Origin of the sequence: Plantactinospora sp. GCM10030261, from assembly GCF_042666615.1 — a bacterium.
Classification (GTDB): Bacteria; Actinomycetota; Actinomycetes; order Mycobacteriales; family Micromonosporaceae; genus KBS50.
This window is the reverse complement of record NZ_JBHTDD010000019.1, coordinates 1-55,854: the sequence shown is the minus strand read 5'-3', so window position 1 is coordinate 55,854 and position 55,854 is coordinate 1. Positions and strand designations below refer to the sequence as shown.

Here is a 55,854-nt window from a genome sequence, read left to right as displayed (position 1 = left end):
GCGTACGACCACCCTTTCAGCTCCACCACCAGGTAGGAGTCGTCGCCGGTGCGCGGGTCCACCCCGGCGAGCACCGCGTCGATGCGGCGGCTGGTCAACGGAAGCTGGTATTCCACAAGCACCTCGACGTCGCCCAAGCCGGCATCGAGGAGATCCTGGGCCAGCACCGGCAGGCTGCCCTTCCAGGAGCGACGCTCTGCCGGGTTCACGCCGTGCCGCATCGCCCACAGGTGCTCGGCGACCCGATCGGCCAGGACGCCGTCGGTGGCGAGGCGCAGCAGACCAGTGGCGGACGTACGGAACGCCGACATCGACAATTGCCCCCGGGCAGCACGAAATGATCGTGCGGATGGGGGGCATATCCGTACACCGGAAGCCCGTCGGACCGCTTGGTTCCCAGCACTGTAGCGATTGGATCAACCGGCCGTCACGGGGCCTCGTCGTTCGACCGCGCCTTGTCGGGCGTGGGCGCGGTCACCTCGGTGGCCTCGGGCGCGGCCGCATCGTCGCTCCGTGGCGCTTGGACTGTCGACGGCGCCTCGGCGATCGGGGGTGCGTTGACCGTCGGCGGCGCGTTGACCGTCGGCGGCGCGTTGACTGTCGGCGGCGCGTTGACGGTCGGCGGCGCGTTGACTGTCGGCGGCATTTTGGCGGCGGAGCCGCGGGCACGCTCGACCGGATAGCGACGGGCGGAGTCGGTCAACTTGTCGGTGGCGGCGGCGACCAGGTCGACGCCGAGGACGTCCGCCAGCCGGGTCAGGTAGATCATCACGTCGCCGATCTCGGCGTACACGCGAGCCCCGCGCTCCCGGTCGGCCATCACGACGGCTGACTCCTCCGGGGTGAGCCACTGCAACTCGGCGAGCAGTTCACCGACCTCACCGGCCAGCGCCATGGCGAGGTTCTTCGGGGTGTGGAACCGCTGCCAGTCCCGCTCGTCGGCGAACCGTCGCACCCGGTCGGTCAGCTCACGCAGTGCCGGATCGCTGCCTTCGAGTCCCACGACATCGGACCCTACCCGCGGAGGCGGGCAGCAAGGTGCGTCACCCGCCCTCGGTGCAACCCTGCTGGGTCGTAAACACTCGGCGGCATGCACGACGAGGCGTTCAAGGTCGCTGACAGTCAATACGCCAGCCCGGATCGGCACGACGACCAGGACGACGCGTTCCGCCATGCATACTGGAACGCCGCCTTACCAAGGAGTAAGTTGGCGCGGCGTGTCCGTGAGGCGGTGGACGGCGGTCGTACCGTGGTGATCGACGGCGAGGGCGATCTCGCGTACAGCGATCAGGTGCCCGCCGAGGAGACGGGGAAACCGGAGGACACAACGCTGCCCGGGCACCCGCAACCGGAGAAGGCCGCATCATGATCCGAAAAGTACTGACTTCCGTAACTGTTCTCGCCGCCGTCGTGCTGCTGGCGGCGGCCAGCTGCGCCGACACGGGATCCACCGAGAGGGACACGGTGGCCACGACCTCCGACCTGTACGACAAGATCTCCGAGCTGCGCAGGACCAAGCAGACCGCCCAGCTGCGGTCGCTTACCGACTTCAACTGGGACGGGGTGTTCTGCTACTACGAAGGCGCCCCCACGGATGAGATCAACTCCGCGGTTGGGGATGTGGTGGAGGAGCCGGGACATCGGCTTGCCGTGTCTGGGGCGCTGGCGGTGTTCGTCCAGGGCGGTAAGCCCGTCCGCAAGGCACGGATCCCTGAGATCAACTTCGAGGTTCGGCGGTATTCGAACGAGGTCCTCGTCAAGGAGGGTTTCGAACTGACGGAGCCAACCTGAGCCGAATTCCCTCCACGGCAGCGAGGCCGCGGCATCCCGTCGGATCTGCGTCTGCCGCCGCCGGGCGGCGAACGAGGTGTTCCACGGACGACGTAGTCGGAGGTGGGCGACCACAAGCGGGATGTGAAGCCTCGGACCGGCCTGCCCGGGTGATCAGAGCACGATTCCCCGTTCGTCGGCGGTCCACGGCGGCGTGACGAAGTTGTCCGACCATGCCCAGGTGCCGCCGAGTTCGATGGCGCTGTGACGGATCTCAGCGAGGAACGCGTTGAGTCGCGGCGCGTTGCAGGCGGCGAGGCGACGGTTGTCGAGCGGGGTGCTGCCGAGGCGGTGGCCGGGCGGGTTCCAGGGCAGCCAGATGTCGGTCGACAATCCCACGGTGACGACCACTGAGGGGTCGTCCTCGGGCCCGGCGCCAGCGTCGGTGACCAGGGTCACCGGCGGACGTCCCGGATAGTCGCGCAAGCCGACCCTGGCCGCCAACTCGGCCATGTCGGCGAACCAGCCCTCCTCGATTCCGGTGTCGGTGCCGTAGCAGAGGCGGCTCGCCGTCCGCACATGAGGCCACTTGTCGGGCACGAAGCCTTGCGGGAGCCAGTCGCCGGCGGCGGGGATCCGGTCTGGGTGGCGCCGTACGAAGCCGCCGATGAACCCATCCCGGGTCCGGTCATAGCCGGCCGTGTCGACCTGTTCGACGCGAAGGACGCCGTGCCGCTCCCCCGCCTCCAGCAGCACCTCCTGCCAGGCGAGCAGCGGCTCGGTGCCCAGGCGCCACGGGAAGTCGGCGTCCCAGAACAGCATTTCGAACGTGTCGTAGACGTTCCAGTTGTTCGGAACGGCACCGGTCGGACTGTCAGGGGCAGGCATCACTGAGCTCACGCAATCGATCACTGGTCCATCGGTGTATTCCAGACGCGTTCACAATAACCAGCTCGGTGAGCTGCGCGACGCCGCCCGCGCACAGCACCTCGGCGACCCGAGGCAGCCGACCTCGCCGGTGCAGAAAGCGCACCAACCCCGCCTCGTCCAACTCAGGTTCCGGGCTGTCGGGCTCCAGGTACAACACAGCCACCTTGTCGAATCCCGGCGGCGCCTCTTCGCGCGCACCGGTGCGGGAACTGGTTCCCCCGCGGCCATTGAGCTGGTCGATCGCTTCCGCAGCTCCCTGGCACACCTGGAACAGAACGTCGCCGCCGGCCAGCTTCGGCTGACCGACGACGACCTCACACTCCTCCAAGCGTGACCGGCGCCGGTGCCGTGTCCACCAGCGGCCGCCCCGAACGCCGCCCGCCGCCGAACACCTGTCAGCATTCGGTCCTCAGCAGCGGATCGGCCCGGGTGGTCGACGTGGCGGTCATCGCGGTGAGGGCCACCGCCACTCCGGAGCCGACCGCCGCCGAGCAGGGCCGGCCGGCGGCACACCGACGGTACGGCGGATACTTCGACTTGCAGCTCAGCCGGCTGCTCGGGGCACGCGTCGAGGCGGACCTCAGCCAGCCGTGGCACCGACCCGGCCCGGTGTACGGAGATCCGCGGCTGGCGCCCTACCGGCTGGGTCAGCGGGCCTTCCAAGCGGTGGTGCTCGACGCGTACAAGCGGCGGTGTGCCATCACCGGCGGCCGGATCCGCCCGGTGTTGCAGGCCGCGCACATCCGGCCGCTACCGGCCGGCGACGAACACCGGCTCGATCAGAGCACGATCCCCGTTCGTCGGCGGTCCATGGCGGGACGACGAACTGGTCCGACCAGCCCCAGCTGCCGCCGAGTTCGGTGGCACTGTGACGGATCTCGGCGAGAAAGGTGAGGCGTTGGGTGGGGGGTTCATCCGCACCGCTCACCGCCAAATGTCCCACACCCTGTCCGCCGAACCCCCAGGACGCGTTCTCCACCACCGACGACGCCCGGCGGCGTTCTGGCCGCTACGCCGTCGCGGGCGGCTCCGACACCACCGCCGAAATGGGGTTGGCGGCCGTCGTAGGGTGATCGGATGGTCTTCTTCGTTGTCTCGCCGCCGCCACCGACCCGGTAGCGACGTCGTTCCCTGACCCGGCTCCGACGCCTGTCCGAGCCCGGGTTCTTCAGTCGTACCCGGGCTCGGACGGCGACGACAACGGAGAAATCGCGTGAACAAGAACAGATCCCTGCCCGTGGGGCGGGGAATCCTCTACATCTTTGTGGCTGCGGTGGCCTGGGGCACCGGTGGTGCCGCAGCTGCCGTTCTCTACGACACCAGCGGCATGGGACCAGTCGCGGTGTCCTTCTGGCGATTCGCGGGCGGGGTTCTGCTGCTCGTCGCCGGTCACCTGCTGTTCCGCCGGCGGCCAGTCGCGGCATGCGCGCCCTGGCGAAACCGGTGGCGACAGGTAGTGATCACCGGGCTGGGGCTCGCCGTCTACCAGACGGCGTACTTCGCCGCGGTGGGATACGCGGGGCTCGCCGTGGCGACCGTGGTAACGCTCGGGGCCGGGCCGGTCCTCATCGCCCTCGGCTCTCGGGTCACGATGGGCGAGCGCCTCGACAGGGGCGGCGCGGTAACGGTCGGGACGGCGCTGCTCGGGCTGATCCTGCTGGTTGGTGGCGGGAGTGCCAGCACCGCATCGGCGCCCATGCTGGGGCTGGCCTGTGCGCTGCTGTCCGCCGCGGGTTACGCGGCCGTGACCGTGCTCAACCGCAGGACGGGGCGCGACGGCACCGACGGCGGCCCGCGGCTCATGGCACTCGGCGGATTCGCCGTCGGGATGGTGTGCCTGTTCCCGCTGGCCCTGCTCGAAGGACTACTACCCACCTCGGGTCACGCCGGTCAGGTCCTGGGCCTGCTCGCCTACCTCGGGATCGCACCCACCGCACTGGCGTACAGCCTGTTCTTTGCCGGGCTCGCCGTCGTGCGCGCGACCACCGCGTCGGTCATCGCGCTGATCGAGCCGGTCACCGCAGCCGTCATCGCGGTGCTGTGGCTCCACGAACGGCTGACGGTGACCGCCGCTGCCGGCTCGGCCGTGCTACTCGCCGCGGTGGTGGCGCTGACGTTGACCGAACGAAAGGCGCCCGCCGAGCCGCGGGTCGCGGCAGCCGAGACATCGAGGGGCCGCACCCCGGCACGCACTGGTGAGCGGGCAGGCGCAACCCTGCGGGGGTCCGCGAGCCAGTGACCGCACGGGGCGGCGTCGGTAGCGTCGCGGAGCGGCCGGCTGATGTATCACCGTCCCAGCCGGCCGCCCCGAACACCTGTCAGCATTCGGTCTTCAGCAGCGGATCGGCCCGGGTGGTCGACGTGGCGGTCATCGCGGGGAGGGCCACCGCCACCCCGGAGCCGACCGCCGCCGAGCAGGGCCGGCCGGCGGCACGTACGGCCTGCCAGGCCTGGTGCGGTGTCTGTCCGGTGCGGGCGATCTGTTCGACGATCTCGGCGGCCACGATGGGGGCGGCGAACGACGTGCCGCTGACCGTCGCGTACCCCGGGATCTTCGGCCCGGTGGGTTCGAATCGCAGGCCGTTGGCGTGGTACGTGGGCAGCGCCACGCCGGGCGCCCAGGCGGTGACCGTCTCCCCGAAGTTGGAGAACGACGCGGGGGTGGCGGTGCGTGACGCCGACGTCCACGGGTCGCCGTCCGGGTCGGTGGTGGCGTCCAGGGCCCCGACGCTGATCACGGCCGGGAACTCGGTCTGGAACGCGGCCGGATAGAACGGCACGTCGCTGCCCATGTTGCCGGCGGCGGCCACCACGACGGCCTGCTCGTGCCGGTCGACGGCCTCGGCCACCATCTCCAGGCCGAGCGGCACCATGTCGTCGCCGCCTCCGGTCGGGGACGCGCCGCAGGTCGGCGAGCCGAACGAGTTGACGATGGTCTGCGGCCACCGGTCGAGGTCGTTGGCGTTGCGCAGGGTGGTGGACATGCGTTTGGCGGCGGTGAAGTCGGTGGCGATGCCGGTGGGGCCGGTGACCCGGACGCCGAGGACGGTCGCGTCGGGGGCGATGGTGGCGAACATGCCGCTGATGGCGACCAGGTGGATCGCGAAGTAGAGGTCGGCGAGCCCGTCGCCGTCGCGGTCGGGCTGTTCGGTGTCGGCGGCGGTGAGCCGGGTGAGGTTCGACGGCAGCGTCGCCAGGCCGGCGTCGGGCACTCCGGTGTCGAACACGGCGACGGTGGTGCCGCCGCCCAGCCCGGCTCGGGGGATCCCGGGTCCGACGGTGGGTGCCGGCGCGCCGTTGGGCCACACCCCGAGCGGTCCGTTGCCGGAGCCGAGCAGGTAGTCCGGTGAGGCGGTCAGGCCGGCGGCACGCAGCCGGCGGGCCACTTTCACGACCGGCACCGCCTCGCCGTTGGTGGCGTGCACCGGTACGGAGACGACGCGCCAGATCGGCCCGTCGGGACCGGGATCGTCGGAACCACCAGTCGGCAGGCGTGCGGCGCCGGCTACCGAGCCCGGGTCGGCGGCCGGGTCCCAGGTGATGGTTTCGGGCGTACCGATGGTGAACGTGCCGGGGCCCATCTCGGTGGTCAGCGCGGCGGCGACCTGGGCCAGCGCGGTGGCGGTGGTGGTCGTCGGCGCGGGTCGCAGGATGATCCGGTCGGTGCGGTAGGCCAGCGGCATCGCGGGCGCGTCCATGCAGCGGGTGACGCTGCTGTTGTCGACGGTGGCGCCCGCGCCGAATCCGGCGACGAGTGCCTCGGCCACCGCCAGGGGTGTCGGTTTCGGCCCCGCCGGGCCGGCCACCGATGGTGGCGGCGGGACCGGCAGTGCCGCGACGGCCGGTGCGGCGGTGGCCGGCGAGGCGGTGGGGGCGAGGACCACCGACAGGACCAGGATGCCCGTGCCGAGCAGGGTGCGGCGGCGGTTGTCGCGCCGCCGGGAGGGGCGTGCCATCACGTGTCTCCGATCAGATCAGGAACCAGTCGGTGACAGGTGTGGTCGCCCCGCCGAGCAGTCGCAACCGGACCGGGCCGGCAGCACCGGCACCGCTGCCGGTGACGAACGCGAACCGGCCCAGCTCGTCGACGCCGGTCGAGGCGAGGGTCCCCGCACGGCTTTCGAGGATCACCTCGACCGGGTCACCGGCGAGGATCTGCCCGGCCAGCCGTCCCGGCTCCGGCACCAGTTCCAGGGCCACCGCGCCGTCGCCGGTGGCGAACTCCCGCCGCGCGTCGTCGCCGTCGCCCCGCATGCCGGCCGGTTCCGCGGTGACCTGCTCCAGCAGGGTCACCAGCGCGGAATCCAGATCCCGCAGGACGCGCAGCTGCACGGCCCGGTCGACGAGACCGTCCGGCAGCGGATCGGGACTCAACGCCCGCCCGAGCGCGTCCAGCAGGCGGGCCTGCGCCGCCGACGGCTGGTCACCCTCCGCGTTCATCGGTCCACCTCCTCGGTCGTACGTCGCCAGCGACCGCACCTGTCGACAGCAGGACCCGGCCGGCGGCGCGGAGATACCTGGCGCGGGGATACGTCGGTCATGGTTCGAATCCTGCCGGCAGCCGGGCGCGGAGTTGATCGAGGCAGCGTCGCCGGGTGGGGCCGAGGGATCCGCGGGGTCGGCCCAGGGTGGCGGCGATCTCGTCGTAGCTCAGCGGCGGGTCGGCCAGCACCAGCCGGAGCAGTTGCCGGCATTCGGGGCCGAGGGTGGCGAAGGCCAGCCGCAGGATCACGTCCCGCTCGTCGCGCAGCAGCCGCGCGTCGGCGGCGCCGTCGGGTGCGTCTCCCGGTGCGGGGCGGTCCTCGATCGGGGTGAGCGTCGGGATCTCCCGTCGACGGGTGATCAGCCGCCGGGCCTCGTTGCGGACGATGACGCACAGCCAGGCGCCGAGCGCGCCCGGGTCGCGGAGCTGGTCGGCCCGGTCGAGCAGGCGCAGCCACGCTGTCTGGACGAGGTCTTCGGCGGTCTGCTGGTCCAGGCCGAACGAGCGGGCCACGGCGTACATGCGGGGAGTGTGCCGGTGGACGAGGATCGTCCAGGCATGGTCGGAGCCGCTGTGGCCGAGCGCGGCGAGCAGTTCGCTGTCGGACAGGTCCGCCGCGGGTTCCGTCGTCATCGGAGTCCGCCGTCCCCGGGTCAACCGCGACCCGGATGGGCGCCGCCGGAGCCAGTATCGCCGAGGCCAGCGCTACCGAATCCAGCGCGGCCCGGTTCGGCGCCGCCGACGCCGGCGATGCGGGCGTTGCCGGGCCCGGCGCTGCCGAAGCAGCCCAGGGCGGCGGCGACAAGCGCACCGGGGTCGTCGCGGTCCCAGCCGGCCGACACCTCGGCCAGTGCCGCGGCGGGGGTGGCGCCGGCGACGAGGTGTTCGTGCAGGGCGGTCATCGTGGCGCTGGTGGCGGTGGAGTCGGGCAGCGGGCAGCGGGCCGCGACGAGGGACCGGGTGCCGTGCCGCAGCAGCACCGTGGACAGTCCGATCAGTTGGTCACCGACCCGCATCCCGACTCCCGTGTCGCAGCCGGAGAGGACGACGAGCGGTGGTGTCCGCCCGATCCGCTCCAGGTCGTAGAGGTACAGGGGCCCATCAAACAGCAGCAGCGACGACCACAGGGCGTTGTCGTCGCGAATGTGACCGTGGCAGGCGATGTGGGCCAGCGTGGCGTCCGCCATGGCGGTCATCGTCGCGGCGCCGGTGGCGGCGGGCCCGGTGAGCACTGTCGCACCGGGATGGCAGCGGGCCACCGCCGCCGCCTCGGCGTCGGCCGTGGCCAGTCCGGGTCCGGCGACCACCAGCGCGACGTCGGCTCCGCCGGGACCCGGCCGGCCCCGGCCGGCCCCGGTTGTCCGGGGGCGGTTGCCGGCCGTGACAGCGTCGTGCCACCAGGTCGCCGAGGGCGCGACCGCGACGGGTCGGCCGGCCAGCGACGGAAGGAGCTGCCAGGCGGCGGCGTGCAGCGCCGGGGGCACCACCAGCACCACCGGTCCGTCGCCGGTGAGCAGCGGCGCCAGCATCCGGTCGAGTACGCCGACCGCGCGCCGGAGCCGGTAGAGCCGGGCAGCCCGGCCGGCACCGGCGGGCGCGGCAGCGGCGGGGCCGGTGGGCAGGGCAGCGGACCGGCCGGTAGGCACCGCAGCGGACCGGCCGGTGGACACGGCAGCGGCGGAGCCGGCGGACCGGGCAACGGACCGGCCGGTGGGCTGGCCGGCGGGTCCGCCGGTGGCGCCGAGCAGTGAACGCAACGCCGACATTCCGGTCGCGGCGGCGTCCCGGGCGGCCTGGCCGGGTCCCAGGTCGGCCAGCCGGGCACCGGCCCGACCGCCGGTGACGGCGACGCCGACCAGCCGGCCGTCGATCTCGGCGAGCGCGACGAGGGTGCCGCCGGCCAGCGCCGCCGACAGCGCGTCGACACCGACGGGGGTACGGCGGTGACCGTGTTGATCGGGGCGCCGCCGACCGCCGGTGGACGGTCGAGGGCCGGCCATCCGCAGCCGGGCCCGCTGGATGGCGCGTTCCAGGTCACGCTGCCGGTGCAGCAGGTCGACCGTGTCCCGGCCGTCGGCCTCGGCCGCACGGATCTGCGCCACGGTCGCCCGCAGCTCGGCGACCCTGCCGGCCACCCCGTCACCGTCCGGCGGCCGGGCGGCGGGCCGGGTCGCACCGGCCGCCCGGATCCGCTCCATCCAGTCCAGCACCACCGGTGCCGACCCGTCCCGCATCGCCAGCCGCAGACCGAGGGCGGCGAGTTGGTCGGCGTGCACCGCCACGGCGGCCTGGGCGTCCGGGGCGGCGATGGTGGCCCGGTGCCGGCGCAGGTCGGCCAGCCCGGCCCGCACCTGCCGGGCGGCCGACGTGTCGTCGCCACCGGCCGCGGTGCAGACCGCCATCGCGTACCGGGCCTGCATGCGTACCTCGAACACCCCCAGCCGCGCGGCGTGCCGCACGCACGCCTCGGACAGCTCCCCGGCCAGCCCGATGTCGCCGGCTTCGACGGCCGCGACGGCGGCCAGGGCCAGCGCCGTCGCGGCGGCGCGGGCGTTGCCGGCCGCGGCGAACTCGGCGGCCAGGGCCCGCAACTCGGCGACGTCGCCGCTGTCGCCGGCGCGGACGAGTTCCAGCCGGGCCGTGCGTTCCCAGGCTGTCGCGCCGTGGTCGGCGAACATCGACCGGGCCCGGTACGCGTAGCCGGCGGCGGTGGCCCGGTCCCCGTCGAGCAGGTACGCGCGGGCGCACACCAGCCACGCCAGCGCCACATGCCACCGGTTGCCGGCCGCGGCGAGCCGCTCCGCGACGTCCCGCGCCGCCTCGGCCGCCAGGCCGGACAGCCCGGCGGCGAGCAGCACCTCGGCCCGGTCCACCTCGACCTCCGGCGCGGAGTGGCCCAGCTCGCGGAACCGGTCGACGGCCTCGTCCAGGTGCCGCAGCGCCGCCGGCAGGTCACCGGAGTTGGCGTACGCCCAGCCGAGGCCGTGCACGGTCTGCGCGTGCCCGTAGCCGTTGCCCTCGGCGGTGAACAGCCGGCCCGCCTCGGTCAGGTCGGCGATCGCGGCGGCGCCGTCACCGAGTTGGGTGCGGATCACGCCCCGGTTCATCAGCACCAGCGCGATGTCGACCCGAGCGTCGAGGTCACGCAGCGTCGGCAGCGCCTGTTCGTAGCCGGCCAGGGCCGCGTACGGGTGCCCGATGCGCTGTTCCAGGGCGGCCCGCTGCAACTGGCCGTACGCCTGGACGCGGGCCGACCCGAGCCGGTGCACCTGGTCCAGGGCGGCCAGTGCCGCGGCGGTGCGGCCGGTGAACGCGTACACCCCGGCCAGGCCCAGGTGCGCGTCGGCGGCCAGTTCCCGATCGTCGGCGGCGGTCGCCGCCTCGATCGCCGAGGTCAGGTCCGTCTCGGCCAGTTCCATCATGCCCAGCGCCCGGCGGGCCCGGCCGAGGACGGCCAGCGCCGCGCTGAGCGTGGCCGGATCACCGGCGTCCCGCGCCCGGCGCACCACCCGGTCGGCGGCCTGGGCGACCTGACCCGGGTCGCGGTGCAGCGCCGCGCGCAGTTCGGCCACCTCGTCGCGTGGCTCCATTGTCGGATCGTAGAGACATCGATGTATCCACGGCAGTCCTTGCGGGTCATGAGGGTGCGCCAACCCGGGCGCACCGTGGTGAAGGAGTACCACTCATGTCCATGACCATGTCCCGCGTGGTCCGCACGCTCGCCGTCGCCGCCGCTGCCGGCCTGGCCGCCGTCGCGTCGCTGACCGTCGCCAGCCCGGCCCAGGCGGCCTCAGGCGACCACTGCGCGATCAACCTGTCGGAGCCGGGCACGATGCGCTGCTTCGAGACGTTCGAGGACGCCAAGCGGTTCGCCGAGAGCCTCGGCGAGCGGTTCGGCCCCGGCAAGGGTGAGGCGGCCCTCTCCCCGGGTGCGGCCCGGACCGACGCCCGAGCGGCGGTCGCGCTGGTGCTGTATGGCATCGAGTACGACTGGACGCTGTGGAACCCGGGCGGCGGCAGTCGCTGGGTGTATGGCTTCGGCGCCTGCACGACGCCCACCACAAACGTCGACGGAGAGATCAGCGACTGGGGCGTCTACGGGTTCGACCAGCGGATCTCGTCGTTCCAGACGTTCAACAACTGCTGGGCCAAGCACTACGACCTGGTCGGCTTCGGTGGTCTGGCCGTTGGCTACCAGGGCTCTCAACTGATCATCAACGCCGCGTTGAACAACGACACGAGTTCCGAGCGCTGGTCCTGACACCCGCACCACCGCCGGGTGGTGGCGATACCGCCACCACCCGGCGCCACGCGGTTGCCCGGTCAGTTGCCGGACGCCGCCGGCTCCGACGGGGTCTGGCCGTTCTTGACGTACGTCGGGTGCAGGTGCACCGCCTTCGCCTCCCGGCGCTTCCTGCCGGCCCGCAGGTTGAGCACCTCCACGAAGACGGAGAAGGCGATCGGGCCGTACACGTAGCCCTTCGGGATGTGCTGGTCGAAGCCCTCGGCGATCAGGCTGCCACCGATGAGCAGCAGGAACGACAGGGCCAGCATCTTGACCGTCGGGTGCCTGTTGACGAACGCGCTGATGGCGCCGGCCGACACCAGCATGACCACCATCGCGACGACGACCGCCGCCACCATGATGAACAGCTGGTCGACCATGCCGACGGCGGTGATCACCGAGTCCAGCGAGAAGACGATGTCGAGAATGAGGATCTGGACGATGACCGCACCGAACGAGGCGGCCTTGCCCGACCTGGCGTGCTCCTCCCCCTCCAGGTGCTCGTGAATCTCGTAGGTCGCCTTACCCAGCAGGAACAGACCGCCCAGCAGCAGGATCAGGTCCCGCCCGGAGATCTCCTGACCGAGCACCGTGAACAGCGGCGCGGTCAACCCGATCACCCAGGACAGCGACGCCAGCAGGATCAGCCGGGTGACCAGGGCCAGCGACAGCCCGATGGTGCGGGCTCTGGCCTGCTGGTGTTCCGGCAGCCGGCCGGCCAGAATCGAGATGAACACGACGTTGTCGATGCCTAGGACGATCTCCAGCAGGAGCAGGGTCGCGAACGCGATCCACAGCTCGGGACTGGCCAGAAACTCCATCTCACTCCTCGGCTCTCGGCGACCACCCGCCGGATCAGCATCCGGACCGTCGGCGATCACTCATGCCGGAGCATTGTGCCCGCTCAGGTGCCCCTCCGCCGCCTCGGCGGCTGAGCCGAGGCACAGCGGGTCCGGCGGCCGCCCCTCAGGTGTTCTCCCCGTCGACCGGACGGCCGCCGAACCTCCAGTTGTGCACCTCGATGTCGGCGTACCGGTCGGCGGTCAGGACGGCCCGGGCCGCGTCCGGGTCGGCCGCCCGGACCAGCGCGGCGGTGCCGAGCCAGCCGGCGCCGTCGTCGGACAGCAGGGGCCCGTACGCGATCAGGTCGTGCCGGTCCGTCGGCGGGTCGAGGTCGGTGGGTTCTGTCTCGCCGAAGCCGAGCACCAGGTAGCGGTTGCCGCCGGTGCGGCCGCCGGGGAAGTCCCACATGGTGCGGCCCAGCAGGTTGCGCCAGCGGCGCAGCAGCACGTCCCGGTAGCCGCCGGCCTGGTAGGTCGGCTCGTCGAAGGCGAACGCCCGGGCCGCGGCGGGGTCGGGCAGGTCGAGGATGTGCACGCTGCCGGTGGGCGTCTCGTCGGCGGTGAACGTCGGGCCGCGGGCGATCATCTGCGCGGCGTACCGGTCCATGTAGGTCCAGTGGTCGGCGAGCAGCTTCTCGCGCAGCGGCAGCGAGGCGGGCCGGTCACGGTGGTAACAGAAGAACTCCATCCCGGGATCCTGACCGCCGGCCCGGCGACGCCGGCACCCGGGGTGCCCGGACGGCGAGAGGGCCCGCACCCCGCGTACCGCGGGATACGGGCCCGTCGCGGCCGGTCTACGTGTTGTTGGCCAGCGCGATCAGCCGGCTGCGGTCGCCGTTGAAGTAGTTGCGGTCGACGTCGCCGCTGATGCCGGAGACCCGGCCGGTCGCGGTGTACTGCCAGAAGCTCCAGAACGGGGCGCCGGCGGGAAGGGTGCCGGGGGAACTGGCCCACCGGGCGATCCACAGCGGGTGGTTGGCCCACGGGCCGCTCCAGTTGCCGGTGCAACTGGTCCACCAGCTGGTGGTGGTGTAGATGACGGCGTACCGGCCGGTGCGGGAGCGGTAGGTGTTGAGGAAGTCGGAGATCCAGCTGCGCATCGACGCCTGGCTCAGCCCGTAGCAGGTGGCGCCGTACGGGTTGAACTCGATGTCGAGGGCGGCGGGCAGGGTCCGGCTGTCGGCGGACCAGGCCCCGCCGTTGCTGGCGAGGAAGTTCGCCTGGGTGGCGCCGCTGGACCGGTCCGGCAACGCGAAGTGGTACGCCCCGCGGATGACGCCGGCGTTGTAGGCGCCGACGTAGTTGGTGCCGAACCGGGGGTCCTTGTAGGTGGTGCCTTCGGTGGCCTTGATGTAGGCGAACTGGATGCCGGCGTTACGGACGCTGGTCCAGTTGATCGACCCCTGGTAGTGGGAGACGTCGACGCCGGGGGTGGTGGCGGCCTGCGCCGGGGTCGCCGTGAGGCCGACCAGCGTGGCCGCGGTGGCGGCGGCGGCGAGGGTCGCGGCGAGCAGCCGGCGGGCGAGACGGGGGCGGTGAACGTGGGTCATGGTCCTCTCCGGGGGTGAGAGAGACGAAACAATTGACCGCCATCATTGTAACTTTCCATCCATGATCACAAGACATCAGGAGTTTTTCTTCTCCGCAGCCTGCGCCGCTCCGCCGGTGCCACCGCGGGCACCGGCCCGAGATGACGCAACTTGTCGGGGTTCACCACCGACCGGATCGCCCGCACCACGCCGTCGACGACATCCAACGCGACCACGCCGACCACCTGCCCTCCCGCGGCGTACAACACGACACCCGGGCCACCGTTGACCCAGGCCGGCCGGGACGCGGCGGCGAACCTGCCGCCCTGGCGCAGCCCTCCGATGAGCAGCCGAGCCACCCGCCGGCGGCCGACCAGCGGCTGCCCGATCGCCTTGGCCTTTCCGCCGCCGTCGCCGTAGAGCACCACGTCGGGGGCGAGCAGGTCGAGCAGCGCATCCAGGTCGCCACCGGACGCGGCGGCCAGGAACCTGCGGACCAGCCGCTCACCCTCCGCCCGCCGCTGCGGGGCCGGCGCACTGTCCGACACCGGCGCGCCGGCGGTGACGCGCTGCCGGGCCCGGGCGAAGATCTGCCGGCAGTTCACCTCGGTCTTGCCGACGAGCCGGGCCACGTCCGGGTAGCCGTAGCCGAACACCTCGCGCAGCATGAACACCGCCCGCTCGACCGGCGACAGCGCCTCCAGCAGCACCAGGAACGCCATCGACAGCGAGTCGGCCAGCTCGGCCTGCTCGGCCGGACCCGGCCGCTCGACGGGTAGCACGACCGGCTCGGGCAACCAGTCCCCCACGTACGTCTCCCGCCGTACCCGCGCCGACCGCAGGTGGTTGATGCCGAGCCTCGTTACCGCCGTCGTCAGGTACGCCTTCCGGTTCCCGATCGTGGTGCCCGCCCGGCGCGCCCGGGTCAGGCCGAGGAACGCCTCCTGCACGATGTCCTCGGCGTCGCCCACCGACCCGGTCATCCCGTACGCGATGGAGAACAGCAACGGCCGGTACTCGACCGCGCTGGCCGTGTCCGTCGACCATGCCACGGAAATGATCTCCCTTCAGCGGTCCCCGGGGCCGCCGCCGGTGCGGCTCCGCACCGGCGGCGGCCCGCTGTCGACTACTCGAACATGCCCGGCTGGTAGGACCCGGCGGGCTGCTGGACGGTGACGTTCAGCCGGTTCGCCAGGTTGATCAGGGCGATGGTCAGTACCAGGGCGGCGAGCTGGTCCTCGTCGTAGTGCTTGGCGGCGCTCGCCCACACCTCGTCCGGGACGCCGCCGGCCGCGTCGGCGATCCGGGTGGCCTGCTCCGCCAGCTCCAGGGCGGCCCGCTCGGCCTCGGTGAACACCGTGGCCTCCCGCCAGGTCGCGACCAGGTTGAGTCGCTGCTGGGTCTCCCCGGCATGGGCGGCGTCCTTGGTGTGCATGTCGACGCAGAACCCGCAGCCGTTGATCTGGCTGGCGCGAAGCTGCACAAGTTCCCGGGTCGCGTTCGGCAACGTCGAGTCGCGCACAGCCCGACCGGCCGCGATGAGGTGCTTCATTGACTTGGCGGCGACCGGGTTCTCCATGAGGTTCAGTCGGGCGTCCATGGTGACTCCTTAGCTGTGGGTGATGCCTACACCCCTTGAAGACACAGCGGCCCGACACCGTGTGACGGCCACCCGTGTGACGCCCGTCCCACCACCTCAGGCGGGATCGACAAGCAACACCTGCCGCATGCGGTCACCGAGCCAGCGCCGGAACGACCCGGGCGACCATCCACACCGCAGCACCAGCGAGCCGTAGTGCGCCGGATCGTTGTAGAACCACAGCTCGTCGATCGAGCGCTCCACGTCGGCGCCCTGGCGCAGCGGCTCCGGGAAGGTGCGCAGCCGCTCCACCACCATGCCGGCGCCGATCCGGCGGTTGCGCAGCAGGGTCTCCCACGTCTGCGCCACCTCGGGAGAACCGTCGGCCGCCCGCCGCACCGCCTCGAAGACGCCTGCCGCGCGTTCACCGATCAGGGTGCACACCTGCGCGTACGCGTCCAGGACGGCAGCCTGGTCCGGCGCCTCCCAGACCGGCCGGTACCAGGGCCGCTGGGCCACCGGAACCGGCTCGTCGTCCCCGGCCAGGGCCTCGTCGAGGACCTGACGCAGCAGCGCCGCCTTCGAACCGAACGCCGCCGCCGCCGTGGGCCGGGCCACGCCGGCCTCCGCCGCCACGTCGGCGAGCGAGGTCGCCGCGTAACCGCGCGCGACGAACAGCTCGGTCGCCGCGGCGACCACCAGCCGCCGCGTCCGCTGGGCGCTCTCGGCACGCACCCGGGAGTGGTACGGGCGGGTCGTCTTTCCGTCCTTGACTTCGCTCATGTCGGTGTCATACTACCCACATATTCATCAGACAAGGGCTATCGAATAGTTGCGTGGCCAGTGAAGGCACCCGGATCCCGAGGAGTGACCGTGACCGCCCACCCCTACCTGCTCCGCCCCGACGAGGGCGACGCCCACTGGTTTCTCGGCAGCCTGGTCACCGTCAAGGCCACCGGCGCGCAGACCGCGGGACGGCTGACCGTCGTCGAGTTCGTCAACCCGCCCGGCTTCGCGCCACCCCTGCACCGCCACCAACGCGAGGACGAGATGTTCTACGTCCTCGCCGGCACCGCCCGGTTCCACTGCGCGGGCGAGACCCTCGACGCCGGGCCGGGCGACTTCGTGCTGCTGCCCGTCGGCGTGCCGCACACCTTCCGGGTCGGCGCCGACGAGCCGCTGCGCGTCCTGCAGATCACCACGCCGGCCGGATTCGAGCAGTTCGCCGCCGAGGCCGGCGTCCCGGCACTCGAACGGCGGCTACCCGACCCGCAGCCGCTGGACCCGGCGGCACTCGGACACGCCGCCGCCCGCAACGGCATCGAACTGCTGGGACCACCACCCGCCCCGTGACGGGACGCCACCCGCCCGAATTTGGGGCGCCGGTCAGCGTCGAACCCACCCACCAGCCGATCCGTCCCCCACACGCTCCGGGCACGGTCGGCGTTGAGCGCACCGCCCACCGATCCGTCCCTCGCCACCACGGCGAAGCGCACGAACGTGCCCGCCGCCAATCCGCACCCCGAAAGGTGTCCCATGTCGACTCCGCCGCCCCGACGACCCAACCCACCCGCCCCCCACGACCCCGAGCAGCGCCGCGCCCGCCGGCACCGCCCACCCTCGCCCCGTCCAGCCACCGCGGCCGCTCTCACGGTGGCGGTCTCGGTCCTGCTCACCGCCTCGGCGTGCGGGTCACCCACGACCACCTCGGACGACGCCAAGCCGGCCGCGGCCGACCCCACCACTGGCGACGCCAGCCCGGCGGCCCCGATCGACGCCTGCGCGCTGCTGACCGAGCCCGAGGTCACGCAGGTGATCGGCGCGCACCGCACCGACGGCCGGCCCGGCGACGCGCGGACGGTCGCGTCCTGCGAGTGGGAGAACCCGGACACCGCCCACTCGATCAGCCTGTCGGTGAACCTCGCGGGCACGGCCGCGAACGGGACGCTACCGACGGAGGAACCGGGCTTCGAGTCGCGGCCGGGACCCGACGGCATCCGCTTCTCCAGCGGCGGCGCGGCACAGTTCGTCCTGGGCGACCGCGTCGCCGACATCCAGGTCGTGTCCGGCGCGGCCGGCCGGGCCGACGAGACCACCGCCGTACGCCTGATCGGGCAGGTCCGCAGCCGGTTCTGAGCCGGTCCGATCGGCCTCCCGGGGGGCCTGTCGCGACGAAGATCGCGCCAATGGGCTCAGCGGGCGGTCACACAACCCTCGACCGCCCGCCAGCCATGGGGCGCCGAGCACCGGGATTCGCCAATTATCCTCTGTGGATGCCGTCAGCGAAGCCGCTCGGGCTGCTCCTTGGGGCGGCACCGCTCGCCGTCGTGGGCACGCTGTTCGGATCGCCCTGGGCGACCGGCGCCGGCGGCATCGTTGTCCTGGGCGGTCTCGCTCTCCATCCCGCAGTGACCGATCCGGCCGTTTCCCGATCGACACGCCTGCTGCTGCGAGGATGTCTGCTCCTGCTCGCCCTCGCGGGCATTGTGACCTTGTGGGGGTGGGTGGCCTCGCCCTTCGACGGCACACCGGCCGACGATGGGTTGACCGCGCTGGTGATCGACCCGGGTTGGCGGCGGACGCAGTTCCTGCGACAGCTGGCCGTGGCTGGATGCCTCTTCCTGGCCTGCGTCTGCCTGGGCGTCGCCATTGGCAGGTTGCCGAGGGAGGGGTTACGTCGGTTCGGCCGGGCCGCGCCGACCGTTGGCGTGTGCACGCTTGTCGCGGTGATGTTCATCGCCCTTCTCCCGACGGAGTTGACCGCCATGCTCGGCTCGGTCACCAGTACGGTCGTGGCGGCGGGGATATTGCTCGGCGGGTGTGCCTGGGTCGTGCGCCGCGCGGCCCGGCGCCATGGCACCGCCGCCCCGATCGCCGTGGTGGGCGCCACGGTGCTGGCCGTACCCGCCTGGCTCGTGATTGACCACGTCCTGCGGAGCTGGCCGGAGCGGCGCGACAACGACGACCGCTACGTGACGACTTTCGTGGTGTCCGGGGTCGTCGATGCCGGGGCCGACATCGACACCGCCATGGCCGTCGCAGCACTGCTGCTCGGATCCGCCCTGACCGTGCTGGCCTGCGTAAGGCTCGGCACTGCCGACCGCGAAACAAGCTGAAGCCCGGATCGGGGTCAGGCTCGCGGGTCGGGGTCGCCCTCGAAGCAGCGCAGCCAGGTGGTCAGCAGCGCTTCGAGCTGCGCGGCCTCGGCCGGGGCGAGGCCGTCGAGCAACCGCCGTTCGTTGCGCATGTGTTCGGTGAACGCCGCGTCGATGAGATCCCGGCCGGCCTCGGTGAGGGCGACGACGCGACCCCGGCCGTCGGTCGTGCTGGGGCGACGGGTGACCAGCCCGTCGCGTTCCAGCCGGTCCAACCGCTTCGTCATGGCGCCGGTGGTGACCATGGTGTGCGCGGCCAGTTCGCCGGGCGCCCGCTCGTACGGCTCGCCGGCCCGGCGCAGGGTGGCGAGGACGTCGAACTCCCCCTCGCCGAGCCCGTACCGGCGGTAGACGACCTGGAGCTGCTCGGTCAGGTGACCGGCGAGCCGGTGCAGCCGGCCGATGACGCCCTGGGGGCCGACATCGAGGTCCGGTCGTTCGCGGGCCCACGCCCGCTGGATGCGGGCGACGTGATCGAGGTAATCCACCATGACCACAAATATAGCTTCCCCGGAAGCTATATTGGCTTCCATGGAAGCTACTTTCCGGTGGGTGCTCGTCACCGCCCTCGCGCCGGTCACCTGGGGGGCCACCTACTACGTCACCCACCAGTTCCTGCCGGCCGACCACCCGCTGTACGGCGCCGTCATCCGAGCACTCCCCGCCGGGCTGCTACTGCTCCTCGTCCGCCGCAGGCGCCCGCACGGGTCATGGTGGTGGCGATCGCTGATCCTCGGCACCCTCAACATGGGCGCCTTCTTCGCCCTGGTCTACCTGGCTGCCCAGCGGCTCCCCACCAGCATCGCGGCGACCATCATGGCCACCTCCCCGGTGGTGATGATGCTGTTCGCCTGGGCCGCCCTGACCACCCGCCCCCGGGTCGCGCAGCTCGTCGGCGCCGCGACCGGCATCGCCGGCGTCTCGCTCATGCTGCTCGACGGCACCGGCGGCGTCGACGCCGTCGGGGTGACCGCCTCCCTCACCGCGATGCTGCTGTCCTCCCTCGGCTACGTGCTGGCCAAGAAGTGGAGCGGGGACGTCGACGTGTTCTCGCTGACCGCGTGGCAGCTCGTCGCCGGCGGGACCGTCCTCGTCCCGGTCGCGATCGTCGTCGAGGGCCGGCCCCCGCACCTCGACGGAGCCGCGATCGTCGCGTTCGGCTTCGTCAGCGTCATCGCCACCGCCCTCGCCTTCGCCGCCTGGTTCACCGGCCTGCGCCACCTCGACGCCGGAGCCGTCGGACTGGTGGGCCTGCTCAACCCCGTCACCGGGGTGCTGCTCGGCACCGTGGTCGCGGGTGAGACGCTCGCCGCCCACCAGGTCGGCGGCCTGAGCCTGGTCCTCCTCGGCATCCTGCTCGGCCAGCCGGCCCTGGCCCGCCTGGTCGCCCGGGTCCGCCGGCCACGCGCCGCCCCGCACCATCCCGCCGCCGACCCTCAGCCCCCGGCCGCATCACCACCACGGATGGCCAGATAGCCGCCGTAGCCCGCCTCCAACGCACCCAACACCATGAGCACCACACCGACCTTCGTCAGGGTGAACACCGGCGTCTGCACGTCACCGGTGAACAGCCACAGAACCAGGCCCAACACGAACATCCCCGTCCCGGTGAGCAGATACCCGCGTGCCCGGTCCATCCTGATTATTCCTTCCGCCGCCGGAGTCGACCGATGAGGTCCACCGTCCGTCGACCGTATCGACCGGTGCCGCGCGCCACGTCCGGCCGCGGACCGACCTTCGCGTCCCCCGAAGGATGGAGGCGGATCAGGGGAAGTCGTCCGGGCCGACACCGGGCAGCGCCGCCAACAGCTGCCCGGCCAGCCGGCGGACCGTCCCGTCGTCCTCCTGGCGCGCCAGCGGAAGCAGCACCTCACGGGTGCCAGCGTGCGTCCCGTAGTGCCGGGCCAACGCCAGCAACGCGGTACGCCGGATCTCCCAGTCCGCGTCGTCGGCCAACCGCACCAGCAGCTCCCGGGTCCCCTCCCGGCCGGACAGCGTGACCGCCAACTGGTCGGTGATCCGGCGCCGCACCTCCAGATCCGGATCGTCACGGACCCGCCCCACCAGCAGCGACCACACCTCCGGAACGGCGCCGAAATGCTCACCCAACGCGGCGGCGATGCGGGCCCGGATCGCCGGATCCTCGTCAGCCAGCCGGCGCATCAGCCGCTGCATCACCGGCATGGACGCCGCGTCCTGCTCCGTCAGGCACCGCACCGCCGCGTCGAGCACCGCCGGATCGGTATCCGACTCGACACGCTCCAGCAGCACGTCGGTCACCACCTCCGGGCTCCCGTACGCGCACAGGGTCTGCACCGCCGCCAACCGGATGCCGGCGTAACTGTCCCGACGGGCCCGTCGGGACAGCGTCTCCACCAGCACCGCCTTGCCGTCGCGGGCCACCGCGTCGGCGGCCGCGCGCAACACGTTCGGATCGGGATCGTGCCGGACCTGCTCGGCCAGGCACTCCCGCACCTCGTCGTCCAACGGCCCATCCGAACCGGCCAGGCTGCGGGTGATCCGCAACCGCACGATCGCGTCCCGTTCCCGCGCGGCCCGGCTGATGAGCAGATCGCGGGTGGCCTGCCCGAGCAACGGCCGGCCGGTGACCAGGTCGACCGCGGCGAGCCGGACGCTCGCCGTCGGATCCTGCCGGGCCCGCTCCAGCAACAGGTCCCCCGTGCGGTGGTCCGAGTAGGTCTCGGCCAACGCCCGCACCGCGGCCAACCGCACCGTGGCGTCCTCGTCGGTGCGCGCCGCCTGCGCCGCCACCGACCAGGCGGCGTCGTCGGCGCGGTGCCGACCGATCAACGTGGTCACCGCCGCGGCCCGCACCGAGGCGTCCTCGTCCCGCTCGATCCGGTCCACCAACCGGTCCCGGCAGCGCCCGTCCGGGTCCGGGAGCAGGCGCTGCACCGCGGCCGTCCGCACCAGCGCCGAGGAGTCCGAGGCGGCAAGCGTCAGCAGCAGGTCCGTCTCCTGCCCGCCGGCGCGGTCGGACAGCAGCCGGGTCACCAGGCAGCGCCGCACCTCGTCCGGGGCATCGCCGGCCACCCTGGCCAACGCCCGGTTGCGGGCCGGCTCCGCCTGCTCGGGCAACGCCAGCAGGCTGTCCAGCGCGCACTGCACCACGCCGGGGTCGCTGTCCGTGGCCACCAGCCGCTGCAGCGCCCCGGGTACGTCCGGCGCCTCGACGCCGTGCGCGACAAGCGCCGCCGTCGCGGCCCGCCGTACCGCGGTGTCCCGGTCCTGCGCGGCCCGCTCCAGCAGCAGCCGCCGCACCTGCGGCGACAGGTCGGTACGGGCGCCGAGCGACTGCACGGCCAACGCGCGTACCCCCGGATCGGGTGAGCCGGCGACCTCGATCAGCACGTCGACGAGATCCGGGTCGCCGCCGTAGTGGGTGACGAGGGCCCGGACCGCGGCCTGCCGAACGGCGGTCGACCCGTCCGCCCGCGCCTGGTCGGCCAGCAGGACCCGGTAGTGGCTGCGGCTCGGATCGCTGGTGTCCCGGCCAGCCGCCTCGGCCAACCCGGCGACCAGGGTGAGCCGGGCCTGCCGTTCCCGACGCTGCCCGAGTTCGTGGATGAGCAACTCCTCCAGGCGGTCCGGGACGGTCGACAGCACCACGGCCGCCCGGGTGGCGAACGCCGAACCGGAGCGCCAACTGGTCCGCACCCCGCGGCGGCGGAACCAGCGCAGGAAGCTCGCCCGGCCGGGCCACTGCGGACCCAGCGTCCGCAGGCAGGACAGCAACTCCTGCTCGGTGAGTTCCACCAGGTTCGGATCCTCCGCGGAGATGCCGTGCTCGACCAGCAGCACCACCTCGCGCAACACCGCCTCGCCGGCGCTGACCAACTCGGCCGGCTGCGGCGCCTCCGCCACGCACTGCGCGGCCAACACCAGGTTCCACGGCGGACTGGCCAGCTCCAGCGGCGGCCAGGGCCGGTTGATCTCGGTGGCGAGCAGGGCGACCAGGTCGTTGGCGGCCCGGGCCGGCAGCGCGCCGGCGATCAGCCGGAGCACCTCCCGCCAGGACGGATCGGCCCAGTGCTCGCGGAACAGCGTACGCAGCCGCTCGATGCCCCAGGCCCGCGGATCATGCTCGAATCTGTCCACGATCTCCTCGGCACAGAAGTACTCCAGAAACGAACGGTGGACGAACCCGAACAACCTCAGCCCGTACCGCTCCAGGATGAAATTCCGCTGCCGCAGATTGTCGATCATGGAGTCCGCCATGCGGTACGCCCGACCGGCATCGAAGCGGTAGAACTCCACCAGGTGGTCCCGGAAGATCAGCGCCAATTCGTTGAGGTCAATATAGTTCCTGGCCGGGCCGTGTTCCCGCCCGTGCATCCAGAACGCCAGGTGCCGCAGCAGCCGCAGCCTCGCCTGCGGGTCCAACGGCGGCACGTCGCCATGGCTGTCCCGCAGTTGCTTCGTCACGTCCCACTCGGAGATCAGCACATCGGTGACGTGGGCGAACAGCCGACGCCGGTTGCGCGGCAACGGATGGTCCCGGCCGACGATCGCCATCAGCATCAGCAACAGCGGATTGCCGGCGATCTCCCGCATCGCCCGGGACCCGTGCATCACGTCGAGGATCTGCCGCCGCTGCCGGTCGGCCTCCGTCGCCGAGGTCGGCATCACGTAGCGGTACCAGTTACCGAGAAACCGCGAGATCTGATCGTCGTTGAGATCCTCGAGGGTGAAATGGTCGAACCCGGCGTTGGCGAACGCGTGCCGCAGATACCCGGCGGCCCGCGACGTCACCACCGTACGCACCCCGGGATACTCGTTGGCGAACGTGGCCACCTGCGCGGCCACCTCCGCCCGGTGCGTCGGGTCCAGCACCTCGTCCAGGCCGTCGAACAGGAACAACGCCTGCCCGCCCTCCCGCAGGTACGCCTCCAGCACCCCCCGGTCCATCCCCGCCAGCCCCTGCTGGTGCCGGTGCCCGACATAGTCCAGCAGGCCGTCACACCGGCCGTCCCCGCAGTGCGCCGCGTACGACCGCAGCTCGATCAGGACGGGCAGGTGACCGTTCAGGGCCGCCAGTCGCGGCTGGTCACACACCTCGGCCAACGCCAACGCCAGATACTGCACGGTCGCCGACTTGCCCGAACCCGGATCCCCCAGCACCACGATCGCCCGCCGACCCGGATCACACACCACATCGAACAGGTCCAGCGGCTCGGTGGCCGCGTACTCCTCCCGCAGCCGCTCCACCTCCTCCGGATCGACCACCTCCGGCAACCCGTCGGCCTCCGCCTCCGGCGCCGAACCGGCCCAACGCCACCACGCCAGCGGCATCTCCGGCCGGGCGTCCTCATGCACCCGCGGCTCCACGAACACGTCCGTGAGACCGACGGTGAGGTAACGGATCGTGGGACGCGGCGCGACACCGTCCAACGTCACCGACTGGTACCCGCTGCGCAACTTGTTGTGGTACTGCGCCCGCACCGCCGCCGGCAGATGGGCGTCCGGATCCCCCGGCTTCCGGTCCGGGGACCGGCCGCTGCGCACATCGGCCAACGCCGCGGTCACCTTCGCCGACAGATCGTCCTCACTGGTGAAGAACGCGCAGAGGTGCCGCTCCTTCAACTCGTTGCGCAACGCGACGATCCGGTCCCAGTCCTCGTCCCGGTCGATCCTGTCCACCGGCCACGGCGTGTCCTCGGCCAACAGGAAGATCAGGCACGGCTTCCCGGCCGCGAGCGCCTCCCGGTACTCCAACTCGGTGATGGACGACGCCTGACCAGGCGGCCGGAAACCGTACCGCCAGGCGAACAGCCCGACATACAGATCGCACCGACGCACGTCCGCCAGGCACCGTTCCAGCGGCGGCCGGACATCGGCGCCGTACGCCTCCATGGCGACGTCCTCGATCTCCAGGCGACGTGCCGCCAGGTGCACGGCAGCGCGATAGTCCAGCAGGTCCTTTTGGGTGGCCGAGATGTAAACTCTCATAGACGCCGAACTCCAGGGGTGGCTGCCGACCTCGCCAATCACGGTAGCAGTCGCTGTCACCCCAACCCGACAACCGCGTACGCCATCGCCCCATCCGACCCCCGCCCCGATGGGCCTATGATGGCGCGCGGGAAACCCGGGTACCGGCCGGGCGTTGTCCCGCCAATCCGCTCGTGGAACCGTGTCGGTGCGGGTCGCGGCAGCGTACGTCCAGCACCATGGGACCGCATTCCGCGACCCCCGCGGACGGTTGCGGCGATGCGGAGGAAGTCATGCTCACGGTGGGCGAGGTGCACACCAGCCTGCTTCAGCACAGCACGGCCCTGACACAGGAGCAGAGCTGCGAGGTGCTCAGCCTGGTCGAGGGCGAGGCCGTCCTCACGTCCCGACGCCCGTCGCTCTACGCGGTCTCACCCGACGTCCGTACCGGTGTGGACTGCTGGCTACCCAGCGCCCGGCAGCGACAACTGCGTGGCGTGGGCGCCGTCGTCACCCGGGCCGTCATCACCGGCGGGCGGATCGTGCAGACCTCCTCCACCGTCCAGGTCGTCGCCGGCAAGCGCCGCAAACCGTGGTCACACTATCTGGCCAGCCCCGGCGTCCTGGAAACCGTCGGCAAGCTCGACGCCGCCGACCTCACCACCGGCTTCCTGCACGGCAACGCCGCCGACGTCCTCAACCTGGAGGCGATCACCGGCCGGTTGCTCGACGGCGTCCAGATGTCCGACCCGCTCGACCGCCGACCGCCGCTGCGGGCCGCCCGGACCCGGCTACGGTGGACCGCGCGAACCGACCCGGACGCGGCCGTCGCCGCCCTGGTCACCATCGGCTCCCCCACCCTACGCACCGTCGAACTGGTGGTCGGACCGCAGGACGTGCCGGCCGCGGTGACCGGCCTGTGCGAGGACCTCGCCCTGCACGACTGGCTGCTCACCACCCTCTCCGCCCTGGTGGAGACCGCGGTGAGCCGACCCGCGTCAGCCCAGGAACACGTCGACCGGCTGCGTCCCGCGCTGGAACACCTGCTGCACCTGTGGCTGCCCGGCGCACGGGTCGACCCTCGGCTGCTGCCCGTCTGGGAACGCCTCGACCAGACCCCCGGATTCAGCCGGCAGTGGCTGTCCCTGGTCAACTGGATCCGCGACCAGATCTCCGTCGCCGTCCTGCGCAACCTGGCCGACCGCAAACCGGACCAGCAGCCGTGCCGGCACTGACGCGCGCACGCCGGCGACCCGACCTCCGTCGTCGGCCGGACCCGCGTCCCCGTCCGCTCACCCGCCGATGAACACGTAGCTCAACCGGTCCACCAACTCGTCGGGCAGCGGAACCCCCTCACTGGCGGCCCGCTCGGCGACCTGCCCGTTGACCGCCGGCGGCACCACCACCTGACCGAGAATGGTCCGCACGGCAAGCTCCACCGGCAGGTACTGGGTGTCCATCAAGGTCAGCGTGCGGTACGCCCAGAACGACCGAGCCGACGGGTTCAGCTGCACGATCGACGGCAACTCGTCCCAGTCGTCCGGCAGCTGCTCGCCGGGCACCAGCAGATGCGGCTGGGTGATCGTCTCGCCGCGGTGCCGCAGCACCCCGAGCCGGGTCATCTGCCACACCGCGGCCAGCAGCGCACACGCCCACACCCGGCCCTGCGGCTCCTCCGACCACAGCTCGATGTCGATGAAAATGGAGTGTCGCGGGTCGCCGGACTGCATCGGCGGCGACCACGGCCGCGGCAGGGGCGTCATCGCCGGCGCGTCCAGATGCGTGGGCGTGCGTTGACCGTTGGACAGCCACCCCGACTCACTCAGCGGCGGGCGGCTCCCGGTGGTGTGCCGGGGCGGCTCCACCACCAACGTGTCGACAAGCCTCCGGGCCAGCTCCACGTCCCGGTGCTGGGCGAAGCTGGACTCCCGGGCCACGTAGTCCAACACCAGGCCGTGCTCCGCCGCGGCCTCCTGCACCTGCGGGATCACCTCGTGCGGGGTGCCGAACCGGTGGAAGTAGTCGTCCACCATGAAGCAGGTGCTGATCCGGGGCTGCCGCTGCGCCCGCAACCCGCGCCGGGCCAGCCCCGGGAACACGTCCACCCAGTCGGCGATACGCGCGAACTTGTTCCGCAACTCCCGGTGCCCGTCGCCGAAATCCTCCGCGTAGAAGTGCCCCAACTCAACCGACAGATGCGAGTACGGCACGTTCTCCGTCCGACGCACCGCGGCGGACTCCTGGAACCTGACATCCGCGATCATCACACGGTCTCCCATGCGGTCTCGTCGAAGAGCCGGTCGGTCAGCTCCACGATGGCGTCCACGGTCTTGCCATTGGCGATCTTGATCTGGACGTCGTTGTCCGAGATGAGCTGCTCACGCCACTGCAACAGCGGGTCCAGCGGCACCGTCCCGAACAGGGTCGTCCGCCCGGTGCCACGCCGTCGGGCCAACTCCGACAGCTCCGCGTCACACTTGCGCAGGAACGCCTGCTGGGCCAGGTCGAGGTGGCCGACCTCGGGACCCCGCGAATCGATCACCGCGGTCCGGACGAACCGCAGCGACTCCCGCAGCCGTTCCGGCTCGTGGCCGTACTCCTTGCCCATGGCCAGGATCCCACCGGCCTCGAACGCCAGGTCGGCCGCCGCGGTGACGTGCTGCGGCGTCCACCGGTGGAAGACCAACCACCGCGCCGTCACCTTACGCAGGCTCGGGGTGGCCGTGGCCGCCAGCGCGATCTGACTCGCGTACGACCGGCCGGCGCTCAGATCCACAAGGGTCAGGTCGAACTCCTCCTCCAACCGCAGGAACAGCTCGGCGGACCGCTTGGCGATGTCGTTTGTGAAACCGAACTCGCTGCCGTTGCGCTGCCCGGGCAACAGCACCAGAGAACCGGACCCGGTCGGACGCTGCCGCAGGCTGGAGCGCTCCGAGGTGGACCAGACGTCCAACTGCTCCGGAGCCGGGATCTCCCCCCGCAGGTAACGGTGCAGGCCACCACCGTTCGGCCCGGCACCCTCCACCCCGTTGATCGCCTGCGGGATCTGGAACGTGATCCCGGCGGTCGGCGATCCGAAATCGTAGTCCAGATAGCAGGTGGGCCGCCCGGACAGGGCGCTGCGGTAGGCGACGTTCGCCGCGGTCACCGAACGCCCGGTGCCACCCTTGTGCGACGTGACGAAGACCAGCATTCAGATCCCCTCGCTGGCCTTCTCCTGGCCGGTGGTGATGTCGTTGAGCTGAAGCAACAGGCTGCCCGCCAGGGCTCCCGCCGTGCCGGGACGGTCGTCGACCATCATCTGCGCCCGGCGCAGACTCGCGCGGATGCTCCGCATACTGCGCTGCATCACCTCACCCGCGAACGTCCCCCGCATCAGCTCCCGGTCGAACAGGTACTCCGCCTCGTCGATGAGCTCCTGCGCGTACATGGCGAGCCGGGTGGCCCGCGGATAGGGCCGGTCCCACAGCAACAGACCCGCGGTCACCAGGGCCGACACCACCCGTTCGGTCAGATACCAGGACGGCGCGTCAGGCATCGGCGCCAGCCCCGGGAAGGCGCCCCCGGCGTGATCCCACAGCGCCCGGTGCGGGCCGTCGGGGATCCGCCGCAACGTCAGGTGATCCCACACCTCGTCGGCCAGTTCCAGCAGCTCGCTGCGCCGCCGCGCGTCGGTCAACAACCCGGCGATGGTGGCCGCGCGCTGCAGCAGCACCGTGGAGAACTCGTTGACGTTCCACGTCATGATCGGCTTGGACGTGTCGTCGTTCAACGCGACCCGCTTACCCGGCGCGTGCACCACCAACGCCGCCTCGTCCGGCGACGCGCGCCGGGTGATCCGCGCCCGCTGCGACAACTCCACAAGCACGGCGGCGATCCGACCGAACTCGGCGTCGCCCCCACGCCCACCGGCGATCAGGCCCTTCACCGCCAACGAGGTGGCCTGCAGCGTGTAGTAGTCGGTGCGGTCGCCGTCGGTGGTCCGCCAGGGAATGTCCTCGATCGGCCAGCGCCTGCGGTTGTCGAACGTCGCCACTGTCGCCCAGTAGGTACGGGTCAGTTCCCACCGCACCTGCAGGGCCCGGGACAGCCGCTGCTGTTCCTCGTTGAGCAGGCCCAGCAGGCGGGTGCGTTCGGAGTTCAGGTCCTCGATCGCGTCCATCGCGATGACCGTGAAGTAGAGGTAGGGGGCGTTCTCCGCCGAGCCGTCACGTTGCAGGCCGATCGGCTCGGTGGTCGGCACCTCCTCGGCCCCGGAGATGAGTCCCCACGACCAACCGCACTCGAACAGCATGTCGCTGTTGTCCAGGTCCTCGCTCACCCGACCGGATCCGATCACCACGCTGCGGAGGCTGGCCATCGTGTCCCGTAGCTGCTCGCGCAGGGCGGCGACCAGCTCCCGGCGCGGCGTGTCGTCCTGGTTGACCATGTCACACAGCCGCCGACCCGCCTCGTCCGTGGAGGAGAAGACGTAGGTGCTGAAGCTGCGCAGCAGACCCACCATGGCCGCGGTGAGCCTGGCGTTGGCCATCGCCTCCAGCGTGTCCAGCTGGGCCAGCAGGTCACGCCGCTGGGTGGCGTTGCGGTAGACCTTGACGAAACCGATCGTCGCCAGGGTGAGCGTGATGGACACCGCGAACGAGTCGACGATGTCCATGGCCCGTTGCTCCTCGGTGAGCTCCGGACCGTCGTCCATCGGGGTGAGATAGGTGCCACCGGCGAAGATCGGAGTGCCGGTGTCGTCGGTGTACCGCGCGAAGTAGTCAATCATCACGCTGACCAGCCGACGGGGAATCTCGATCGCGCCGCCGATCGGTCTGAGAGCCTCCAGGACCTCCTCGTCGGTGCGGTCCGGGTCGTCCAGGGACAACACCGGCACCTTGGCCGCCGGAAGCAGGATGGTCAACAGCTGTTCCGCGTCGCTGATGGAGTTGGTGCCGCTGCGGCCGCCCCAGTGCCATTCACCGTTTCGCCAGCAACTGCGTACCGAGGCCCGCCAGATCTCCAGGATCTCCTGACGCGGCTGCATCCGCATGGTCCACCGCCGTCTGCTGTAGTCGTCGAGATGGAACTATGTTGCTTTCGCACGAAGAATCGCGGCGAGGTGTGCTTCATCGTATCCACCCGACGCCACTGTTGTGACCCGGCTCCACCGGCGCGTGTGTGTCGGATCGGTGGAGCCGCGCCGGCGGCAGGGTGGAGCCAAGCCCGCGGCAGGGTGGAGCCGCGCCGACGGCAGGTCGGTCACCCGCGGGCGCGACCGGTGACCAGCAGCATGCCCAGGTGCCCGTCACGCAGCGGCGGCTCGGCTGGCACCTCGTGGATGTCCACGTCGTACGCGCCGGCGGCGATGCTCGCCACCACCTCGGACCGTCGCAGTTCGACGGCCGGGAACCACCGCTGGCCCACACCGTAGCCCTGGGAGCCGAGCATGAACGCCATCGCGAACGGCGACCGGGGGCGCAACGCGTCGAGGAACCGACCGATCGCGCACTCGTACTCCGCGCGGTCGGCGGAGATGGAGCACGCCACGAAGAACATGGTGCCCGCGTCCCAGGTGTGCCTCGGCAGGTCGAAGACGCTGAGCCGCAACACCCGGCCCACCTGCGCGAGCCGACGTCGGGGGTCGGTCACGGCCGCGTACGCCGGCAGTTCGGCGCACACCCGCCAGTACGGATCCCAGAGTTCGTCGAAGCCGTCGACCTGGGTGCGCAACCAGCTCACGTTGGGAGCCGACCATTCACACAGATCAAGACTGTGCGCGAACGGCAACAGGGGCAGCACCGGGTAGAGATTCGCCCCGGATCCCACGTCGACGCAGTGCGCGCCGGTGAGCGTGGCGTCGGCGAAGAAATCTCTGGTCCGGCGGAGGAGTTCGCGATCGTCGGCACGCAGGACGGAGTAGTTGTGCCGTACGTACCATTGTGGATCGAAGGTGTCCCACTCGATCTCAGAATTGACGGTCGCACCGGAATGAAGGCCCGGAGGCGTGGTCGAGGATGTGTTGCACCCGGCGCCAGCGGCCGGCGTCAATGCCATGGTCGTGCCTCCCACGGAGGTCGGCGGATCAATTGGCTGTTGGTCCGACGCGCTCAGCACGCTGCCCACTTTGTATCGGATGCGAAAGCGGCTCGCAAGTACGCCCATTGACGCCGGAAGTCAGCCGATCATGCCGTCCGTGCCGACATTTGTCGACATGCACCTCGATGAATGCAACTAATCCGCCGCGCGACAACCTCGCCGCCGGGTCGGAAACCAGTCACCCGTGCGGGACCGCCTACCGCTCGACGCCGGGATCGAGCACCGGCTTCACGTCCAGAATGGGCGTCCCGTCCACCGCTTCGAGCTGCCGGACCCGCATCCGGAGACCATCGATCTCCATGATCCGCACCCGGTGCAGGCCGATCGGATTCGGCCGGTCCGCCGACCGGGTGGCGAACACACCGGTCTCCGGCCTGCTCCGGTCATCGCGCGGATGCACCGTCAGGACGTCCCGGGCGGCCCGGTCCAACCAGGTCAGCAGGAGCACCTCGACACCGACATGAAGATCACGAAGGCCGGCGCGGACCGCCGGATCGAACGCCAACCATGCCTGCGGCGCTCCCTCGTCACCCTGCTTGGGCGCCACGGCCGGATCGGTCAACGACGACTCGACCCGCCCGATGGGGCGCACGACGATCCCACTGTCAGCCATGAGAAGCGACCCTACGTGACGCCGCCATTCGTCGACGTGCAGCAGCGCGACGAGACCTCCGCCCGCCGGACGATTGGGGCGACCTTGTCCCGCAGCGCGGCCGGCGCCAGGTCACCGACGGGCACCCAGGCGACGACCGACACCTCCTCAGTCTGGGGCCTGAGCACCGGGTCGTGGCCGGTGGCGAACGCGTACAGCAGGTCGAAGTGCGGATGCTCCGGCTCCCCCCGGCCCGGATTGGCCGGAATGGTGTGCACGTCGATGTCAACCGGCAGGTCGTCCAGGAGGGTCAGGGCACCGATCCCGGTTTCCTCGACCGCCTCGCGGGCGGCGGCAGCGGCGAGACCGGTGTCGGCGGCATCGAGATGACCGCCGGGACACAGCCACCGACCCAGGGCGTTGTGCCGGATGTGCAACACCCGTGCGGCCGGGTCAAGAACCAGCGCGGAGCAGGTGACGTGCCCGGTGAAGGTGGTGCGAGCCGTCGGGTCGCCGGATCCGGCGAGCGCGGTGGTCAGCGGCGCGAGTCGGCGGGTCTCGTCGGGATGCCGGTCCAGGTAGACCCGGACGGTGTCGGCGATCTCGCTGGCCTGGATCATGACGCTCCTCTCCGGCGGCCGTGCCGACCCATGCCCCGCGGCCGGCAGATGCGGGTCAGGGTAGTCAGGGCGGCCCGCACCGGCGGGCCGTACGCGCCGTCTCATGTCCGCGCGACTTTTGCTGAATCCCACCAAACTTTTGTTCCAGCACTCGGGTCTTTTCACTGTGCGGGCAGTCAGGTAACGTCCCCCGCACGTCCAAGGGTTTACATAGATTGATGCAAGAGCGCCATCCGTAGCGGCCCGAGGGCATCGCCAGCGTCGGCCGGTCCGGCATGCCCTCCGACCGACCAACGCTGGTCAGGCCGCGACTCCATGTTGTCCACACCGTCGTCGAACGACCGACGGTCGATCGACCCTGCCCGATTGACGCCGGCACCCAGTGGCCGGCGTCGCCCGGCGGCTCGACCGGACCACACGTCGACCGGCACCTGACCCGATCCGCACCAGGAGGCCATCCATATGGACCATCCAGTCACCGGCTCCGAAGCCCACTCCCACGCCGACCGCGGACTCTCCCGCCGCGGCGTCCTCCGGGCCGCCTCCGTCGGCGCGGCCGCCCTCGGCGCGGCGGGCGCACTGGCCACGACCGCCGCACCCGCCGCCGCGTCCCCCGATGCGGCCGCTCGTCCCGGAAACCGTCGGGTCCCCCGCGACCGGATCAGCATCCAGCTCTACACCCTGCGCGACCAGCTCGCGATCGACCTGCACGGCACGCTGGAGGCACTCGCCGCCATCGGCTACACCCGGGTCGAACACGCCGGCTTCGTCGGCCGCACGGCGGCGGAATTCCGCGCCGCCCTGGACGCCGCCGGACTGCGGGCCACCTCCGGGCACGCCGGCATCCCGCAGCCGTTCAGCGCCTCCCAGTGGGAGCAGGCGCTGGCGGACGCGCACACGGTCGGCTGCACGTACCTCGTCCACCCGTGGTTCGGCGCCGACGCGGCAGGTCCGATCCGCGACGGCGACAAGTACCGGGCCTTCGCCGACGACCTCAACCTGGCCGGCGAACTGGCCCGCCGGGCCGGCATCCGGTTCGGCTACCACAACCACCAGAACGAGTTCTTCCGGCAGACCGCCGAGCAGCGGCACGGCTTCGACATCCTCACCAAGCGCACCGAGGAAAAGCTCCTCCACCTGGAAGTGGACCTGTTCTGGGCGTTCCGGGGAGCGCAGGACCCGGTCGACCTGTTCCGCAAGCACCAACGACGGATCCGCCAGGTGCACGTCAAGGACCTCAACGCCAACGGCAGCTTCGAGGACCCCGGCCAGGGACTGATCGACTTCGGCCGGATCTTCGACCAGGCCCGGCAGTTCGGCCTCGACGAGTTCATCGTCGAGCGCGACGACGCCGGCACCCCACCGCGCAACCCCGCCGACGCGCTGTCGACCGCCCGCGCCGGCTACCAGTACCTCGCCTCCCTCCGCTACTGACCCCACCCGCGAAAGAGGCAGACATCGATGAGAAAGGCCCCACTCCTGGTCACCCTGGCGGTCCTCGCCACCGGCCTGACCGTACCCGCGTCCGTCGCCAGCGCGGCACCGGGCGATCCACCGCCGGACGGCAGCTTCCAGAAGGTCACCCTCAACGACTTCCCCGGCGAACCGATCGCGCTCGCCGTCCTGCCGGACAACCGGGTCCTGCACACCGCCCGGTCCGGTGAGGTACGCATCAACGACCCGCGTACCGGCGCGAACGTGCTCGCCGCCAAGATCCCCGTCTACCTGCACGACGAGGAGGGCCTGCAGGGCGTCGCCATCGACCCCGACTTCGCTCGCAACAAGTGGGTCTACCTGTACTACTCGCCGCCGATGAACACCCCCGTGGACGATCCGGCCACGCCCGACGTCAACGAGGGCGACGCCCCGCTGGTCGGCACCGCCGAGGACTGGGCGCGGTTCAAGGGGGTGATGCGGCTGTCCCGGTTCAAGCTGACCGGCAACACGCTCAACCTCGACACCGAGCAGAAGATCATCGAAATCGGCACCGACCGGGGCATCTGCTGCCACGTCGGCGGCAAGATCGACTTTGACGGGGCCGGCAACCTCTACCTGTCCACCGGGGACGACACCAACCCGTTCTTCTCCGACGGCTACACCCCGATCGACGAGCGTGCCGACCGCAACCCGGCCTTCGACGCCCAGCGGACCTCCGCGAACACCAACGACCTGCGGGGCAAGCTGCTCCGGATCAAGGTACGGCCCGACGGCAGCTACACCATCCCGGCCGGCAACCTGTTCCCGGTCGGCACCGCGTTCACCCGACCGGAGATCTACGCGATGGGTCTGCGCAACCCGTTCCGGTTCTCGGTCGACCCCGTGACCAACGAGGTCTACCTGGGCGACTACTCCCCCGACGCCGGCCAGGCCAACCCGGAGCGCGGCCCCGCCGGACACGGCCGGTGGATGGTCATCGACAAGCCCGCCAACTACGGCTGGCCGTACTGCGTAAAGCCCGACATGGCGTACCGGGACTACGACTTCGCCACCGGCACATCCGGACCCGCGTTCAACTGTGACCGTCCGGTCAACAACTCGCCGCACAACACCGGCCGCAAGCAGCTTCCCCGCGTGGAGCAGCCGGAGGTCTGGTACCCGTCGGCACCGGCACCGCAGTTCCCGGGACTCGGCACCGGCGGCATCGGCCCGATGGGCGGCCCGGCGTACCGGTTCGACGCGCAGAACACTTCGCAGGTGAAGTGGCCCGCCTACTACGACGGCAAGCCGCTGTTCTTCGAGTGGACCCGGGACTACATCAAGGAGTTCCGGGTCAACGGCCGAAACCAGGTGACCGACATCCGTCCGGTGGTGCCCGACCTGATCGTGGACAACCCCATGGACCTGGAGTTCGGCCCGGACGGCGCGCTCTACATGCTGGAGTACGGCGACGGTTACTTCTCCGAGAACCCGGAGGCCCAACTGTCCCGCATCGACTTCGTCCGCGGCAACCGCAGCCCGACCCCGAAGATCAGCGCCGACCCGATCGCCGGCAACGCGCCGCTCACCGTCCAGTTCTCCAGCGCTGGCTCCAGCGATCCCGACGGCGACACCCTGCGCTACGCCTGGGACTTCGACGCCAACGGCACCGTGGACTCCCGGGCCGCGAACCCGACCTTCACCTACCCGGCCAACGGAACGTACTACCCGACCGTGAAGGTCACCGACCCCACCGGCCGGTGGGCGGCGGCGACCCTGCCGCTGACCGTCGGACCCATCGCCCCGGTCGTCACCCTCGTGAACCCCGTCGAGGGCCAGCCGTTCCAGTTCGGTGACACGGTCGCGTTCGAGGTCGACGTGGTCGACGACGAACCAGTGGACTGCTCGCGGGTCACCGTGACCTACATCCTGGGCCACGACCAGCACGGACACCCGCTGTCCACGGCCACCGGATGCACCGGCTCCATCACCACCTTCCTCGACCCCGGCCACGGCGGCGCCGACAACCTCCGCGCCGTCTTCGTCGCCGAGTACACCGACGCGCCATCCGACCCGACCGTCCCGCCGCAGAGCGGCAGCGACGAGGTCGTCCTGGAGCCGACCGAACCCGCCAGCCACTGAGCTGACGACCGGATCGGGGCCGGCGGTCAACGACGACCGCCGGCCCCCTCCACCACTCATCCACCCGACGTCCGGCCAGACCCGGATATGACGTCGACAGCTACGGGTACGGACCGGTGCGATCCGTTCGCCGGGGACAACCGACGTACCCGGCCTCCGGTACCCTGAGTCGCCGGTCCACAGGGGATGGCCATCAAGCCGCGAGAGGCCGACAGACGACGTGCTCAATCAACTTGTCCCCGGCGTCGTCTCGAGCCTGCTGGTCGTCCTGTTCGTCGAGGGCTACCTACGGCTACGAGGCCGGTATCACCGACGGTCACTACGCCTGGCCCTGGGGAATCCCCGCGACACCACAGTCGTGGCGCCGGTGTTCCCCCACCGCACGGACGGCATCACGATATCCCTCATGGGCACCCACGACGCGTACGCGATGGCACACATCCTCGCGGCATACCGGAAAATCGGGGTGGAGCCCTCCGTCATGTCGGTGCAGTCACTCCCGGACGGCCTGGACAACCACCTCACCTGCATCGGCGGACACGCGGTGAACAGGCTGACCAGGGCCCATCTCACCCTCTTCTGCCCCCGCTTCGTCCCGTTCGAGACCAGTCAGGAAGCCACCGGTCCGCGCACCGGCTACCGCTGCGGTTCCGACGACTTCGTCGACAGCGAGGACCGCGCCTGGGGCTTCCTCGTCAAACTCGGCCCCAAGCTGACCGGACGCTTGACTTCCACGATCCTGGTATGGGGCCTCGGCCCGCTCGGCACCTCAGCGGCCGGATACGTGCTGTCGGACCTGCACCGACGACTACCCGCGGAAAACCAGGACTCCTACTTCATCGCCATCCCGGTGCAAACCGTCATCGGTTACCGGGGAGTCAGCAGCGACTTCCTCGACCTCACCACCCGCGTCTGGCCACCCCCCACCTCCGCGTCGATCTAGACGATTGAGTCCTAAATCTGAGCTGGTGAGCGGGGGTCGTATCGCAAAGGGAAGGGTGTCGTTGTCTGCTCGTGACTGCTGACATCGACACCCTTCTGACCGCACTGTACGTCTTCGTTGATGATCACCTTGTTCCGCCAGGCCGTCGCCGGCCAGGACGACCTCGACGGCTGTCCGACGCGGAACTGGTGTGCCTGCTCATCGCCCAGGTTCTGCTCGAGTTCCCGCGTGAGCAGCACTGGATCCGCTACGCCCACGCCCACCTGCGTCACCTCTTTCCCTACCTGCCCACCGCCTCCGGCTACGGCAAACGCGTGCGAGCCAGTGGCGAGCTGATCGCCACGGTGCTGCGGTGCCTGGCCCGCGTCACCGGATCAGGTGTGCCGATCCTCAGACTGATCGACTCCACGCCGGTGCCATGCGGCGCATCCCGGGAGACCGTCAGACGCTCCGACCTGGCCGGGGACGCCGGCTACGGCTACAGCGCCTCACACTCGCGCTACTTCTGGGGCATGCGCCTGTATCTGCTGACCACCGCGGAGGGCATGCCCATCCTGTGGTGCCTGGCCAACCCGAAACTCGACGAACGCGACGTCATGACCGCCCTGCTGGAGGCCGACCACCACCTCATCGCCGAAGGACAGGTCATCCTGGCCGACCGAGGCTTCGCCGGAGCCGAGTTCGAACGCTTCTGCCACGACGCCGGCATACACCTCGTACGCCCGAAACGCGCCAACGCGAAGTCAGACCCCGCCCGTACCCCTGCCGAACGCGCGCTCCTACGCTGCCGTCAGTGGATCGAATCGATCTTCCAAACCCTCAAAGGTCAACTCTCGCTGGAACGCCACGGCGCCCGCCGACCAGCGGGCCTGTTCGCCCGCGTCGGTCAACGCCTACTCGCCCTGGCCGCAGTGATCTGGCACAACACCACCATCGGCGCACCGAACCTACGCTCACTGATCGCCTACGACCATTGACCAGCTCAGATTTAGGACTCAATCATCTAGGGCAGATGGTCGTGATTGGAGATCCAATCACGACCATCTGCCCTAGATCGACGGGGAGACCGGCTAGGGGAGGTGGGCTAGGGGAGGTGGGTCCAGGGGTGATTCAGGTGGGCGGTGGCCAGCGCGGTACGCCGGCCGCGTGACTCCCTGAGCAGCCACCGCCGGGTCCGCCGCGCCGCCTCCGGATCCGCCTCGAACGCGTACCCCACCTCCGGATTGACCAGTTGCACGGCGTGCACAAGCACATCGCCGGTGACGATGACCCGCGCCCGACCACCGTCCACCACCACCGACTGGTGACCGGGCGTGTGGCCGGGAGTGGGCACCACACCGATCCAACCGGAACGACGCCGGCCCGCCGTCACCAGCCGGACAGCGCCGTCCACCTCGTCGAGCTGACCGGTCGCCCGCAACGGGTCGACCGCGTATGCCCGGGCCTGGTCCCCACTCGGCAGCGCGGCCACCTCGGTACGCTGCACGACATACCGCGCGTTCGGGAACATCGGCGTACCGTCCGGGCCGACCGACCAGCCGAAATGGTCCTCGTGCAGGTGGGTGAGGACCACGGTGTCGACGTCCGCCGGATCGATCCCGGCCCGGTCCAACTCGGCCGGCAGCCGGCCCGGGGTGGGCGCCCAGTCCGCGGCTGGACTGTCAGCCGGCCCGACACCCGTGTCGACAAGGGTCACCCCGGCCTGTGGCCCCCGCACGACGAAGCACCGGAAATCCAGGTGCCAGCTGTCGCCCGGGCCGAACGCGGCCGGGTCGACGACCCGCGCCGCCTCCCAGTCCGCGGCCGTGGCCTCCGGGAACGCCTGCTGCCGGCCCAGGAAGAACGGGCCGGCGGCGTCCAGCAACGGCACCACCTCGAACCCGCCGACGGTCCGCGTCCCAGCCACCAGCCGCCTCGCCCGGCCGCTGCCGGCGACCGTCGACTCGGCACCGTTGACGCCCACCGGATCCGAGCCGGCCACGCCGGCCCGCTCAGCGGCGGAAGCCGCCCGACCGACGCCCACCGAACCGGCGACCGTCACCGCCGTCGCGGTGAGCAGGAACCCTCGACGGTCGAACCTGCCAGCTGTCTCACGCACGATGTTGCCCTCCCTAGCGACGAGATCCGACGAACCGGATCGGGTCGACCCGACGCTAGGTGCGACACCCGGTCGGGGGCGCCGCCCGGCGGATGGCTGACCTGATCCTGTCGATAGCTGACCAACCCGCACCGCCGCACCGGCCGGGCTACTTCCTACGATGGTCCCGACCGGTGTATCGCGTGAGGTGGTCCCCATGTCACTCGACGGCCCGCGGGTGGCCATGCTGGCGTACGACGGCGCGGGCAGCTTCGACTTCGTCACCGTCAACGAGATCTTCGGCGTCGACTACTCCCACCGCTTCGGCTCCTGGTACCGGACCAGCACCTGTTCCGTCGTACCCGGTCCGGTCGAACTCGACGGCGGGGTGACCGTGACAGCGCCCCACGGCCTCGACGAGGCTGAGGCCGCGGACCTGCTTGTGGTTCCGGGCTGGACCCGGGAGGAGGAGGTGCCGCCCGCGGCGCTGCTGACCACGCTGCGCCGCGCCTACCGGCGCGGAGCGCGGGTCATGTCGGTCTGCACGGGCGCGTTCGTCCTCGGCTACGCCGGCCTGCTCGACAAGCGCCGGGTCACCACCCACTGGTCGATGGCTCCGCTGTTGACCTCGCTGTTCCCCACCGCGACCGTCGACCCGCGGGCGCTGTTCGTCGACGACCGCCGGGTGCTGACAGCCGCCGGCATGTCAGCCGGCATGGACCTCGCGCTACACGTCGTCCGCGGCGACTTCGGCGCCGACGCCGCGGCCACCCTCGCCCGGCGACTCGTGCTCGCCGGCTACCGCGCCGGCGGTCAGGCCCAGTTCGTCGACTCCCCACTGGGACCGGACCCGGGAGATCCGCTGCCGGGCCTGCTCGACTGGCTGCGCGACCACCTCGACCAACGGTGGTCGCTGCCCGCGCTCGGCGAACGGGTGCACATGAGCCCCCGGACGCTGAGCCGCCGCTTCCACCGCCTCACCGGCCTGAGCCCCCACCAGTGGCTCACCCGGGAGCGGGTGCTCGCCGCCCAGCGGCTGCTGGAAACCGGCGACGAGCCGATCGGCCGGATCGCCGCGCGGACCGGCATCGGCTCGGTCACCAACCTGCGGCACACCTTCCACCGGGAACTGGGTATCTCCCCGCAGGCATACCGGACCAAGGTCCGGCAGCGCCGCACGACCCGCACGTCCTGACCGCGCGCGTTATTGCGAGGTTCTTCCTCCGCGGAGGCACTACCCTCTGGAGCGTGGCTGAGGTACGCATAGCGACTATCGCGGACGCGACGGAGCTGGTCCGGTTACGCGCGGTGATGCTGGCCAGCATGGACGGCCGGGAGCCGGACGGCGACGAGTGGCGACAGGCGGCACTGGCGACGCTCCGCAGCCGACTGGGCGAGCCCGAGCCCACCATGACGGCTTTCGTGGTCGATCACCCTGAACACGCCGGGCGTCTCGCCGCCTGCGCGGTCGGGACCGTCGAGCACCGGCTCGGCGGGCCCAACAACCCGACCGGACGCGTCGGTTACGTCTTCAACGTCTCGACCGATCCGGATCAACGGCGACGCGGCTACTCGCGGCAGTGCGTGACGGCGCTGCTCGACTGGTTCCGCCACCAGGACATCAGAAAGATCGACCTGCGGGCCACCGAGGAGGCCGAACCGCTCTACCGCTCGCTGGGCTTCGTCCGGACGCGGGATCCGGCGATGCGGCTCACCTCGTAGCACGAGGACCGGGAGCGGTCACCGGCGGCTGGTACGGACGCCGGACTCAGCACTCCGGTCCGACGTTCCCATCGTGGTGGCGACTCACACGACGGTGGCACCGCTCGGCCGACCATGCGCTGGCAAGCGTGAACACGACGCCCGCCAGCACCACGATCCGCAACGCGAGATCGTCGGTCCAGAGGGTCGCGACCAGGCAACCGAGGGTGAACAGCGGGAGCAGCCAGCGCCGCCGCCGCCACCGGTGCGACCAGGCGCGGATCATGTCGTCGGCGTACGGGTCTCCGCTGCGTCCGTCGCGCACCGCCTGGCGGACCAGTTCCCTGGTCCGCTGATCGCCACCGGCCACCAGGGGCCAGCCGCCGAACCGTGCGCCCGCCGTACCGTCCATTCCCGCCTCCCGAAGCACGTCGAGGCGTCCATACCCCGCCCCGGACATTCGCACACCCACCGCCACGGTGAGCGGGACGTGTGTGCCGGCCGGGTGGGACCGAAGTCCCACCCAGCCGGCACCCGGACGATGGCTGGGCTCAGTGCGACGAGTTCGCGCCGCCGCGCCGCCGCCACGCGACGGTCAGCAGCACCAGCAGGGCACCGATCACGACCGCGATGGCGCCGACCGCGATGGGACCGCCGAGGGACGTGCCGGTGACCGGCAGGTCACCATCGTGGGGCGGACTGGTCGGCGGCTGGGTGGGTCGGGGCAAGACGGTCACCACCAGGGTCGCCGTGCCGCTCTCCGCGCCGGTCGCGGTGACCAGCACGCTGCCCACCTCCTCGATGATGACCGAGGCCTCGAAGGTCCCGTCGGGTTCGGCAGTCACGGTGAGCGGACCCGGCAGTTGACGGGCCGGCAGCGCCGCCGGCGCCATCGCTCCCGCACCGCCCGGACCGACGCGCACGGGCGGCGGCGCCGGCATCCGGGCCGCTACGGGCAGCGCGCCGAAGGTGATGACGACCGTCTCACCAGGCTCCCAGTTGTTGCCGAGCAGGGTGAGCGGCTCGCTCACGAAGACCGTCGGGTCGGGGCTGGTGACCTCCGGCGCCCCCGGTGGGTACGTCGGTGGCTGTGGTGTCAGCGACGTGGTCGGTGAGGCCGTCGGAGAGGACGTCGGCGGCTGCGGCGTGAAAGGCTGAGCAGCCCCCGCCGCGGTCGGGACACCCAGGAGGGCGAACCCGGCTGCAATCGCGATCATGATGCGGGAAAGCCGCATGTCAGATCCTTTCTACTCGGAACAGGACGGTGCGGAACTGATACGGGTGGTCCACGGGGTGGCTAACGGGGTGACCTGGAGTTCGGCGGCGCCGCTGTCGGTGACCGGGGTGAGCAGGTCGACCTCCAGCACCCGGGTCTGCCCCGGGGCGAGGTCGACCGTGGCGACGCCGATGTGGCGGCGGCGTTCCCGGCCGGCACCCACACCGATGGGTTCGCCGTCCATCCGGGCACGCAGGACGGCCCCACCGGCCGGGCTGTAGACGGAGACGAGGGTCCGGACGGTGTACCGCTTGCTGGCCTTGCGCGACTCGAAGCCGAGCACGGACGGGCTGAGCCCGGAGCGTGGCGCGGTCGAGCCGAGGGTGACCCGAAGTCGGAGTTCGCGTCGTCCGTCGGGCCGGCAGTCCGCGACCGACAGCGTGGCCTCCGGCCGCAGGTAGTAGCTGAGCTTGGCGCCCGTGCCGTCGTTGAGGAATACGCCGACCCGCGGGGTCGTCTCCTGATCGGGCAGGATCCCAGCAATCGCGGTACCGGCGATGGTCTTCTGCTCCTCGGGATGCGCGCTCCAGAACAGCAGCCGCCGCTCGGCGACCGACTGGCCGAGCGCGGTGACCACGGCACGCATGTCGAGCGGCCGGGTCAGCAACGCGTCGAACACCGCCTTCGTCGCCCTGGCGAAGTACCCGTCCTGTTTCTCCGACGGCTGCCGGTAGACGTCAGAGAGCAGGGCCTTGACGGCCGTGGCACTGGTAAGCGCCGTACCTCCGGTCAGCTCGACCGGCCCGGTGACCCGCAGCAGGTGGGCCAGCGCCACCGGGTCGGTGGCCAGCACCCCGTCGACGGTCTGCCCGGTGTGCCGGCGATACATCTCGCGGTAGAGGGTGGCCGCCGTCGGGAAGTGCGGGCTGAGGTTCACGTCGGCCGGGTAGATGCCCGCGAGATCCCCGAAGAGCCGGCGCAGTTCGACCTCGACCGGCAGCGGATTGGCGAAGACGCCCAGGCCGGTGCCGGCTCCCTGCTTGACGATCCGGGCCCGCCCGTCGGCCACCCGCACCACCGCGTACGCGCCGAACATGCCTCCGGTCGCCCGTACCTCGGCCGGGTTCTGGAAGGCGAACAGGTAGTTCCGCTCGCCCTTGGCACCGAGCAGTGGCGGCAGCAGCATGGCGGCCTGGCGAGCCGCGAACGTCAGCCGGACCAGCCGGTCGAGGGTGTCGTGCACCTGCACGACCGCCTCGCGTACCGGACCGGCGAGGCCGTCGGGGGATCTCGCGAAACTGGCGCGGATGGCCTGCGCCGACGTGTCGGCCGCGGTGATGTCCCGGGCGGCGGCGCTGATGGTGGCGAGGTCCACCCGGCCGTCCCGGGGCGTCAGCGCGGCCACGTCCACCCGCAGCAGGTCCGGGAAGGTCCGGCGGGCAAGTTCGTCGAGGGTGGTGGCGACCTCGTGGACGGCGGCCAGGTTGGCTCCGCCGAACGGTAACCGGCCGGCCAGTGCCCAGGTCGGGTCGCCACTTGTGGTCCGGGCCGCGGCGGTCTGTCGTTGCAGGGCGTCCAGGGTGCGGCGGGCCTGCGCGACGTCACCGGCGACGATCTGGGTACTCAGGTCGCGGGCGAGGCCGGCGGCGCTGGTCAGGTGTCCCCGGGTCTGCCAGCCCCGTACCCCGACCCAGCCGGCGGTGAGCGCGAGCAGGGAGCCCACCACGAGGGTGGAGAGCAGGATCCGCCGGATCCGCACACGGCGTCGATGCCGGGCACTCGATCGGGTACGTGACGCACCAACACCGCTCACTGCGGGTTTCACCGCCCAGATCAATAGGTTTCGCAAGCGCTCTTTGCGCCTATATCTCTATAGCACGCGATTAGGGCGGTAAGTGGTATTTAACGCGTTTTTGGCATGGTTGGCGACATCATCGCCGAATGACCGCTTCGGTCAGCATGCTCTCAATTTGATCCACGCCTGAGCGCAGGGACATTTGCCGCAGGTAGCTTTCCCGGGCCCGTTGTCCCATCTGGGTCCGCGCACCCGAGGGAATCGAGGCGGCGAGGGCGAACCGGTCCGCGAGCGCCCGCCAGTCCTCCGGCGCGCAGGACAGACCGGACCGGGCATGCTCCACCAGGTCCACGGTGTCCCCACCGGCCGAGGCCACCACCGGTGACCCACTGGACAGGGCGGCCTGGAGCTTGGCCGGCACCGTTCCCCGCAGCGTCGGGAAATCGCGCATCAGAACGAGTTGGTAGTCCGCGGCGTGATAGAGGTCCGCCATCTCCTCCGGCGGGCGGTGGCCGAGGAACCGGACGTTCGTGGCGCCGAGATCCGCCGCCAGCCGCCGGGCCTGTTTCTCCTGTGGTCCGCTGCCGACCAACACCAGATCGAACATGGAATGGGTGGTCGCCGCGGCCCGGATGGCCGTCTCCACCCGCTGGTTCGGTCCCATGTTTCCGGCGTGCATTATGGTGCAACGACCCCGGTGTCCGATGGCCAGACGCCCCTCCCGGCTGGGCTGTGCCGGCCGGAAGATCCGCTCGTCGGTCCAGTTCAGCACCATCTGGATCTTTCCGGCGTCGGCCCCGCGGGCCAGCACCAGGTCCCGCATGGACGGCGCGCTCACCGCGATCCCGCTCGCCGCCTGGTAGACCCGTCGCAACGTACCGGACAACCCCCCGAAGAACATGCGGCCACTCGCGCCACCCACGCTCACCGGGGACGCGTTCACGGCGGAGCGCGGCCAGACGTCCTGCACGTGCAGCACCGTCGGAACACGCTTGATCAGGCGCAGCAGCCGGCCGGCGGCGACCGCGGTGGCCGGAGCGTCGTACACGTAGAGAGCGTCGATCCCGGCCAGATACCGGGGTGCGACAAGCGACGCGCTGGCCGCGAAGCTCAGGTAACCGGCCATCCGCCGGACCGGAGACCCGTCGTGGCTCGGATAACGCGGCACCCGACGGACGGTGAGTCCACCGGCGCTGCTCTCCTCCCCCCACCGCTGCCGGTAGCCCGGGTACACCCGGCCCGTGGGATAGATGGGGAACCCGGTCAACACCCGCACCTCGTGCCCGCGGGCGGCCAGTTCCTCGGCGAGGCTGCCCGGGATGAACGCCGGCTCGGGCGGATAGAAGTAGCTGAGGATGCCGATCTTCATCGCGGTATCCGGCTGAGTTCCTGGGTGGCGTCGCTGACCGGCAGCGCCGGCTCACCCGCCTGCGGCACCCCGTCGGCCACGGCCACCTCGGCGGCGGGCGGTCGACCACCGGCGGGCTGCCGGTCACCCGGACCTGCCGGCTCCGGCACCCGGTAGGTGTAGTACTGGGCGGCCTCGACCCTGGCCAGTTTCGCCATGTTGAGCGCGCACCCGAGCACCCGGGCGTCGACCCGCTCCAGCGCCTCGACGGCGTCGGTGACCTGCGCCGATGTCGTCCGACCGGCCCGGGCCACCAGCAGCGCGCCATCGGACTGCACCGCCATCACCACCCCGTCGGTGATGGCCAGCAGCGGCGCGGTGTCAATGACCACGATGTCCGCCAGGTCCCGGGCCATGAGGAGCAGGTCGGCCATCGCCTTGGAGCCCAGCAGCTCGCTCGGGTTGGGTGGGGTGCCACCGGCGGGCAGCACGAGCAGCGAACTGTCCCGCCAGGCCTGCACCACGTCGGTCAACTCGACCTCGCCGAGCAGCACGTCGGTCAGCCCGATCCCACCCTCCAGACCCAGATACTCGGCGATCTGCGGTCGGCGCAGGTCGCAGTCGATCAACATTACCCGCCAGCCCGCCTCGGCGAGCGCGATCGCCAGGTTGCACGAGGTTGTCGACTTGCCCTCGCCCTGCACCGCGCTCGTTACCGCGATCACCCGGGCCGGCTCCTGCAGGTCCACGAAGCGCAGGTTGGTCCGCAACCGGCGGACCGCCTCCGCCCGCGGGGTGTTCGCGCCCTCGTCCACGATGAGCGGACCGGTACGCGCCTTCCTTTCGTACGGGATCTGCGCCAGCAGCGGCGCGCCGGTGACCCGACCCAACGTCTCACCGTCGCGTACCGCCGTGTCCGTCACGCCGCGCAGCAGTGCGAGGCCGACGCCGACGACCAGACCGAGCAGAGCCGCCAGCCCCAGATTCCGCAGCGGCTGCGGATAGACCGGACCCGCGCTCACCCGAGGACCATTTACCACCTCGACCTTGACCAGCGCCGCCTGCTCACCCGGGCGGGTCTCGATGGCCTGCACGATCTTGACGAACTGGGCGGCGACCGCCTCGGTGGTCCGCAACGCCCGCGGCTGGTCCGTGTCGGTCACCGTGGCGTCGAGCAACACCGTGTCGGTACGCGGCCTCGCGCTGATCCTGGACTGGACCTGGTCGGCGGTGAGACCGAGACCGCCGTCGGCCGCCACGCTCTGCGCGAGCCGGTCACTTGTCAACAGGTCGGCGTACGACTTTGTCCGCTGCTGGAGGAACAGGCTGCCCTGGTAGGCCCCGACGACCCCGTTCTCCGAGGGCGCCGTGACGAAGAAGGTGACAGTGGCGGCGTACCGGGGTTTGGCGGAGACGGTCACCAGGCCGGCCACCCCGAGGGCGAGCACGACCGACACCAGCACCACCCACCACCGCCGCCGTACCATCCTCAACTGGCTCTGGATATTCACGACCCGACGCCTCCCCTCTCAGGCGACTAACGCCCCAGGCGGCAAAAGGTCGCTCAGCCCCCGGAAACATGCCCGCGGGACGAAACGTCGCACATCAACCGAGGCCGCTCACCGAATGTAAATGACCCAGCGCCTCCGGTGACCGGAATCGCCGAAGGTCCGGCCTTCGGTGTCGTCGGCCACCGGATCCGGCGGTTCGCCGACGCACCGGGTACGGTCGATCACGGCGTGCCGGGAAGTCTGGTCGGCGACGTGATGACCCCTGCCCAACACGAGGGAGTACGGCCATGACCGGCGGCCCGCCACAGGAACGCGGCTCTGAAACCCCGGATGGCCGCCGGCGACTGTTCAGCCGCTCCACCTGGCCCGAGGCCCGCTACGTGGCCGACATCCTGCGCACCGAGACGGTGGGCGGCGGGCTGTTGCTGGCCGGGGCGGCGCTGGCCCTGATCTGGGCCAACTCGCCGTGGTCCGACGCCTACACCAGGCTGGGCGGCTTCGTCCCGTGGCCCGGCGGCCACGACCTCCACCTGGACCTCTCGCTTGCCACCTGGGCCGCGGACGGCCTGCTGGCCATCTTCTTCTTCGTGGTCGGTCTGGAACTCAAGCGGGAGTTCGTGGCCGGTGACCTGCGCAACCCCCGGCGGGCGATGCTGCCCGTGGTGGCCGCCGTCGGCGGTATGGCCGTACCGGCGCTGATCTACCTCGGCGTGAACCTGGCGTCCCCCCGGGGCGCCCCCGAGGGCTGGGCCATCCCCACCGCCACCGACATCGCCTTCGCCCTCGCCGTCCTCGCCGTGATCAGCTCGCACCTGCCGCACGGGCTGCGGGCCTTCCTGCTGACCCTGGCGGTGGTCGACGACCTGTTGGCGATCACCATCATCGCCATCTTCTACACCGACAGCCTCAGCGTGCTCCCGCTGGCCGCCGCACTGCTGCCGATCGCCGCCTTCGGGCTGCTGCTGCGTGCCGGACGGACCTGGTGGTGGGCGCTCCTCCCGCTCGGCGCACTGGCGTGGGTGCTGGTGCACGCTTCCGGGGTGCACGCCACCATCGCCGGCGTCCTGCTCGGCTTCGTGGTGCCCGTTTCGGCCCGCGGCACCCGCACCGGTGGGCTGGCCGAACACCTGGAGCACCGGTGGCGCCCGATCTCGGCCGGCTTCGCGGTGCCGATCTTCGCGTTCTTCGCCGCCGGCGTCACCCTGCGCGGAGCGGACCTCGGCCAACTGGTCGGCGACCCGGTGGTGCTGGGGGTGCTCCTCGGGCTGGTGGTCGGCAAGGTGGTCGGCATCCTCGGCGCCACCTGGCTGGTCGCCCGGTTCAGCCGGGCCGACCTGGACGGCGGGATCACCTGGGTCGACCTGCTCGGGGTGGCGTTGCTCGGCGGGATCGGCTTCACCGTCTCCCTGCTGATCGGTGAACTCGCCTTCGGCACCGGCAGCGAACGCGACGCCGAGGTCAAGGCCGCCGTGCTGGCCGGATCCCTCGTCTCGGCCGGGCTCGCCACGCTGGTCCTGACCCGCCGCAACGCGGTCTACCGGCGGATCGCCGAACAGGAGTCGCGGGACGACGACGGCGACGGCGTACCCGACGTCTACCAGCGGCCAGAGGCGTAGCCACCGGGACGGAGGGCACCTCGGCCCGGGACGGCGCCGACGCGAATCCCGGCCGTCGGCGCCCCGCGCCTCACCGGCCGGTGTCGCGTCCCCGCGCCCGATCCGTCCGGTGCCGCCCGTCCTCCTCCGGACCGTCCGGCAGGGCCTCGCTGAACTCAGCGGTCAGGTCCCCACCGGGCACCGCGACCGCCTCGGCCGCCTCGACCTCGTCCCGCTCGCCGGCTGGCGGCGGTTCCGGAGCGGTGCCCTCACCGGCGAAGCCGTACTCGTTCGGCTCGTCATGCCTGCTCATGAACCCTCCCGACTCCATGTCCGACATCGTTCGTTCCTTGCCCCCAATCAGATGGTTCATGCCCACCCGGGCGCGCCCGGCGGCGCGCGTACCCGGCGACCCGGGACGAGCCGCGATGATCAGGTCAGCTCGGCGACGGCCTCCAGGATCAACCAGAGGCCGCAGATCGCGAACAGCACGGCGGCGCCGTACCGGATGGTCCGCTCCGGAAGCTTGCGACCCAGGTACCGGCCGAGCAGGATGGCGAGCGCGTCCGCCGCCACCATGCCCAGGGTGGAACCGAGCCAGGTGCCGAACCAGCCGTACTGGGTGGCCAGGGTGACCGTCGCCAGCATGGTCTTGTCACCCAGTTCGGCGAGGAAGAAGGCCACCCCGACGGTCACCACGGCGGACCGCTGGCTCCGCTCGGCCTTGCGCCGTTCCTCCTCGGTGAGCTTGTCCCCCCGCAGGGTCCACGCCCCGAACCCGAGGAACGCCAGCCCGGCGACCAGGGCGATCCAGCCGGTCGGTAACGCGGCGCCGACGCCGACGCCGATCGCCACCGACGCGAGGTGCACCACCGCGGTGGCGACGGTGATGCCGATAAGCACCGGCACCGGCCGGAAGCGGGTGGCGAACGTCAACGCCATGAGCTGTGACTTGTCCCCCAGCTCGGCAACGAAGATCACGCCGAAGCTGACCGCCAGGGCAACGAGAAAGCCCTCCATGAACATCCTTCCCGATCTTCAGCCGGGAAGGGACGCGGGCGACCTCGACCCGGCTGCCTACACAGCCTGAGTCGAAGGTCTCGCCCGCCACCTGGAGGGTGGCCGCGTGGCCGGGCACCGCTCGGGCGCCAGTGTGTCGACCACGACATTGGGAGCTACTCCCCTTCGCGTGAACGATCATAACACCGACCATTCCGGCACCTCTGACCTGGTCAATGGGCTCCCTCCGGAGAGCCGGCCGGACCGGACGCGGCTCCGGGCGGACAGCTCGCGGGGTGGGCACGCGTGGGTTCGCGTCCGGGTGGGTACGGTTAGGGACGTGCTGTGCCCTGGATCAATCCTGAATGACCGCTACCGGCTGGACGATCGCGTCGCCACCGGTGGGATGGGTGACGTCTGGCGCGGCACCGACCTGGTGCTGGGTCGACAGGTGGCGGTGAAGGTGCTGCTGCCCAGCCTGCTGTCCGACCCCAGCTTCATCCAGCGGTTCCACTCCGAAGCGCGAATCATGGCCGCGCTGCACCACCCCGGCATCGTCCAGGTGTACGACACCGGAGAGGACACCGCCGACGACGGCACCCGGTCGGAATACCTGGTGATGGAGTACGTCGACGGCGTTCCACTGTCCCGCCGGATCGACGAGGTCGGCGGGCTGTCCGTCGCCGGGACCCTGTCCATCGTCGAACAGGCCGCCCGCGCGCTGCACGCCGCGCACGGCGGCGGGATCGTGCACCGGGACGTCAAGCCCAGCAACCTGCTGGTCAAGGCCAACGGCAGAGTCGTCCTGGTTGACTTCGGCGTCGCCCGGTCGACCGGGGTGACCAGCATCACCAGCACCAACGCCATCCCGGGCACCGCCCTCTACATGGCGCCGGAGCAGGCCGCCGGCAAGCCCGTGTCGGCCGCCACCGACGTGTACGCGCTGGGTGCGGTCGCCTACTGCTGCCTGACCGGCGAGCCACCGTTCACCGGCGAGAACCCGCTCGAGGTCGCGATCAAGCATCTCAGCGACGAGCCACCCCCGCTTCCCGCCGAGGTGCCGGAGCCGGTCCGCGCCATCGTCGAACGGGCACTGGCCAAGGACCCGGGGGCCCGCTTCCCGGACGCGGCGGCGATGGCCGACGCGGCCAGCGCCGCGGCGAGCGGCGACTCGGCCGGCGCGACGATGCTGGCCGCCCCACCGGCCGTCGCGGCGACGACGGCGCTGGCCGGGGTCGGCGCGGCCGGGACACCGACCGCGGCCCGGCCCGCTGTCCGGTCGCACCGCCCGACCGAGTCGGCCGCGCCGGTCGGAACCGGACGGAAGCTACGCACCACGGCCGGCCTACTCGGCGCGGTACTGCTCGGGCTCGCCGGTCTAACCGCCGTGTTCGCGTTCCAGCCCGACGACGACCGGGGCGCGGGCACCGGCGGCGGCGCGCCCCCGCCGACCAGCGTCACCACCGGGCCCACGGACGACCAGGAGTCGCCCAGCAACGAGGACGCCGAGCCGACCCGGCCGATCCCGGCCGGTGTCACCGCGTCCACCGAACCGTCGATGGATCCCTCCGCGGACACTTCGCCGACCGACGAACCGAGCGCACCGGCAACGACGGAGCCGACGGACGCCCCCAGCGGCGGCCCCAGCGGCGGCCCCCCGACCGGGTCACCCACCGGCGGCGACGACGGTCCGACCCCGGATCCCACCCCGACCGACTCGCAGGGTGACGGCACGTCCTGACCACCAGGGACCCTGATACGGGCCGTGGACGCGGCGGGTCTCAAGCCAGTCCGATACCGCGCACCAGGACGAACGGCTCCGCCGCGTCGCAGCCCACCACCGTGCCCCAGTGCTCGGCGTGCACCCGCAGCGCCCGGTCGTTGCGGGGATGCGGCCAATCCCGCCACTCGGACCGGTAGCACCGGAAGGCGTCGAGCTTCCGCTCCACCGTCGCGGAGATGTCGACGAACCAGTTGGGCACCCACCATGTCTGCGGCGCCGGAGTCCACTCCGTGCTTGAGGTGGGGGCGAAGGTGAGCACCCGCCGCACCGGTTGCCCCGGCACCGGCCGGGTGGCGACCGCGACCGACGAGAACACCGTACGGTGATCGAGGTTGACGTCGGACTGCACACAATAGACGGTGTCCGGCCGGAACTCCGCGATCTGCCGTTCGACCACCCGGTTCACCTCGACGTGCGCCAGGGTGTCCAACCGCATGTCGGGCAGGTCCAGGTGCACGTAGTCGCTGACCCCCAGAATCGCCGCCGCCTTCACCGCCTCGTCCTGCTTCTGTCGCAGGATCTCCAGGTTTCCGGCGTACTGGGTGGACGAGCCATCGGTGACCACGCAGACGCGCACGGCGTCCCCGCGTCGCGTGTGCAGGGCAATCGTGCCGCCCATCCCGAGAACCTCGTCGTCGGGGTGGGCCGCCACCACCAGAATCCGCCTGTCACTCATCCCAGCACCGTCCCGGCCGGCAGCAGGTCCCGTAGCCCGTCCCCGGACACCGGTGACCCGCCGGCCAGGGCCGCCTCCACGACCAGGAGAGCCCCGTCCCCGCAGGCGACCGGAACGCCGTCCGGCCGGTGACTTAGCACCGTACCCGCCCGGAGGTGGCCACCGGCGTCGACGGAATCCGGACCGGGCCGGAGGGCACGCCCCCGCCACACGACCAGCTTGTGCTCCCCGAGCCAGGTGAACGCCCCCGGGTACGGTCGGGTGAGGGCACGCACCCAGGCGTCGAGGAAGGCGGCTCGCGTCTCCCAGTCGATGATTCCGTCGATGGCGGGGCAGCAGCGTGGGGTGCATGCCGAAGGTCCCCCCGGCCGGCACCGCGAGCAGGTCTTCCCGCACGAGTTGCGACCAGCCGATCACCCATACGCTGTCCGGTGCGAGCCGGCGGATCGCCGCCACGCAATCGGGATCGTTGACGTTCGTGGTCTGCACGAGTTCGGCGCCGAGCCGACTCGCCGTCTGGGTGAAGTCGCACATCCCGGAGATCTCCGGCCGGATCGGCCCGGGGAGCGTGACCACGCCCACCACCTTGGCCCCCGCCTCGGCGGCGGCGTCCAGGCAGGCACGGCCCATCCGGTCGAAGCTGATCCACACGACTCGACTCGACATCCGCTCTCCGTCCTATCGCTGTTGTCACCGCGTCCGCGGTCCAACTGGCGCATGCTAGAACCGGGTCGCGGGACACCTTGGGCACCACGCCGACGAGAGAACGAGTCGGATTAATGCGTGATCTGGTTCTATTTGGCGATTGGCATCGTCCGTGCCACCTTGATGCTTACTGACCCGATCAACCGGCTCGTCCACCTACGCTCCGCTCGGACATCAATCCTCCTGGTGGGAGCACACATGCGCGCGGACAAGGTTGTTGTCATCGGTCAGGGTTATGTCGGACTGCCGTTGGCCATTCGCGCCGTCGAGGCCGGCATGACCGTGGTGGGTATCGACCTCGACCCGGTCCGGGTCAAACGGCTGAGCGTCGGAGACTCCTATGTGGAGGACATCGCCGCGGAGCGCCTCGGTCGGGCGCTGGGCACCCGACGGTTCCAGCCGAGCACCGACTACGCCGACGCCGCCGGCTTCGACGTCTGCGTCATCAGCGTGCCGACACCCCTGCGAGACGGCACCCCCGACCTGAGTTACGTGCAGCGGGCCGGGGAGGCCATCGCCCCGCTCATCCGGCCCGGCTGCACGGTGATCCTCGAATCCACCACCTACCCGGGGACCACCGAGGAACTCCTACGGCCGCTGCTCGAAGCCGGCTCGGGACTGCAGACCCCCGGCGACTTCCACCTCGGCTACAGTCCGGAACGCATCGACCCGGGCAACTCGACCTGGCGCCTGGAGAACACCCCCAAGGTGGTGGCCGGAACGGACGCGGACGCGCTGGCCAACGTCCAGCGCTTCTACGACCGGATCGTGGAAACCACGGTGCCGGTCGGATCGACCCGAGTCGCCGAACTCACCAAACTGCTGGAGAACACCTTCCGCCAGGTCAACATCGCGCTGATCAACGAGATGGCGCTGTTCGCCCACGGACTCGGCGTCGACGTCTGGGAGGCGATCGACGCGGCGGCGACCAAGCCGTTCGGTTACCTGCCCTTCCGACCGGGCCCCGGCGTCGGCGGGCACTGCCTCCCCATCGATCCCTGCTACCTGTCCTGGCAGGTGAAGCGCACACTCGGCCGACAGTTCCGGTTCGTCGACCTGGCCAGCGACATCAACCACGCGATGCCCGAGCACGTGGTGCAGCGGCTCGTGCTGGGGCTCAACCACCGCGGCCGGTCCATCCGCGGCTCCCGGTTGATCCAGGTCGGGCTCGCGTACAAGAAGAACACCGGCGACCTGCGCGACTCCCCCGCCGTGGAGGTCGCGCAACGGCTCTGCCGGCTCGGCGCCCAGGTCCGGGTCGTCGAACCGTACGCCGACGCCCAGCACATCCCCGCCGGCGTGTCGCTTGTCGACCTCACCGAGCCGGAGGTACGGGCGGCAGACGGGGTACTGGTGGTCACCGACCATGACGAACTGGACTACCACCTGATCGAACGCGCCTCGACGTACGTGTTCGACACCCGCCGCCGCTGCACCGGCGACAACGTCGAACTGCTCTGAACCGCGTCGTCCCTCGCGACCGCCGGTGGCGCGGGACGACGACCCGGTCAGCGGCTGAGCGCCTCGACCACCGGCCGGCGCGCCGCCCGCTCGGCCGGCACCAGCGACGCGATCAGCCCGGCAACGACGATCACCGACGTCAGCAGCGCCACCTGCCCCCACGGCACCGTGACCGGAAACGATCCCCCGAGCCGGTTGAGCGCGCTGACCGTGCCGGCGGCGACGGCGGTGCCGAGCGCCAGCCCCAGCACCGTACCGGTCAGCGCGGTCAAGGCACCCTCGACGGCGAGCATCGCCCGCAACCGCCCCCGGGTCAGACCCACCGCTCGCAGCACCGCGTTCTCCCGGACCCGCTCGACCACCGACAGGGCCACCGTGTTCGCCACGCCCACCAGCGAGATGACGACCGCGAGTCCGATCAGGGCGGTGACGAAGGCCAGCACGGAGTCGACCGCACCGGTCATCATCTTCCGGTAGTCGGCCCGATCCAGATAGGTGACGGTCGGATGCGCCGTCAGCACCTCCCGCAGGCTTTCCCGCACCCGATCGACCGGCACCCCCTCCGCACCCCGCACCTGGGCGAGGTAACCCCGCCGGTCCGGAAACAGGGCGGAGAAGTCGCCGTCCGAGACGACGACCGTCTGGTCGGCCGCCGGTCCGCCGGCCGCGCCGCCGGGGTCGACGCCCCCGCTCACCGCCGTCACCACCGCCACGACCCGCAGGTCCCGGTCCGCCACCCGAACGGTGGAACCCACCCCGAGAGCACGCTCGGTGGCCAACCGCCGATGCACCGCCGCCGCACCCGGTCCCAGCCGGGACAGGTCGCCCTCCACCACCCGCAACGTCCGGGCCGACAACACCGGATCCGCCGACGTGACCCGCACTCCCGCCACCTCCGCGGTGCGCGGCTCGTGCACCGTCCGCACCTCCGGTCGGGCCCGCAGGTCCTCGACCACACCGCGGGGCAGTTCGGCCCCGACGGCGGTCACCACATGGTCGGCACCGATCCGGCGGTCGACATCGCGTTCGATGCCCGCCTTGACGCTGCCCGCACCGACCAGGAACGCCGACACCAGACCGATTCCGATCACCATCGACGTGGCCGTCGCCGCCACCCTGCGGGGATTGCCCGTCGCGTTGCGGGCCGCCAGGGACGCGATCCGGCCGACCAGCAGCCGAGCCGGCCCGCCGATCAACCACACCAGCGCCGGCACCAACGCCGGTCCGAACAGAACGATGCCGCCGAACGCGCTGACCCCGCCGAACGCGACAAGCACCAGGTTCCCCGCCATCCCGGCGAACACCAACGCGGCCGCACCGGCCACCACCGCCACCGCACCGGCCGCCAGCCGGAACCGACCAGCCGACCTGGCCTCCACCAACGCGGCATCGGTGAGCGCCGCCACCGGCGGCACCCGGGTCCCCCGCCACGCCGGCCGGGCCGCCGCGACCATGGTCATCAACGTCCCGACGCCGAGGCAGGTGAGCACGGTCGACGCCCGCACCGTCACGTCCACGGTCAGCGGAAGGTCCGTCGCCGCGAGGACCGGCCCCGACGCCGCGGCCAGCCCGGCACCGACAAGCACCCCCGCCGCCGACCCCAGCAGACCGATCACCCCGGACTCCACCAGCACCGACCGGAACGCCTGACCGCGACCGCCGCCGACCGCCCGCAGCAGAGCGATCCGGCGGGCCCGCTGGGCCAGCACGATCGTGAAGGTGTTCGCGATGACGAACGCGGCCACCAACAGCGACACCGCCGCGAACGACAACAGCACCAGATTGAACTGCGTGACGTCCCGCACGGCCGCCCGCAACTCACCGTCGCGCACCTCGGCGCGGTCCCGCACCTGGTACGCCGACCCGAGCGCGACACCGATCCGGCCCGCCAACGCCGCCGGCGCGATCCCCGGCTCGGCGGCCACCACAATGCGCCCGTACCCGTCCCCGCCAGCGACCCGGAGCGCGTCATCGACGGTCAACCCGACGAACACGCCCCGGTCCCGCCGGGTCCCGGTGACGTCCACGGTGCCCACCAGCGTGTACGGGTCGGCGGTCGCACCGGCACCACCGACCCGCACCGGCCCGCCGAGCCGGAACCCCTCCTCCCGTGCGGTACGGGTGTCCAGCACCAGTTCCCCCGGTGCCGCCGGCAACCGTCCCGACCGCACGTCGTACGACTGGAGCGCCGGGTCGTCCGGGACGCTGGCCAGCACGGTCCAGCCCGGCACCCGGGCGCCATCGGCGCCCAGCACTCCAGCGGTGTCCACCACCTCACCGGTGACCGCCCGGACCCCGGCGACCGCCCGCACCTGGTCAATCAGGCGCGGCTCCATCGTCGAGCCGTCGACCGCGGCCACCGCGACGTCGGTGTGCCGGTCGAACGCGCCGGCCCGGTCGGTCGCCGCGGTGCGCATGCCGTCGGTGAGGATCAGCGTCCCGGCGAGGAACGCGACACCGAGCACCACGGCCAGCGCCGAGAGGACGAGCCTCGTCCCGTCCTGCCGGAGCGCGCGCAACGTCACAATGATCATGCGGCAACGCTAGATCCGCCGCCGGTCGGAGTCGTCCTCCCCGATGGCCGTCGGTCCGTGCGCCCAGGGTCGGACCTCAGCCGAAACCCGTACACCTCAAGTCGCACCCCGCCCCTCCCCCGCGCCCCTCCCCCTCC

General features: G+C 71.3%; 53 protein-coding genes and 1 pseudogene (1 of these 54 only partly in view). 19 read left to right on the top strand and 35 right to left on the bottom strand.

The genetic code is table 11. From position 1 onward, the window contains the following. Positions 1–311 carry the 5' end (the start) of a DNA/RNA helicase domain-containing protein gene (locus tag ACFQUZ_RS21625; protein ID WP_377445144.1) on the bottom strand. The gene continues 1,615 nt to the left of window position 1, outside the view, so the window shows 311 of its 1,926 coding nt (coding positions 1–311); its start codon is at positions 309–311; the stop codon falls past the left edge of the window. 116 nt (positions 312–427) lie between these two features. Next, positions 428–1,003 carry a MazG-like family protein gene (locus tag ACFQUZ_RS21620; protein ID WP_377445141.1) on the bottom strand — a complete coding sequence of 192 codons (576 nt, stop codon included), beginning with the start codon at positions 1,001–1,003 and terminating at the stop codon, positions 428–430. An 87-nt stretch (positions 1,004–1,090) separates the two neighbouring features. Between ACFQUZ_RS21620 and ACFQUZ_RS21615 the strand changes: the two genes are divergently transcribed. After that, on the top strand, positions 1,091–1,369 hold the full coding sequence (locus tag ACFQUZ_RS21615) for a DUF6973 domain-containing protein (protein WP_377445139.1): 279 nt from the start codon (positions 1,091–1,093) through the stop codon (positions 1,367–1,369). After that, positions 1,366–1,791 (top strand): hypothetical protein, encoded by a 426-nt coding sequence (locus ACFQUZ_RS21610; protein ID WP_377445137.1) that lies wholly within the window; start codon positions 1,366–1,368, stop codon positions 1,789–1,791. The genes ACFQUZ_RS21615 and ACFQUZ_RS21610 overlap by 4 nt, the downstream gene beginning before the upstream one ends. 153 nt (positions 1,792–1,944) lie before the next feature. Here ACFQUZ_RS21610 and ACFQUZ_RS21605 read toward each other — a convergent pair whose 3' ends face one another. Further along, the gene (locus ACFQUZ_RS21605; RefSeq protein ID WP_377445136.1) at positions 1,945–2,658 is read right to left on the bottom strand and encodes a hypothetical protein; all 714 of its coding nucleotides are present in this window, start codon (positions 2,656–2,658) and stop codon (positions 1,945–1,947) included. Beyond that, on the bottom strand, positions 2,645–3,028 hold the full coding sequence (locus tag ACFQUZ_RS21600) for a hypothetical protein (RefSeq protein WP_377445133.1): 384 nt from the start codon (positions 3,026–3,028) through the stop codon (positions 2,645–2,647). The genes ACFQUZ_RS21605 and ACFQUZ_RS21600 overlap by 14 nt, the downstream gene beginning before the upstream one ends. A 2-nt stretch (positions 3,029–3,030) precedes the next feature. On the opposite strand from ACFQUZ_RS21600, the gene ACFQUZ_RS21595 reads away from it, so the two are divergent. Together ACFQUZ_RS21595 and ACFQUZ_RS21590 are read left to right on the top strand one after the other, a co-directional pair. Then, a complete protein-coding gene (locus ACFQUZ_RS21595) occupies positions 3,031–3,594 on the top strand; it encodes a hypothetical protein (protein WP_377445131.1) in 564 nt (187 codons plus the stop codon). Between the two features lie 319 nt (positions 3,595–3,913). Further along, positions 3,914–4,939: a DMT family transporter gene (locus tag ACFQUZ_RS21590; RefSeq protein WP_377445129.1), complete on the top strand. Its 1,026-nt coding sequence runs from the start codon at positions 3,914–3,916 to the stop codon at positions 4,937–4,939. A gap of 79 nt (positions 4,940–5,018) precedes the next feature. Here ACFQUZ_RS21590 and ACFQUZ_RS21585 read toward each other — a convergent pair whose 3' ends face one another. The 4 genes from ACFQUZ_RS21585 to ACFQUZ_RS21570 form a co-directional block, all read right to left on the bottom strand. Next, positions 5,019–6,656, bottom strand: coding sequence for a S8 family serine peptidase (locus tag ACFQUZ_RS21585; RefSeq protein WP_377445127.1), 1,638 nt, complete (start codon positions 6,654–6,656; stop codon positions 5,019–5,021). A 13-nt stretch (positions 6,657–6,669) separates the two neighbouring features. After that, positions 6,670–7,140: a hypothetical protein gene (locus tag ACFQUZ_RS21580; RefSeq protein ID WP_377445124.1), complete on the bottom strand. Its 471-nt coding sequence runs from the start codon at positions 7,138–7,140 to the stop codon at positions 6,670–6,672. 97 nt (positions 7,141–7,237) lie between these two features. Then, positions 7,238–7,816, bottom strand: a complete 579-nt coding sequence (locus ACFQUZ_RS21575) for an RNA polymerase sigma factor (RefSeq protein WP_377445123.1) — start codon at positions 7,814–7,816, stop codon at positions 7,238–7,240. 20 nt (positions 7,817–7,836) lie between these two features. Beyond that, a complete protein-coding gene (locus tag ACFQUZ_RS21570; RefSeq protein WP_377445120.1) occupies positions 7,837–10,773 on the bottom strand; it encodes a CHAT domain-containing protein in 2,937 nt (978 codons plus the stop codon). Positions 10,774–10,868: 95 nt separating this feature from the next. On the opposite strand from ACFQUZ_RS21570, the gene ACFQUZ_RS21565 reads away from it, so the two are divergent. Further along, on the top strand, positions 10,869–11,444 hold the full coding sequence (locus ACFQUZ_RS21565) for a hypothetical protein (protein WP_377445118.1): 576 nt from the start codon (positions 10,869–10,871) through the stop codon (positions 11,442–11,444). Positions 11,445–11,506: 62 nt separating this feature from the next. Here ACFQUZ_RS21565 and ACFQUZ_RS21560 read toward each other — a convergent pair whose 3' ends face one another. The 6 genes from ACFQUZ_RS21560 to ACFQUZ_RS21535 all read right to left on the bottom strand — a co-directional run bounded on the left by ACFQUZ_RS21560 (position 11,507) and on the right by ACFQUZ_RS21535 (position 16,201). After that, entirely contained in the window at positions 11,507–12,289 is a 783-nt protein-coding gene (locus tag ACFQUZ_RS21560; RefSeq protein ID WP_377445116.1) for a TerC family protein, read from the bottom strand. 145 nt (positions 12,290–12,434) lie between these two features. Continuing rightward, positions 12,435–12,998, bottom strand: coding sequence for a YciI family protein (locus ACFQUZ_RS21555; RefSeq protein WP_377445113.1), 564 nt, complete (start codon positions 12,996–12,998; stop codon positions 12,435–12,437). A 106-nt stretch (positions 12,999–13,104) separates the two neighbouring features. Next, positions 13,105–13,860: a GH25 family lysozyme gene (locus tag ACFQUZ_RS21550; protein WP_377445110.1), complete on the bottom strand. Its 756-nt coding sequence runs from the start codon at positions 13,858–13,860 to the stop codon at positions 13,105–13,107. Between the two features lie 65 nt (positions 13,861–13,925). Beyond that, positions 13,926–14,891, bottom strand: coding sequence for an RNA polymerase sigma-70 factor (locus tag ACFQUZ_RS21545; protein WP_377445107.1), 966 nt, complete (start codon positions 14,889–14,891; stop codon positions 13,926–13,928). A 74-nt stretch (positions 14,892–14,965) separates the two neighbouring features. Further along, positions 14,966–15,439 carry a carboxymuconolactone decarboxylase family protein gene (locus tag ACFQUZ_RS21540; RefSeq protein WP_377445104.1) on the bottom strand — a complete coding sequence of 158 codons (474 nt, stop codon included), beginning with the start codon at positions 15,437–15,439 and terminating at the stop codon, positions 14,966–14,968. Positions 15,440–15,535: 96 nt separating this feature from the next. Then, entirely contained in the window at positions 15,536–16,201 is a 666-nt protein-coding gene (locus ACFQUZ_RS21535; RefSeq protein ID WP_377445101.1) for a TetR/AcrR family transcriptional regulator, read from the bottom strand. Positions 16,202–16,291: 90 nt separating this feature from the next. On the opposite strand from ACFQUZ_RS21535, the gene ACFQUZ_RS21530 reads away from it, so the two are divergent. The 3 genes from ACFQUZ_RS21530 (at position 16,292) to ACFQUZ_RS21520 (ending at position 18,534) form a co-directional block, all read left to right on the top strand. Next, positions 16,292–16,771, top strand: coding sequence for a quercetin 2,3-dioxygenase (locus ACFQUZ_RS21530; RefSeq protein WP_377445098.1), 480 nt, complete (start codon positions 16,292–16,294; stop codon positions 16,769–16,771). Positions 16,772–16,954: 183 nt separating this feature from the next. Beyond that, positions 16,955–17,554: a DUF3558 family protein gene (locus tag ACFQUZ_RS21525; RefSeq protein WP_377445095.1), complete on the top strand. Its 600-nt coding sequence runs from the start codon at positions 16,955–16,957 to the stop codon at positions 17,552–17,554. Positions 17,555–17,691: 137 nt separating this feature from the next. Continuing rightward, positions 17,692–18,534, top strand: coding sequence for a hypothetical protein (locus tag ACFQUZ_RS21520; protein ID WP_377445092.1), 843 nt, complete (start codon positions 17,692–17,694; stop codon positions 18,532–18,534). Positions 18,535–18,548: 14 nt separating this feature from the next. On the opposite strand, the gene ACFQUZ_RS21515 is transcribed toward ACFQUZ_RS21520, so the two are convergent. Then, positions 18,549–19,064, bottom strand: coding sequence for a MarR family winged helix-turn-helix transcriptional regulator (locus tag ACFQUZ_RS21515; protein ID WP_377445090.1), 516 nt, complete (start codon positions 19,062–19,064; stop codon positions 18,549–18,551). 40 nt (positions 19,065–19,104) lie between these two features. Between ACFQUZ_RS21515 and ACFQUZ_RS21510 the strand changes: the two genes are divergently transcribed. Beyond that, on the top strand, positions 19,105–20,049 hold the full coding sequence (locus ACFQUZ_RS21510; protein WP_377445087.1) for a DMT family transporter: 945 nt from the start codon (positions 19,105–19,107) through the stop codon (positions 20,047–20,049). Here the strand turns inward: ACFQUZ_RS21510 and ACFQUZ_RS21505 are convergent. Continuing rightward, complete coding sequence (locus tag ACFQUZ_RS21505) at positions 20,010–20,210, bottom strand: DUF5708 family protein (RefSeq protein WP_377445084.1); 201 nt, start codon at positions 20,208–20,210, stop codon at positions 20,010–20,012. The two genes, ACFQUZ_RS21510 and ACFQUZ_RS21505, sit on opposite strands and share 40 nt — an antisense overlap. A gap of 127 nt (positions 20,211–20,337) precedes the next feature. Further along, positions 20,338–24,543, bottom strand: a complete 4,206-nt coding sequence (locus tag ACFQUZ_RS21500; protein WP_377445081.1) for a HEAT repeat domain-containing protein — start codon at positions 24,541–24,543, stop codon at positions 20,338–20,340. Positions 24,544–24,815: 272 nt separating this feature from the next. On the opposite strand from ACFQUZ_RS21500, the gene ACFQUZ_RS21495 reads away from it, so the two are divergent. Further along, positions 24,816–25,757 (top strand): SCO2521 family protein, encoded by a 942-nt coding sequence (locus ACFQUZ_RS21495; RefSeq protein WP_377445079.1) that lies wholly within the window; start codon positions 24,816–24,818, stop codon positions 25,755–25,757. Between the two features lie 57 nt (positions 25,758–25,814). Here the strand turns inward: ACFQUZ_RS21495 and ACFQUZ_RS21490 are convergent, their stop codons facing one another. The 6 genes from ACFQUZ_RS21490 to ACFQUZ_RS21465 form a co-directional block, all read right to left on the bottom strand. After that, positions 25,815–26,801, bottom strand: coding sequence for an SCO2522 family protein (locus ACFQUZ_RS21490; protein ID WP_377445076.1), 987 nt, complete (start codon positions 26,799–26,801; stop codon positions 25,815–25,817). Next, positions 26,786–27,715 carry an SCO2523 family variant P-loop protein gene (locus tag ACFQUZ_RS21485; RefSeq protein ID WP_377445073.1) on the bottom strand — a complete coding sequence of 310 codons (930 nt, stop codon included), beginning with the start codon at positions 27,713–27,715 and terminating at the stop codon, positions 26,786–26,788. Before ACFQUZ_RS21485 ends, ACFQUZ_RS21490 begins: the two co-directional genes overlap by 16 nt. Continuing rightward, entirely contained in the window at positions 27,716–29,551 is a 1,836-nt protein-coding gene (locus ACFQUZ_RS21480; protein ID WP_377445070.1) for an SCO2524 family protein, read from the bottom strand. A 215-nt stretch (positions 29,552–29,766) separates the two neighbouring features. Continuing rightward, positions 29,767–30,561 (bottom strand): SCO2525 family SAM-dependent methyltransferase, encoded by a 795-nt coding sequence (locus ACFQUZ_RS21475; RefSeq protein ID WP_377445067.1) that lies wholly within the window; start codon positions 30,559–30,561, stop codon positions 29,767–29,769. A 238-nt stretch (positions 30,562–30,799) separates the two neighbouring features. Next, positions 30,800–31,216, bottom strand: coding sequence for a tRNA (N6-threonylcarbamoyladenosine(37)-N6)-methyltransferase TrmO (gene tsaA / locus ACFQUZ_RS21470; protein WP_377445065.1), 417 nt, complete (start codon positions 31,214–31,216; stop codon positions 30,800–30,802). 11 nt (positions 31,217–31,227) lie between these two features. Beyond that, positions 31,228–31,815: an NUDIX domain-containing protein gene (locus ACFQUZ_RS21465; protein ID WP_377445062.1), complete on the bottom strand. Its 588-nt coding sequence runs from the start codon at positions 31,813–31,815 to the stop codon at positions 31,228–31,230. Between the two features lie 462 nt (positions 31,816–32,277). Between ACFQUZ_RS21465 and ACFQUZ_RS21460 the strand changes: the two genes are divergently transcribed. The 4 genes from ACFQUZ_RS21460 to ACFQUZ_RS21445 all read left to right on the top strand — a co-directional run bounded on the left by ACFQUZ_RS21460 (position 32,278) and on the right by ACFQUZ_RS21445 (position 37,293). Beyond that, a complete protein-coding gene (locus tag ACFQUZ_RS21460) occupies positions 32,278–33,249 on the top strand; it encodes a sugar phosphate isomerase/epimerase family protein (protein ID WP_377445060.1) in 972 nt (323 codons plus the stop codon). Between the two features lie 27 nt (positions 33,250–33,276). Next, entirely contained in the window at positions 33,277–35,373 is a 2,097-nt protein-coding gene (locus ACFQUZ_RS21455; protein ID WP_377445059.1) for a PQQ-dependent sugar dehydrogenase, read from the top strand. 406 nt (positions 35,374–35,779) lie between these two features. Further along, positions 35,780–36,316, top strand: coding sequence for a hypothetical protein (locus tag ACFQUZ_RS21450; RefSeq protein WP_377445056.1), 537 nt, complete (start codon positions 35,780–35,782; stop codon positions 36,314–36,316). Between the two features lie 71 nt (positions 36,317–36,387). Then, positions 36,388–37,293 carry an IS982 family transposase gene (locus ACFQUZ_RS21445; RefSeq protein ID WP_377445054.1) on the top strand — a complete coding sequence of 302 codons (906 nt, stop codon included), beginning with the start codon at positions 36,388–36,390 and terminating at the stop codon, positions 37,291–37,293. 107 nt (positions 37,294–37,400) lie between these two features. Here the strand turns inward: ACFQUZ_RS21445 and ACFQUZ_RS21440 are convergent, their stop codons facing one another. Next, positions 37,401–38,414, bottom strand: coding sequence for an MBL fold metallo-hydrolase (locus tag ACFQUZ_RS21440; RefSeq protein WP_377445051.1), 1,014 nt, complete (start codon positions 38,412–38,414; stop codon positions 37,401–37,403). Positions 38,415–38,610: 196 nt separating this feature from the next. On the opposite strand from ACFQUZ_RS21440, the gene ACFQUZ_RS21435 reads away from it, so the two are divergent. Both ACFQUZ_RS21435 and ACFQUZ_RS21430 read left to right on the top strand, forming a co-directional pair. Next, positions 38,611–39,588 (top strand): helix-turn-helix domain-containing protein, encoded by a 978-nt coding sequence (locus ACFQUZ_RS21435; protein ID WP_377445048.1) that lies wholly within the window; start codon positions 38,611–38,613, stop codon positions 39,586–39,588. Positions 39,589–39,641: 53 nt separating this feature from the next. Continuing rightward, on the top strand, positions 39,642–40,115 hold the full coding sequence (locus ACFQUZ_RS21430; protein WP_377445045.1) for a GNAT family N-acetyltransferase: 474 nt from the start codon (positions 39,642–39,644) through the stop codon (positions 40,113–40,115). 46 nt (positions 40,116–40,161) lie between these two features. Here ACFQUZ_RS21430 and ACFQUZ_RS21425 read toward each other — a convergent pair whose 3' ends face one another. The 5 genes from ACFQUZ_RS21425 to ACFQUZ_RS21405 form a co-directional block, all read right to left on the bottom strand. Then, positions 40,162–40,617 carry a hypothetical protein gene (locus ACFQUZ_RS21425; protein WP_377445042.1) on the bottom strand — a complete coding sequence of 152 codons (456 nt, stop codon included), beginning with the start codon at positions 40,615–40,617 and terminating at the stop codon, positions 40,162–40,164. Between the two features lie 28 nt (positions 40,618–40,645). Next, positions 40,646–41,125, bottom strand: a complete 480-nt coding sequence (locus ACFQUZ_RS21420; RefSeq protein WP_377445040.1) for a hypothetical protein — start codon at positions 41,123–41,125, stop codon at positions 40,646–40,648. A 216-nt stretch (positions 41,126–41,341) separates the two neighbouring features. Next, on the bottom strand, positions 41,342–43,069 hold the full coding sequence (locus ACFQUZ_RS21415) for a DUF4012 domain-containing protein (protein ID WP_377445037.1): 1,728 nt from the start codon (positions 43,067–43,069) through the stop codon (positions 41,342–41,344). A gap of 172 nt (positions 43,070–43,241) precedes the next feature. After that, entirely contained in the window at positions 43,242–44,474 is a 1,233-nt protein-coding gene (locus ACFQUZ_RS21410) for a glycosyltransferase family 4 protein (protein ID WP_377445035.1), read from the bottom strand. After that, entirely contained in the window at positions 44,471–45,940 is a 1,470-nt protein-coding gene (locus tag ACFQUZ_RS21405; RefSeq protein ID WP_377445337.1) for a polysaccharide biosynthesis tyrosine autokinase, read from the bottom strand. Before ACFQUZ_RS21405 ends, ACFQUZ_RS21410 begins: the two co-directional genes overlap by 4 nt. Before the next feature lie 311 nt (positions 45,941–46,251). Between ACFQUZ_RS21405 and nhaA the strand changes: the two genes are divergently transcribed. Further along, a complete protein-coding gene (nhaA, locus tag ACFQUZ_RS21400; protein ID WP_377445032.1) occupies positions 46,252–47,580 on the top strand; it encodes a Na+/H+ antiporter NhaA in 1,329 nt (442 codons plus the stop codon). A gap of 70 nt (positions 47,581–47,650) precedes the next feature. Here nhaA and ACFQUZ_RS21395 read toward each other — a convergent pair whose 3' ends face one another. Both ACFQUZ_RS21395 and ACFQUZ_RS21390 read right to left on the bottom strand, forming a co-directional pair. Continuing rightward, positions 47,651–47,872 carry a hypothetical protein gene (locus tag ACFQUZ_RS21395; protein ID WP_377445030.1) on the bottom strand — a complete coding sequence of 74 codons (222 nt, stop codon included), beginning with the start codon at positions 47,870–47,872 and terminating at the stop codon, positions 47,651–47,653. A 119-nt stretch (positions 47,873–47,991) separates the two neighbouring features. Next, entirely contained in the window at positions 47,992–48,579 is a 588-nt protein-coding gene (locus ACFQUZ_RS21390) for a TMEM165/GDT1 family protein (protein ID WP_377445028.1), read from the bottom strand. A gap of 319 nt (positions 48,580–48,898) precedes the next feature. Between ACFQUZ_RS21390 and ACFQUZ_RS21385 the strand changes: the two genes are divergently transcribed. Next, on the top strand, positions 48,899–50,299 hold the full coding sequence (locus tag ACFQUZ_RS21385) for a serine/threonine-protein kinase (RefSeq protein WP_377445025.1): 1,401 nt from the start codon (positions 48,899–48,901) through the stop codon (positions 50,297–50,299). A gap of 40 nt (positions 50,300–50,339) precedes the next feature. Here ACFQUZ_RS21385 and ACFQUZ_RS21380 read toward each other — a convergent pair whose 3' ends face one another. From ACFQUZ_RS21380 to ACFQUZ_RS21370, 3 genes and pseudogenes are all read right to left on the bottom strand, one after another. After that, positions 50,340–51,017, bottom strand: a complete 678-nt coding sequence (locus ACFQUZ_RS21380; protein ID WP_377445335.1) for a PIG-L deacetylase family protein — start codon at positions 51,015–51,017, stop codon at positions 50,340–50,342. Then, complete coding sequence (locus ACFQUZ_RS21375) at positions 51,014–51,331, bottom strand: hypothetical protein (protein WP_377445332.1); 318 nt, start codon at positions 51,329–51,331, stop codon at positions 51,014–51,016. Before ACFQUZ_RS21375 ends, ACFQUZ_RS21380 begins: the two co-directional genes overlap by 4 nt. Positions 51,332–51,350: 19 nt before the next feature. After that, positions 51,351–51,551: pseudogene (locus ACFQUZ_RS21370) on the bottom strand (hypothetical protein); the annotation flags it as partial. Positions 51,552–51,920: 369 nt separating this feature from the next. Between ACFQUZ_RS21370 and ACFQUZ_RS21365 the strand changes: the two are divergent. Further along, positions 51,921–53,183, top strand: coding sequence for a nucleotide sugar dehydrogenase (locus ACFQUZ_RS21365; protein WP_377445023.1), 1,263 nt, complete (start codon positions 51,921–51,923; stop codon positions 53,181–53,183). 47 nt (positions 53,184–53,230) lie between these two features. On the opposite strand, the gene ACFQUZ_RS21360 is transcribed toward ACFQUZ_RS21365, so the two are convergent. Then, positions 53,231–55,717 (bottom strand): ABC transporter permease, encoded by a 2,487-nt coding sequence (locus ACFQUZ_RS21360; RefSeq protein WP_377445021.1) that lies wholly within the window; start codon positions 55,715–55,717, stop codon positions 53,231–53,233. Positions 55,718–55,854: the final 137 nt, after the last annotated feature.

What these genes read in the sequence shown, in the direction of transcription:
- ACFQUZ_RS21495 (WP_377445079.1), top strand. Translation starts at nt 24,816, where the DNA reads ATGCTCACGGTGGGCGAGGTGCACACCAGCCTGCTTCAGCACAGCACG.
- ACFQUZ_RS21395 (WP_377445030.1), bottom strand. Translation starts at nt 47,872, where the DNA reads ATGAGCAGGCATGACGAGCCGAACGAGTACGGCTTCGCCGGTGAGGGC.
- ACFQUZ_RS21550 (WP_377445110.1), bottom strand. Translation starts at nt 13,860, where the DNA reads ATGACCCACGTTCACCGCCCCCGTCTCGCCCGCCGGCTGCTCGCCGCG.
- ACFQUZ_RS21570 (WP_377445120.1), bottom strand. Translation starts at nt 10,773, where the DNA reads ATGGAGCCACGCGACGAGGTGGCCGAACTGCGCGCGGCGCTGCACCGC.
- ACFQUZ_RS21475 (WP_377445067.1), bottom strand. Translation starts at nt 30,561, where the DNA reads ATGGCATTGACGCCGGCCGCTGGCGCCGGGTGCAACACATCCTCGACC.
- ACFQUZ_RS21505 (WP_377445084.1), bottom strand. Translation starts at nt 20,210, where the DNA reads ATGGACCGGGCACGCGGGTATCTGCTCACCGGGACGGGGATGTTCGTG.
- ACFQUZ_RS21605 (WP_377445136.1), bottom strand. Translation starts at nt 2,658, where the DNA reads ATGCCTGCCCCTGACAGTCCGACCGGTGCCGTTCCGAACAACTGGAAC.
- ACFQUZ_RS21565 (WP_377445118.1), top strand. Translation starts at nt 10,869, where the DNA reads ATGTCCATGACCATGTCCCGCGTGGTCCGCACGCTCGCCGTCGCCGCC.
- ACFQUZ_RS21365 (WP_377445023.1), top strand. Translation starts at nt 51,921, where the DNA reads ATGCGCGCGGACAAGGTTGTTGTCATCGGTCAGGGTTATGTCGGACTG.
- ACFQUZ_RS21540 (WP_377445104.1), bottom strand. Translation starts at nt 15,439, where the DNA reads ATGGACGCCCGACTGAACCTCATGGAGAACCCGGTCGCCGCCAAGTCA.
- ACFQUZ_RS21450 (WP_377445056.1), top strand. Translation starts at nt 35,780, where the DNA reads ATGGGCACCCACGACGCGTACGCGATGGCACACATCCTCGCGGCATAC.
- ACFQUZ_RS21525 (WP_377445095.1), top strand. Translation starts at nt 16,955, where the DNA reads ATGTCGACTCCGCCGCCCCGACGACCCAACCCACCCGCCCCCCACGAC.
- nhaA (WP_377445032.1), top strand. Translation starts at nt 46,252, where the DNA reads ATGACCGGCGGCCCGCCACAGGAACGCGGCTCTGAAACCCCGGATGGC.
- ACFQUZ_RS21490 (WP_377445076.1), bottom strand. Translation starts at nt 26,801, where the DNA reads ATGGGAGACCGTGTGATGATCGCGGATGTCAGGTTCCAGGAGTCCGCC.
- ACFQUZ_RS21560 (WP_377445116.1), bottom strand. Translation starts at nt 12,289, where the DNA reads ATGGAGTTTCTGGCCAGTCCCGAGCTGTGGATCGCGTTCGCGACCCTG.
- ACFQUZ_RS21610 (WP_377445137.1), top strand. Translation starts at nt 1,366, where the DNA reads ATGATCCGAAAAGTACTGACTTCCGTAACTGTTCTCGCCGCCGTCGTG.
- ACFQUZ_RS21580 (WP_377445124.1), bottom strand. Translation starts at nt 7,140, where the DNA reads ATGAACGCGGAGGGTGACCAGCCGTCGGCGGCGCAGGCCCGCCTGCTG.
- ACFQUZ_RS21520 (WP_377445092.1), top strand. Translation starts at nt 17,692, where the DNA reads ATGCCGTCAGCGAAGCCGCTCGGGCTGCTCCTTGGGGCGGCACCGCTC.
- ACFQUZ_RS21410 (WP_377445035.1), bottom strand. Translation starts at nt 44,474, where the DNA reads ATGAAGATCGGCATCCTCAGCTACTTCTATCCGCCCGAGCCGGCGTTC.
- ACFQUZ_RS21535 (WP_377445101.1), bottom strand. Translation starts at nt 16,201, where the DNA reads ATGAGCGAAGTCAAGGACGGAAAGACGACCCGCCCGTACCACTCCCGG.
- ACFQUZ_RS21465 (WP_377445062.1), bottom strand. Translation starts at nt 31,815, where the DNA reads ATGATCCAGGCCAGCGAGATCGCCGACACCGTCCGGGTCTACCTGGAC.
- ACFQUZ_RS21460 (WP_377445060.1), top strand. Translation starts at nt 32,278, where the DNA reads ATGGACCATCCAGTCACCGGCTCCGAAGCCCACTCCCACGCCGACCGC.
- ACFQUZ_RS21585 (WP_377445127.1), bottom strand. Translation starts at nt 6,656, where the DNA reads ATGGCACGCCCCTCCCGGCGGCGCGACAACCGCCGCCGCACCCTGCTC.
- ACFQUZ_RS21455 (WP_377445059.1), top strand. Translation starts at nt 33,277, where the DNA reads ATGAGAAAGGCCCCACTCCTGGTCACCCTGGCGGTCCTCGCCACCGGC.
- ACFQUZ_RS21360 (WP_377445021.1), bottom strand. Translation starts at nt 55,717, where the DNA reads ATGATCATTGTGACGTTGCGCGCGCTCCGGCAGGACGGGACGAGGCTC.
- ACFQUZ_RS21405 (WP_377445337.1), bottom strand. Translation starts at nt 45,940, where the DNA reads ATGGTACGGCGGCGGTGGTGGGTGGTGCTGGTGTCGGTCGTGCTCGCC.
- ACFQUZ_RS21480 (WP_377445070.1), bottom strand. Translation starts at nt 29,551, where the DNA reads ATGCAGCCGCGTCAGGAGATCCTGGAGATCTGGCGGGCCTCGGTACGC.
- ACFQUZ_RS21615 (WP_377445139.1), top strand. Translation starts at nt 1,091, where the DNA reads ATGCACGACGAGGCGTTCAAGGTCGCTGACAGTCAATACGCCAGCCCG.
- ACFQUZ_RS21380 (WP_377445335.1), bottom strand. Translation starts at nt 51,017, where the DNA reads ATGAGTGACAGGCGGATTCTGGTGGTGGCGGCCCACCCCGACGACGAG.
- ACFQUZ_RS21485 (WP_377445073.1), bottom strand. Translation starts at nt 27,715, where the DNA reads ATGCTGGTCTTCGTCACGTCGCACAAGGGTGGCACCGGGCGTTCGGTG.
- ACFQUZ_RS21575 (WP_377445123.1), bottom strand. Translation starts at nt 7,816, where the DNA reads ATGACGACGGAACCCGCGGCGGACCTGTCCGACAGCGAACTGCTCGCC.
- tsaA (WP_377445065.1), bottom strand. Translation starts at nt 31,216, where the DNA reads ATGGCTGACAGTGGGATCGTCGTGCGCCCCATCGGGCGGGTCGAGTCG.
- ACFQUZ_RS21435 (WP_377445048.1), top strand. Translation starts at nt 38,611, where the DNA reads ATGTCACTCGACGGCCCGCGGGTGGCCATGCTGGCGTACGACGGCGCG.
- ACFQUZ_RS21515 (WP_377445090.1), bottom strand. Translation starts at nt 19,064, where the DNA reads ATGGTGGATTACCTCGATCACGTCGCCCGCATCCAGCGGGCGTGGGCC.
- ACFQUZ_RS21500 (WP_377445081.1), bottom strand. Translation starts at nt 24,543, where the DNA reads ATGAGAGTTTACATCTCGGCCACCCAAAAGGACCTGCTGGACTATCGC.
- ACFQUZ_RS21555 (WP_377445113.1), bottom strand. Translation starts at nt 12,998, where the DNA reads ATGGAGTTCTTCTGTTACCACCGTGACCGGCCCGCCTCGCTGCCGCTG.
- ACFQUZ_RS21390 (WP_377445028.1), bottom strand. Translation starts at nt 48,579, where the DNA reads ATGGAGGGCTTTCTCGTTGCCCTGGCGGTCAGCTTCGGCGTGATCTTC.
- ACFQUZ_RS21510 (WP_377445087.1), top strand. Translation starts at nt 19,105, where the DNA reads ATGGAAGCTACTTTCCGGTGGGTGCTCGTCACCGCCCTCGCGCCGGTC.